Raw genomic sequence first — 57,671 nt, 5'->3', positions numbered from 1 at the left:
ACATCCACCATGGTCAGTTCATAGTCGGCTCCGCCGGCGTGCACGGCCGTCCCGGCGAGATCGCCAAGTTGTTCGATTTCGAAGTCGCTGATTCCATCGATCCGTACGGCATTTCCTTTAAGGGCGCCGTTTGCCGCGGGTTCGCTCCCTGCGTCGAGGAGGCCGGCGCGTTTCAGCGCGGCGTCGTGGGTGGCGACAAAGATCTCGGTGAAGCCCATGGCTGTTTGCCCTTCTTACGTTGGCGGAACTGCGCGCCGGGAGCTGCCTGCTTCCCGGCCGTACGGAATCAGCCTAGTAGCTGCGGACCGGCAGGAGCACACGCCGGGCCGGGGCGGCAGGGCAGCCGGCGGGCAGGGCTGCCGACCGGGTCGGTCCGCCACCGGGAACACCGGTCAGCGGACAGCCACCCGCAGCCGGTTGCGCCACGGGTCCTCGAACCGGAGCTCGGCACCTGTGTGGTGAGCGGGCACTCCGGCGACCTTGAGGCGGTCAGCCAAGGCGCCGACGTCGTCCCCTGACGGAACTTCGATGAGGACTTCGCCGAGCCCGAGGGTGTCCTTGCGCGGGCCCGCGCCGCGGCTGTTCCAGACGTTCATGGCCATGTGGTGGTGGTACCGGCCCGCGGATACGAACAGTGCCTGCCCATGCCAGCCCGCCGTCTTTTCGAAACCGAGGGTGCCCACGTAGAAGTCGCGCGCCGTCTGGACGTCGCCCACCTGAAGGTGGACGTGGCCTACGCCGGCGGCCGTCACGCGCTGGCCTTCGAGCGATTCCTCCGTGAGGTGTTGCTCCAGGTAGCGCTGCGGGGGCAGCGCCAGGCTGTCCATCACCACGTCCGTCCCGTTCCAGGACCAGTTGCTGCGCGGGCGGTCCCAGTACAGCTCGATGCCGTTGCCTTCAGGGTCGGTGAAGTAGAAGGCCTCGCTGACCAGGTGGTCGGCGCTGCCGGTGAAGGACATCGGCTCGTACTGCGCCGCGGTGGCGATGGTGGCAGCGAGGGAGGCCTGGTCCTCAAACAGGAGTGCGGTATGGAACAGGCCGGCCTCTCCCCTGCCGGGCAGGTTCAAGCCGGGCGCGGGGGCCAGATGGACCAGGGGGCGGCCAAGACGGCCCAGGTACAGTCCACCGTCCCGTTCAGCCACCACCTCGAGGCCCAGTGCGCGCTGGTAGTAGTCGGTCATGACCTTCATGTCCCCCACCTTGAGCATCACCGTGCCCATGGCGAGGTCGGCAGGAAGCAGGTCCTGGCTGTTGGCTGCTGCGGTCATTGGAGGCTCCTTGTGCTGGCGGCCGTCCCGATGGCGGCCTGTCACACATTAAAATTACTTGAAGCTTCAATTTATTCCAAGTCCTGCGCCGCACTTTCGATCAGCGGATGATGCGGCCGCAGAGCACCACGTGATCCAGTCTGCTGATGGTCTCCGGGACCGCCCGTGGATCTTCACGGCACACGATGACGTCGGCGCGCGCCCCTTCTTCCAGGCCGTCCGCTCCGAGCCAGCGGCGGGCCGCCCAGCACGCCGCATCCAACGCTGCCGCCATCGGCAGCCCCGCGAAGTGCAGGGCGAGGATTTCGTCCGCGATCCGGCCATGGCGGATGACGCTGCCGGCGTCTGTTCCGGCGAAGATGCGCACGCCCGCAGCATGGGCCTGCGCCACGCGCTCCAGCCTCCGCTCCCAGAGGGAGCGCATGTGGGCTGCATAGCGTGGAAACTTTGGTTCCGCCTGCGCGGCAATGTCCGGGAACGTGGCGATATTGATGAGGGTGGGCACGATCGGCACGCCTTGTTCGGCGAACCGGGGCAGGTGGCGTGGCAGCAGCCCGGTGGCGTGCTCGATGCAGTCAATGCCGGCGTCGAGCATCTGGTCCAGGGTGTCCTCGGCGAAGCAGTGGGCCGTCACCCGTGCGCCTTCGTCATGCGCCGCACGGACGGCGTCACGGACGACGGCGGCGGGAAAGGAGGGCGCCAGGTCCCCGGCGCCGCGGTCGATCCAGTCCCCCACCAGTTTGACCCAGCCATCCCCGTCCCGGGCCTGCTTGCGCACGGCCTCAACGAGGCCCTCGGGTTCGACTTCGTGGGCGAAGCCGCGCAGGTAGCGGCGGGTCCGGGCGATGTGCCTTCCGGCGCGGATCAGCACCGGGAATTCCTTGCCGCCCTGCATCCAGCGGGTATCGGCGGGCGAGCCCGCATCACGGACCAGGAGTGTCCCGGCGTTGACGTCGGCCAAAGCTTGTTCCTGCGCCACGGCGGCCTCCACCGGACCGGCCGGGCCCAGCCCGATGTGGCAGTGGGCGTCCGCGAAGCCCGGCAGCACCCAGCCGTCAAGCACCCGGTCAGGTGGCGTGGCGGGCCGGTGGAAGGTGAGCCTGCCGTCCACCGACCAGAGTCCATGCCGCACCCGGTCCGGCGCAGCCAGGACGGGTCCGCGAAAGTGAATGATTCCAGCCATCCGGGCATCCTTTCGTTGCCCGGTCAGGCTAGCATCATCGATTGTTACAACGGACTTCCGGAGGGCTGTGGTAGCTTCGTTGCTGACCACACGGGTGCCCTTGCACGGGCTGAGATCGGGCTGACGCAGTCTGCGACCGTTGAACCTGTCCGGGTAATGCCGGCGAAGGAAGTGAGTATTCCCTTGAGTACACAAAACACCCAGTTGAACCCTGCCCGCACGCTGTCCGGTTCCGATTCTGCCGGCGCCCCCGGCACCGGATCCACGCCGCAGGTGACGCAGTCCCTGAAGTCGCATTCCCTGGCCTGGATCGACGATGCCGCTTCCGGAATCCGGGTCCCGGTGACGGAAATCGCCCTCGAGCCATCGCCGAACGGCCGGCCGAACCCTCCCTTCCGGACCTACCGGACGGCCGGCCCAGGCAGTGATCCCGTGCGCGGCCTGCAACCCTTCCGCGCCGAGTGGATCGAGGCGCGCGGGGACACGGAAGCCTACAGCGGCAGGGAACGCAACCTGCTCGACGACGGACGCTCGGCCGTGCGCCGCGGTGCAGCCTCCGCGGAGTGGAAGGGCGCCCGGCCGGTGCCCCGCCGCGCCGTCGACGGCAGGACGGTGACCCAAATGCACTACGCCCGGCAGGGCATCATCACGCAGGAAATGCGCTTTGTGGCGCTGCGGGAGAACTGCGACGTGGAACTGGTCAGGAGCGAGGTTGCCGCCGGGCGCGCCATCATCCCGAACAACATTAACCACCCCGAGTCCGAGCCGATGATCATCGGCAAGGCCTTCCTGGTGAAGATCAACGCCAACATCGGCAACTCGGCGGTGACGAGCTCCATCGCAGAGGAGGTTGACAAGCTCCAGTGGGCCACCCAGTGGGGCGCCGACACGGTCATGGACCTGTCCACGGGCGACGACATCCACACCACCAGGGAATGGATCATCCGCAACTCCCCCGTCCCGATTGGAACCGTCCCGATCTACCAGGCGCTGGAAAAAGTCAACGGCGAGGCCAACGCGCTGACTTGGGAAATCTTCCGGGACACCGTCATTGAGCAGTGCGAACAGGGCGTGGACTACATGACCATCCACGCCGGTGTGCTGCTGCGGTACGTCCCGCTCACGGCCAACCGGGTGACGGGCATCGTCTCGCGCGGCGGCTCCATCATGGCCGGCTGGTGCCTGGCCCACCACCAGGAAAACTTCCTCTACACGCACTTTGACGAACTCTGCGAAATCTTCGCCAAGTACGACGTCGCGTTCTCCCTGGGCGACGGTTTGCGCCCCGGGTCGACGGCGGACGCCAACGACGCTGCCCAGTTCGCCGAACTCGACACCCTCGCCGAACTCACGCAGCGCGCCTGGGAGTTCGACGTGCAGGTCATGGTGGAAGGCCCCGGCCACGTGCCGTTCCACCTGGTCCGGGAAAACGTGGAGCGGCAGCAGGAGCTGTGCAAGGGCGCGCCGTTCTACACGCTGGGGCCGTTGGTGACCGATATTGCGCCCGGCTATGACCACATCACCTCGGCGATCGGGGCCACCGAAATCGCCCGGTACGGTACCGCCATGCTCTGCTATGTCACGCCCAAGGAACACCTGGGCCTGCCCAACAAGGACGACGTGAAGACCGGCGTCATCACCTACAAGATCGCAGCCCACGCGGCGGACCTGGCCAAGGGCCACCCGGGAGCCCACGAACGGGACGACGCATTGTCCAAGGCGCGGTTCGAGTTCCGCTGGCGGGACCAGTTCGCGCTCTCGCTGGACCCGGTGACGGCGGAAGAGTTCCACGACGAGACGCTGCCGGCCGAACCTGCCAAGACGGCGCACTTCTGCTCCATGTGCGGACCCAAGTTCTGCTCGATGCGGATCAGCCAGGACATCCGGAACGAATACGGGTCAGCCGACTCGCAGGCGGCCCTGGCGGACATGGCCTCCGGGATGCGGGAGAAGAGCCAGGAATTCCTGGCCGCGGGCGGCAAGGTCTACCTGCCGGAACTGCAGGTGCCTGCCGGCAGCTAGGAGGCCCGGGCCGGTTGGCTCCGGCTGACATCGCTGATGAACTGCCGGATGGTCCGGTCGCCCTCCACGGAGTCATGGGGCCGGTGCCCGCCCGCGGCAACGCAGTGCAGGGCGCCGGTCTCCCGCAGGTAACCGGCAATTTCCTCGTACAGCGGCTCCCAGCCCCCGGTGAGGACCAGCGTGGGAACGCCGGGAACAATGTGCAGGGGCGCTTCCCACGACGGAACCTGGAGCCGCAGCCGGCGTGCGGAGCGTTTCTCCTCCGTGGTGGCAGGCTGCTGGAGGTCCGTCGCATAGACCCGCCGGACGAACTCGCGCTGGAAGTCCTCGTCACTAAGCTGGTGGCGGACATCCAGGAGTGGCTTCATCAAGCTGATGTGCGCCGCCGTGGCCGGCAGCTCTGCGGTCAGGGAAAGGCACGCCGGTTCCACCAGGGTCAGCGAATAGACGAGATCGGGGCGTTCGACGGCGGCCATCATGGCAGGGATCGCGCCCTGGGAGTGTGCCACCACATGTCCGCCGGCAGCACCGCGGCCATCATCCGCCAAGGACCGCAGCACGATGGCCGTGTCCTCCGCAAAGGATGATTCCACCGGTTCCGCGACGGCGTCATAGCCCTGCCGGCGAAGGAACAAGGCGTCGAACGACAGCGCCATGCCGTGCTGCCGGGGCCACGCGGCGGCGCCGAAAGCTCCGGCGCCGTGCACGAAAACTACCCGCTGCTTGAACATGACCCAACCCTATTCCACGGCACCGACATCCCAACGGAAAAGCGCCAGGTGTCGTCTTGGGCGGTCAAAACGGCTCCTGGCGCTTCCTGAAGATGGGGAGCTGCTACTTGCCCAGGAACTTGTCGAAGCCCTTGGGGAGGTTCAACTGCGAGGGATCGAAGTCGCCGCCCTGCTGGCCAAACGCGGCACCGGTGGGCAGCGCCTTGCCTGCATTGGCGCGCCGGGCTTCGGCATCCTTGCGCTCCTGCGCAGCCTTGGCCGGGTTGCCGGACTTCGCCTTCTTCTTCGGCGCGTTCTTGGCGTTCTTCCGCGCACCCCCGCCGGCACCGGGCATACCCGGCATCCCGGGCATTCCCGGCATGCCACCCTGGGCCATCTTCTTCATCATCTTCTGGGCCTGCGCGAAACGTTCCAGCAGGCCGTTGACCTCCGAGACGTGGACGCCGGAACCGCGGGCGATGCGCGCGCGGCGGGATCCGTTGATGATCTTCGGTGCAAGCCGTTCATGCGGCGTCATGGACCGGACGATTGCCTCGACGCGGTCGATCTCGCGCTCGTCGAACTGCTCCAGCTGCTGCCGGATGTTTTGCGCACCCGGCATCATCATGAGCATCTTCTTCATGGAGCCCATGTTGCGGATCTGCTGCATCTGGGCCAGGAAGTCTTCCAGGGTGAAGTCTTCCTGGTCGGCGAACTTCTTCGCCATCCGGGCCGCTTCGTCCTTGTCCCAGGACTTCTCGGCCTGCTCGATCAGGGTGAGCACGTCGCCCATGTCCAGGATGCGCGAGGCCATCCGGTCCGGGTGGAAGAGCTCGAAGTCGTCCAGGCCTTCGCCGGTGGAGGCGAACATGACGGGCTTGCCGGTGACCGAAGCGACCGACAGCGCGGCACCGCCGCGTGCGTCGCCGTCGAGCTTGGACAGCACGATGCCGGTGAAGTTCACGCCTTCGTCGAAGGCGAGGGCCGTGTTGACGGCGTCCTGGCCGATCATGGAGTCGATCACGAAGAGGACTTCGTTGGGGACAATGGCGCGGCGGATCTGCCGGGCCTGTTCCATCATGTCCGCGTCGACGCCGAGGCGGCCGGCGGTGTCAACGATCACGACGTCGTGCAGCTTCTGGCGCGCTTCCTCCACGCCGGCACGGGCGACCGCGACAGGGTCACCGGCAGGGTGGTCCAGTTCGGTGGACGTGGCCCCGGGGTGCGGGGCGAAAACGGGCACGTTGGCGCGCTGGCCCACCACCTGGAGCTGGGTGACAGCGTTGGGGCGCTGGAGGTCGCAGGCCACCAGCATGGGGCTGTGGCCCTGGGCCTTCAGCCATTTTGACAGCTTGCCGGCCAAAGTGGTCTTGCCCGCGCCCTGGAGGCCGGCAAGCATGATGATGGTGGGACCGTTCTTGGCCAACCGGATCCGGCGGGTTTCGCCGCCAAGGATCTCCACGAGTTCCTCGTTGACGATCTTGACGATCTGCTGGCTGGGATTCAGCGCACCCGAAACCTCGGCACCGAGCGCACGTTCGCGGACCTTTCCGGTGAATTCGCGTACCACCGAAACGGCGACGTCTGCGTCCAGCAGGGCACGGCGGATCTCGCGGACGGTGGCATCGACGTCGGCTTCGGTGAGGCGGCCCTTGCCGCGGAGATTTTTGAAGGTTGCTGTCAACCGGTCAGAGAGTGAATTGAACACGTGCCGTGAACTTCTTTCAAGAGATGATCGGGACTCGACTACCTAGGGTATCAAGTCAGGCACGTCAGATGGCATGCTGGCCAAATGACGAGCCAAACATCTGTCCAGACCCTGCTCATCCTCGGTGCCTCGGGCGACCTGACCGGCCGGCTCCTCCTTCCCGGCCTGGCCCGGCTGGTGGCGGCGGGCCGGGCCGAAGGGCTCCGACTGGTGGGCGCCGGATCTGATCCGTGGACCTCGGAACAGTGGCAGGAGCGGGTCCGGTCGTCGTTCGCCGCGGCAGCCGGCGCAGCGGACGGCCCGGGAAAGGAAGCCCTGGAGTCCTTGCAGAAGGAGACGGCGTACCACCAGGTGGATGTCACGGCCAAGGGTGCCCTTGCTGCCCTGCTGGCAGGGCTCAAAGGCCCCGTTGCCGTATATTTTGCGCTTCCGCCCCGCATCAGCCAGCAGGCCTGCGAGACACTCCAGCCGGAGGAGGTGCCGGAGGGCACCCGGCTGGTGATGGAGAAGCCGTTCGGCTCCAGCGAGGAGTCGGCGCGCTCCCTGAACCGTACCCTCGCGCGCCTGGTTCCGGAGGACCACATCCACCGCGTGGACCACTTCCTGGGCAAGGCGACCGTGCTGAATATCCTGGGCCTGCGGTTTGCCAACAACTTCCTGGAGCCCGTGTGGAACCGGCAGCACGTGGAAAAAGTTGAGATCTTCTTCGACGAGGACCTGGCCCTTGAGGGCCGCGCCCGCTACTACGACGGTGCCGGTGCCCTCCGCGACATGATCCAGAGCCACCTGCTGGAGGTCATGGCACTCATGGCTATGGAGCCTCCCGCCACCATCGGCGAGCGCGACCTCCGCGACGCGGTATCCAGCGTCCTTCGGGCCAGCAGCGTCCGCGCCCCGTTTACCGACACAACCCGCAGGGCGCGCTATACGGCGGGGTCGCTGGCAGGGAAGGCCGTCCCCGACTACGCGAAGGAAGAGGGGGTGGATGCCGGCCGGGGAACGGAGACCCTTGCCGAGATCCAGGTGGACATCGACAACTGGCGCTGGCAGGGCGTGCCGTTCATCCTGCGCTCCGGGAAGGCGCTGGGCGACAAGCGCAAGGAAGCGGTGGTCACCTTCCTTCCCGTGCCGCACCTGCCCGGGGGCTTCACGGGGGTGGACTCCCCCAACCAGTTGCGGATCGGTTTTGGCCCGGACACGCTGGAGTTCGACGTCGACGTCAACGGCCCCGGGAACATTTTCAGCCTGGGCCGGGTCACCCTGGAGGCGGAATTGAGCGCCTCCGACCTGCTGCCGTACGGCGAAGTGCTGGAGGGCGTGTTGACCGGAGACCCGTTGCTGTCGGTCCGCGGCGACACCGCGGAGGACTGCTGGCGGATCGTCGAGCCGGTGCTCAAGGCGTGGGCAAAGAATGAGGTCCCGCTGGAGGAGTACGACGCCGGTTCGGCCGGCCCGGCGTCCTGGCCCACCAACCGCGAAGCGGGTGCGGGCGGCGGGGACTGACAAAGGAACGGCACTAAGCACTGGACGCAACACGGCGGGCGGGAACCTTTCGGTTCCCGCCCGCCGTGTTCATGCAGTCAGGTGTTCCTGACCGCAGGAACGGTTTGTTCCCCTTAGATGGCGGCTACTCCGCGTTCCCCGGTCCGGACGCGCACTGCTTCATGGACGTCGATGGTCCAGACCTTGCCGTCCCCGGCCCTGCCGGTGTTGGAGCTGGCGATGATCACGTCCAGGATGTCGTCGGACTGTTCGTCGGTGGCCAGGACTTCAACCCGGATCTTGGGAAGCAGGTCCACGTTGTATTCGGCTCCCCGGTACACCTCGGTGTAGCCGCGCTGGCGTCCATATCCGCTGGCTGCGCTGACGGTGAGTCCCTGTACGCCGTAGGCCTCCAGTCCTTCCCGGATGGCTTCGAGCTTTTCCGGCCTGACGATTGCAGTGATCAGTTTCATGCCCCCACGCTTTCCTTGCCTGTTGCCGGCTGTGCCTTCTGAGCTCCGGTTGCGGATTCCCGGGTTTCCGCCTGGGTCTTTCCGGTCACCATGTCGTGCAGCGGCTGGAAGCTCCCACCGTGGCCGCCGACGCCGAACTCGTAGGCAGTCTCGGCGTGGAGGCTGAGGTCTGCGCCGGCGATTTCCTGGTGCTCGGAGATGCGGAAGCCCATGGTCTTGTGGATGGGGTAGGCGATGATCAGGGTCATCACGGCGGTGAAGGCGATGGAGAGCAGTGCTGCCAGAACCTGGGCCACCAGCTGGGTTGTGCCGCCGCCGTAGAACAGGCCGGCAGCACCCTGGTCGGGGGTGGCGAGGAAACCGATGGCCACCGTGCCGATGACACCTGCGACGAGGTGGACACCCACGACATCCAGGGAGTCGTCGTAGCCGAGCTTGAACTTCAGGCCGACCGCCAGGGCCGAGGCGATACCGGCGACGACGCCCAGGGCAATCGCACCGAGCGGTGAGACGTTGGCACAGGCCGGAGTGATGGCGACCAGGCCGGCTACCACACCGGAGGCGGCGCCGAGCGAGGTGGGGTGGCCGTCCCGGATACGTTCGACGGCAAGCCAGCCCAGCATGGCGGCGGCCGGGGCTGCCAGGGTGTTGATCCAGATCAGGCCTGCCTGCTCGACCGTGGCAGCGGCGCCGGCGTTGAAGCCGAACCAGCCGAACCACAGGATGGCTGCGCCGAGCATGACGAACGGAATGTTGTGCGGGCGGTGGTTCGGGTCCTTGCCGAAGCCCTTCCTGTTACCAATGATCAGCACCAGCACGAGGCCGGCAACACCGGCGTTGATGTGCACCACGGTGCCTCCGGCGAAGTCGATGACCGGAGCGAAGGTCTGGCCGAACCAGCCGTCCTTGGAGAACAGGCCGCCACCCCACACCATGAAGGCCAGCGGTGCGTAGACCAGCGTTGCCCAGATCGGCGTGAAGATCACCCAGGCGGAGAACTTTGCGCGGTCCGCGACGGCGCCGGAGATCAGTGCGACGGTGATGATCGCGAAGGTTGCGGCGTAGCCCACCTTCAGCAGGTCTGCCGGGTCCGTGAAGTTGTGCAGCCCAAAGTGGCTGAACGGGTTGGCGAAGATTTGGAAGAAGTTGTCCTCGTTGCTCGTGGACATGGAGGCGCCCCACAGCACCCACGTGATGCCGACCGTTCCGATGGCGACGAAGCTCATCATCATCATGTTCAGTGCCGACTTGGCGCGCGTCATGCCGCCATAAAAGAATGCCAGGCCCGGGGTCATGAACAGCACGAGTGCTGAAGCAACCAGGAGCCAAACGAGACCTGCGGTGAGTTCCATGGCCTACGTCCTCTCTTGCTTTCGGTGCGGACTTGTCCGCCTGCCAACGCCTTTTGCGTCCTGTAACGAGTGTGTCGTTGGCGTGTTTCGGCCGCGGGGGATTTAGATTGCGGGCCTGTTACAACAACCTCTAGGAAGTAAATGGTGCATATCCGCCTTGTTACGGTTATGTTTCCGCACCCGCGCAGCCACCCGGCTCCCCTTCCAGCAAGGACTTCAGCACCATGACGGCACCACCCCCGCTAAACGGCGTCACGGCAAGGATTTTGGCCCGCCTGAGGCCCCAGCGGGAGAAGCTTCCGCGGGACATCGTGGTGATGCTGGCCGCAGCGTTCCTCATCGCCCTTGGATTCGGGCTTGTTGCCCCCGTATTGCCCCAATTCGCAACAACCTTTGGGGTGGGAAACACCGAGGCCGCCGTCATCGTGGCGATCTTTGCGTTCATGCGCCTCGCCTTCGCTCCGGCCGGGGGCGCACTGATCGGCAAACGTGGCGAACGCCCCATCTACGTTGCCGGGCTGTTGATCGTGGCGCTGTCCACGGCTGCATGCGCGTTCGCCCAGGACTACTGGCAGCTCCTGCTGTTCCGCGGCCTGGGCGGCGCGGGCTCGGTGATGTTCACCGTTGCCTCGATGGCCTTGGTGGTCCGGTTGGCGCCGCCGAAGAGCAGGGGCCGGGTGTCGGGCGCCTACGCGTCGGCGTTCCTGATCGGGAACGTCTGCGGCCCGATCGTGGGCGGGCTGCTGGCCGGGCTGGGGCTGCGGGTCCCGTTCCTGGCATACGCCGGCGCCCTGCTCGTGGCCGCGTTCGTGGTGCAGACCCAGTTGAGCCACCAGCGCCGTGGCGCCGGCGAAGCACACAAGCGCGCCCCGGACATGCGTTTCGGCGATGCCCTGGCGGCCGGAACCTACCGGTCGGCGCTCCTGTCCAGCTTCGCCAACGGCTGGGCCACCTTCGGCGTCCGGATGGCAACGGTGCCGTTGTTCGCCGCGGCCGCGTTTGGGGCGGGGCCGCAGGCGGCAGGACTGGCGCTGGCGGTATTCGCCGCCGGCAACGCGGCCGCCCTGGCCTTTTCGGGGCGGCTCGCGGACTCCCTTGGACGCAAGCCCATGATGATTTCCGGACTGGTGGTGGCGGGCCTGTCAACCGCGTCGATCGGCATCACCCACGATCTGCCCTGGTTCCTCGCGGCGTCGACGCTGGCCGGCGTCGGATCCGGTCTCTTCGGCCCCGCGCAGCAGGCCGCCGTGGCGGACGTGATCGGCAATGGCCGCTCCGGCGGCAAGGTGCTGGCCGCGTATCAGATGACCTCCGACGTGGGCGCGATCGTGGGACCGGTCGTGGCGGGCCTGCTGGCGGACGGCCTGGGGTTCGGCTGGGCGTTCGCGGTCACCGGCGCCATGCTGCTGCTGGCAGCCGGCGGATGGCTGCCCACCCGGGAAACCCTCCGCACGGCCGGGGACTGACGCGACAGGTCAGTTCAGCAGCGCGTCAACAAAGCTTTCGGTATCGAACGGCGCGAGGTCGTCGGCGCCTTCTCCGAGGCCCACGAGTTTGACGGGGACGCCCAGTGACTTCTGGATGGCGACGACGATGCCGCCCTTGGCGGTTCCGTCCAGTTTGGTCAGGACGATGCCGGTGATGTTGACCACCTCGGAGAAGACCCGCGCCTGGTTCAGGCCGTTCTGGCCGGTGGTGGCGTCCAGCACCAGCAGGACCTCGTCCACCTCGGCCAGCTTCTCCACCACGCGCTTGACCTTGCCCAGCTCGTCCATCAGGCCCACCTTGTTCTGCAGGCGGCCGGCGGTGTCGATCATGACGACGTCGACTTCCTGCTCGATGCCTGCCTTCACCGCTTCGTAGGCGACCGACGCCGGGTCCGCGCCGTCAATGTCGGACTTCACGGTGGGAACACCAACGCGCGCCCCCCAGGTTGCCAGCTGCTCCGCGGCGGCGGCCCGGAAGGTGTCCGCTGCGCCCAGCAGGACGTCCTTATCCTCTGCTACCAGCACCCGGGCGAGTTTGCCCACGGTGGTGGTCTTTCCGACGCCGTTGACGCCCACCACCATCATGACGGCGGGCTTGTCCGCGTGCCGCTCAACGTTAAGGCTGCGGTCCATGGTGGGATCGACCAGCTTGATGAGTTCTTCACGGAGCATGGCCTTGACGTGTTCGGGGGTCCTGGTGCCCAGGACCTTGACGCGTTCCCGGAGCGCGTCCACCAGCTGCATGGTGGGCTCGGTGCCCAGGTCCGCGAGCAGGAGTGTCTCCTCCACCTCATCCCAGACGCCCTCGTCGATCCGGTCGCTGGAGAGCAGGGCCAGCAGGCCCTTGCCCATGATGTTGTTGGAGCGGACCAGCCGCTCCCGCAGCCGGGTGAGGCGCCCGGCGACGGGCAGCGGGGTTTCGACCGGAATGGTTTCCAGCCCGGCAGCATCGTCCGGGACCGTGGTGGTGTCGAGGTCGTCGAGTTCGACGCCGGCGGGGCCCCCGCGCTCGATGGTTCCGGTGCTTTCCTCCACCGCCGTGCCGCCCCCGGAGCGGACCTCGGGATCGTTTGCGTCCCGGGTCTCCGGGTAACGGGTGATGTTCCTCCGCGTCTTGATCAGGACCGGGATCAGCGCGCCGATGACCACCAGGGCAACAAGGATGGACAGGACAATGGGAAGGATGTCATTCACTCCCCTAGCTTCTCACACACGGTCCGCCCGGTTCGGGCGCCGGCAGGGCGCCTGACCTGCCCCGATGCCGGTGGCGTGGGGCTGCTACACCTCGGCGCCGAGGCGCTGGCTGATGACGGTGGAAACGCCGTCGCCCCGCATGGTGACGCCGTACAGCGCGTCCGCCACCTCCATGGTCCGCTTTTGGTGGGTGATGACGATCAGCTGGCTGGACTCCCGGAGTTCCTCGAAGATGGTGATCAGGCGGCCCAGGTTGGTGTCGTCCAGCGCAGCCTCCACTTCGTCCATGACGTAGAACGGGGACGGCCGGGCTTTGAAGATGGCCACCAGCAGTGCCACCGCGGTGAGTGAGCGTTCGCCGCCGGAGAGCAGGGAGAGCCGTTTGATCTTCTTGCCCGCGGGGCGGGCCTCCACGTCAATGCCGGTGTTAAGCATGTCGTCGGGCTCGGTCAGGACCAGGCGGCCTTCGCCGCCGGGGAAAAGCCGCTCGAAGACCCTGACGAACTGGGCCTGGGTGTCCTCGAAGGCTTCCGCGAACACGCGCTGGACCCGGTCATCCACCTCTTTGATGATGTCCAGCAGGTCCCGGCGGCTCGCCTTGAGGTCCTCCAGCTGCGTGCTGAGGAACTGGTGCCGCTCCTCCAGCGCCGCGAATTCCTCCAGCGCCAGGGGGTTTACCTTGCCCAGGCTGGCGAGGTCCCGTTCGGCCTTCCGCAGCCGTTTCTCCTGTTCCTGCCGCACGTAGGGTTTGCCTTCCCTGATCTCCTCGCCGCCTGCATCGACGGCAGCGCGCAGGGCCGCCCATTTGTCGCCGGATTCCTCCGCCGGAACCGGAACCGGGACGTGCGGCCCGAACTCCGCGACCAAGGCCTCCGGCGTGATTCCCAGTTCGTCCACGGACCGGGTTTCCACCGCCTCGATCCTGGCCCGCTGCTGGGCCCGGGCAAGTTCGTCACGGTGCACATTGTCAGTCAGGTCCGCCAGTTCACGGGCCAGGGCGTCGTTCGAGTCCCGGATGTCCCGCAGTCCGCGGTCCCGCCGCTCCCGGTTCTCCTCTGCCAGGTCGCGTTCGTGCCGGGCGAGCTCGACGGAGACGTCCACGTAGCCAAGGGCCACGTCCACCCCAGCGGAAACGGCCGCGGCCCGCCGGGCCTGGATGCGGCGGCGCCGCGCGCGTTCGGCTGCTTCCTCGCGGGCCCGGCGTTCGGTGGCGGCCGCGCGTTCCAGGGAGACGGCCCGGTTGCCGGTGGCTGCCAGCTGTTCCTCGGCGCTGCGGAGGGACAACCGTGCTTCCACCTCGGCGGCGCGTGCGGCGGACGCGGCGCCCGCCAGCTCGTCCCGGTATTTGGTGGAGGGTTCCTGCTCGACGGGTGCTTCCTGGGCAGCGGCGAGCCGGGCGGTGATGGCCGCGAGCGCTTCTTCCTCGGCAGCGACGTTCTCTTCGGCGCGGGCCAGGGAGGCTGCCAGGCGTTCACTTTCGCCGACGGCGCTGCGCAGCACCGAGTTGAGGTGGCCCAGGCGTTCGGCGACGGCGGCGAGCCGGGCATCGGATTCGTGCAGCCGGTCCAGGGCTGCGTCCGCGTCTTCCTGCGCCGCGGTGCGCCGGGCCTCGGCGGCGGCCAGGCCGAACCTGTTCCGCTCCAAGTCCGCGGTGACCGCCGAAAGTTCGCGCCCGGCGTCGTCCACCGCGGCCTGCACCTCCAGGAGGGACGGTGCTTTCGCCGAACCGCCCGTGGCCGAGACGGCGGTAAACACGTCCCCCTCCCTGGTGACGGCCGTGACGCCGGGCAGCGCGGCCACGAGCGCCGCGGCGGCATCCATTCCGGGGACGACGACGGTTCCGGACAGCAGGTGACGGACCAGTGACACCTCCACCGCCGGGCCGTCCACCAGCCCGGCAGCCCACCGGGCTTCGTCGGGGAGCTCCACGTCCAGGGCGTCCCGCGGCTGGCCTGCGGCCGCGGAGGCGAGGAGCAAGGACGCCCGGCCGCCGTCGTCGTCCTTGAGGACCTGCAGGACCGCGGCCGCCGTGGCACCGTCCTGGACCAGGATGGCCTCCGATGCCTGCCCGAGTGCCGCCGCGATTGCAGCCTCGAAACCGGCCTGCACCGTCAACGCGTCCGCGAGGCTGCCGCGGACTCCCGGCAGCCCGGCTTCCAGCGCGTGCCGGGCACCGTCCTTGCGGTCAAGGCCGAGCTTCAGGGCCTCCAGGCGCGCGGCGAGGGCGTCGCGTTTGCGGATGCCCTCGTTGACGGCGTTCTTGAGGCCCGCGATGTCGCCAAGCACCGCATCGAGCACGCCGCTGGCGGCCTCGTAATCGGCGTCGAGGGACTCTTCCCCCTCTTCCACTCCTGCGACCTGGTTTTCCAGGGCCGTGAATTCGGATTGTGCCTTGGCGCGCCGCTCGGTGCCGGCGGCAAGGGATTCGCGGAGCCTGCCCAGCTCCGCCTGGGCTGACTCCACCCGGGACCGCGCCGCGCCGACCTGCCCGGCCAGGCGGGCCAGGCCTTCCCGGCGGTCAGCGGCCGCCCGCAGCTGGGCCGTGAGCCGCTGGTCTTCGGCGCGCGCAGCCCGCTCGGCGTCGGCCTTCGCGGTGCTCGCGGCGTCCAGGGCGCCGCGACGGCGCACAATATCCGTTTCGAGTTCGGACATCTCCTGCCGGACCCGTGCGGCCTGTCGTTCCAGTTGTTCCGGGTCCCGCCCGGAAGGCGCCGGGGCGTCGTCGGACCCCAGCAGGCGGCTGCGTTCGGTGGCCAGCGTGCCGAGGGAACGGAGCCGTTCCCGGGCGGTGGACAGCCGGTACCAGGTGTCGCGGGCAGCGTTGAGCCGGGGCGTGGCCTCCGCAGCCAGTTGTTCCAGCGCCGCCTGCTGCCTGCGGCCGTCTTCCAGTTCCTGTTCGACGGCGGTCCGCCTGGCTTTGAGCGCGGCTTCATCGGCCACATCCTGTTCCAGGGCCTGCTGAAGCTGGACAAAGTCATCGGCCAGGAGGCGCGCCCGGGCGTCCCGGACATCGAACTGGACGCGCTGGGCTCGGCGCGCCACTTCCGCCTGCTTGCCGAGGGGCGTGAGCTGGCGGCGGATCTCCCCGGTGAGATCGGTCAGCCGCTGGAGATTGGCCTGCATCGCCTCCAGTTTGCGGACCGTCCGCTCCTTGCGCCGGCGGTGCTTGAGGATGCCCGCGGCCTCCTCGATGAAGCCGCGCCGGTCCTCCGGGGTGGCGTGCAGGACCCGGTCCAGTTGCCCCTGGCCCACAATGACGTGCATTTCCCGGCCCAGCCCGGAATCCGACAACAGTTCCTGGATATCCAGCAGCCGGCAACCCGCTCCGTTGATGGCGTACTCGGATCCGCCCGTCCGGAAGAGGGTCCGTGAGATGGTCACTTCGCTGTACTCGATGGGCAGGGCGCCGTCGGTGTTGTCGATGGTCAGCGAAACGTGGGCACGTCCCAGCGGCGGCCGGCCCGATGTCCCGGCGAAGATGACATCCTCCATCTTGCCACCGCGGAGGGTTTTGGCGCCTTGCTCGCCCATGACCCAGGCCAGTGCATCAACCACGTTGGACTTGCCGGAGCCGTTGGGACCCACAACGGCGGTGACGCCGGGTTCGAAGTCGAAGGTGGTGGCCGACGCAAAGGACTTGAACCCCCGGACGGTGAGGCTTTTGAGGTGCAAGGCTTTCCTGGTCTCCTGGCGGGGTAGGGAACGATGCTGGAACCGGCTCCCTATAATCTACTGCGCAGGAGCGACATTTCCCGTCCAGCACTCCGCGGCCGGCGCCGGCGCCCCCGGCCAATATGCATGTTCGGGCGCTGCAAAGGCATAGTTAAGCTCTTGAGCCTGCGTTTATGTGGGTACAGTCACCGCATGAATGCGGGACGGAAACGAAGAGGGGCTTGAATTGGCAGGTAATGCAACCTTCCGCCACAGCAACACCGCGCTGCTCTCGGTCAGCAGCGTTGAAGCTCCGAGGATTGTGAGCTCCACCGACTTCGACCGCAGGCTGGCCTCCACTCTGCAGCGGCTTAAGTTTCCGCCCCGGCTGCTTGAGCGCGTTGCCGGCATCACGCACCGCCGCTGGTGGGCCCCGGGAACCACGTTCGATGATGCTGCCATCGAGGCCGGCGCCAAAGCCCTGGCCGAGGCGGGCATCGAAGCGTCGGAGGTGGGCCTCTTGATCAACACGTCGGTGACACGGCGCAACCTGGAACCCTCCGTCGCGGTGAAGATCCATCATGGACTGGGCCTGCCGTCGTCGGCCATGAACTTTGACCTCGCCAATGCCTGCCTGGGGTTCGTGAACGCCCTGACCCTGGCTGCCAACATGATTGATTCCGGGCAGATCCGGTACGCGGTGATCGTCAACGGCGAGGACGCCCAGATGACCCAGGAGGCCACGCTTGCCCGGCTGCAGCGCCCCGAAACAACCCGGGACGATTTCAACCGGGAGTTCGCCACGCTGACGCTCGGCTCCGGGGCTGCCGCCGCCGTCCTGGGCCCGGCGGACCAGCACCCGGGAGCCCACCGGATAGTGGGCGGCGTGATGCGCGCCGGCACCGAGCACCACGACCTCTGCGTGGGCGGCATCGACGGCATGACCACCGATACCAAGGGCCTGCTCGACGGCGGCCTGCAGCTGGTGGTCGATGCCTGGCAGGAGGCCCAGCCGGAGTGGGACTGGGCGGAGATGGACCGCTACGTCACGCACCAGGTCAGCAACGCCTACACCCAGGCGATCATCAATGCGATCGACCTTGACCCGGACAAGGTCCCCATCACGTTCCCGCACTGGGGCAACGTGGGCCCCGCGTCTTTGCCGATGACCCTTGCTGCCGAGACCCAGACCCTGGGAAGCGGTGACAGGGTGCTGTGCATGGGTGTCGGTTCGGGCCTGAACACCGCGATGCTGGAAATCGTTTGGTGATCGCGGCCTGGCCAGGCGTCGACGCCGAATGGTCGCGCATGATCGATGTTCCGTCCACGGCGGCCGCGAACCCGGCAGGCACGGTGCATCGCTGGCACGTGCTGGACAACGGCAGCCAGTTGGAGCGGCTGGGCCTGGCCCCGGCCGGAACCCTGCTGTGCGTGCACGGCAATCCCACCTGGTCCTACCTGTGGCGGAGCCTGCTTGCCGCCGGAACCGATCCCGCCCATCCCTGGCGCGTGGTGGCGGTGGACCAACTGGACATGGGCTTCTCCGAACGCACCGGCGTGTTCCGGCGCCTCGCCGACAGGATCAGCGACCTCGGCGACCTCACGGAGGCGCTGGACCTGGACGGTCCGGTGGTCACCGCAGGCCACGACTGGGGCGGCGTGATCAGCCTCGGCTGGGCCCTGGCCCATCAGCAGCAACTCGCCGGTGTGGTGCTCACCAACACGGCCGTCCACCAACCCGGCGGGTCCCGGATCCCGCCGGCCCTTCGTCTGGCGCTGCACCCGGCCGTGCACAAGTGGGGAACCACGACGTCGGACGCTTTCCTGCGGGTGACGCACTCGCTCGCCAACCCGCCCCTCCCGCCGGAGATCCGGGCCGCGTACATGGCCCCCTACCGCGGGGCTTCCCGCCGCGACGGCGTGGGAAACTTTGTGGCAGACATCCCCGTGGACGCATCACACCCCAGCTACCCGGCGCTCAACCACGTGGCGGAAGGCCTGCGCGGGCTGAACGTGCCGGCCCTGATGCTGTGGGGCCCGCGGGACCCGATCTTCTCTGACCGGTACCTCAAGGACCTCATCGGCCGGATCCCGAACGCCAAGGTGCACCGCTACGAGGGCGCCGGGCACCTGCTCGCGGAAGACCGGAACATCGCACCGGCCGTTTTCGACTGGCTCGCGGCGAACGCCGCCGGAAGCTGTTCCGGGACGGAAGGAACGACGGCGGCCGACGGCTTCGGGCCGAAGGACGCCGGACCGAGCCCTGCCGCACCCGCGGCGCAGGGCGAATTCCGCCCCCTCTGGGCGCAGCTGCGTGAACTTGCAGCCGGGGCCGCCGGAAGCGGGACTGCCATTTCGGAAATGGCGCCCGACGGCAGCGTTGCCCGCTCGCTCAGCTTGGGAAAGTCTGGAAAAGAGCGTCGCGGACCTGGCAGCCGGGCTGGGCGGCATCGGCATCGGCCACGGCAGCCGTGTCAGCCTGATGGTCCCGCCCGGGGTGGACCTGACCGTAGCCCTCTATGCCTGCCTGCGCCTGGGAGCCGTGGTGGTGGTGGCGGACGCCGGCCTGGGCACCAAGGGCCTTAGCCGTGCGGTGAAGGGTGCCACTCCGGACGTCCTGATCGGGATCGACAAGGCGCTGGCCGCGGCCCGGGCCCTCGGATGGGCCGCCAGGCTCGTCAGCGTGCGCGACCTGCCCGCCGCGCGCCGCCGCATCCTGGGGGTGGAAACATCCCTCGCCGCCTTGGCACGGGCCGGTGCCCGGAGTGGACACCGCACTGTGGGAAGTCCGGCCCCGGACCAGCCCGCAGCCGTGCTGTTCACGTCCGGTTCCACGGGGCCCGCCAAGGGCGTCGTCTATACGCACCGGCAGCTGGCAGCGATGCGGGATACTGTGGCTGAAACCTTCGGGATCCACCCGGGTGACCGCCTGGTGGCGGGCTTCGCACCGTTCGCCCTGCTGGGGCCGGCCCTGGGTGCCGTCTCGGTGACACCGGCCATGGACGTCACAGCCCCGCGTACTTTGACGGCGCGTGCCCTCGCGGAAGCAGCGTCGGCCATCGACGCAACCGTGGTCTTCGCCTCCCCTGCGGCGCTGCGCAATGTCCTGGCCACCCGCGGCGGCCTCACCGCTGACGGTGCCGCGGCACTGCAGCGCGTGGAGCTGCTGCTCTCCGCCGGGGCTCCCGTGCCGGAACCGCTCCTCGCCGAGGTGCAGGGGCTGCTGCCCCGGGCCTCGCTGCACACGCCGTACGGGATGACCGAAGCCCTTCCCGTCACCGACATCAGCCTTGAACTAATCCGGGCCGCCGGTGCCGACGCCGGAACGGTCCAGGGAGCAGGCAACGGGGTTTGCGTGGGCCTGCCCGTCCATGGCGCCCGGGTCGCCGTCGTCCCGCTGGCCTCGGACGGCACCGCTCCCGGAGACACCCCCGTGGCGGAGCCCTGCGTCACGGGTGAGATCCTGGTCAGCGCTCCACATGTCAAGGACTCGTACGACCGGCTCTGGCTCACCCAGCAGGCGAGCGCCGGCGCGGCCGGCTGGCACCGTACCGGGGACGTGGGCCACTTCGACGCCAAGGGACGGCTGTGGGTGGAAGGGCGCCTTGCGCATATCGTCACGGCGCCAGGGGCGGTGGTGACGCCGGTGGGCCCCGAACAGGCCATCGAATCCCTGAACGGCGTCCGCATGGCCGCCATCGTTGGAGTGGGACCGGAAGGTACCCAGGCCGTCGTCGCGGTGGTGGAAACCGTGCCGCCTGCCCGCAAAGCCGGTCCTGCGGATGCCGGGCTGGCCGGACGAGTGCGTGCGGCGGCTGCCGCGGCCGGCGTGGCCGTGGCAGCGGTCCTGGCGGTGCCTGCCCAGCCCACCGATATCCGCCACAACGCAAAAATCGACCGGGCCCGCCTGTCCCGCTGGGCGTCGAAGGTGCTGGCCGGCGGCCGTCCGGGGACACCATGAAGGTCCTGGTCACCGGCGCGAGCGGGCTCCTGGGCCGGGAAGCAGCCGCGTTGCTGGTGCGCCGGGGCCACACCGTCGCCACCTTCCAGCGGCGCCCTTCCGGGGTCGACGGCGCCACGGACCGTTGCGGGTCCCTCACCGACGATGCAGCGGTCCGGGACGCGGTGCGCGACGTGGAAGCAGTAGTCCACCTTGCCGCCAAGGTTTCCTTCACCGGCCGAGCTGCGGAATTTGACGAGGTGAACGTCCAGGGAACGCGGCGCCTGCTCCACGCCGCCCGCGAGGCCGGGGTGCGGGACCTGGTGTATGTGTCCTCCCCGTCCGTGGCCAATACGGGAGCCGCCATCGCCGGAGTGGGCGCGGAGCCGGCGGACCCGGACCACGCGCACGGCAACTACTCGCGCACCAAGGCCCGGGCCGAGCTGGTGGCCCTCGCCGCGGACGCCGCGGACTTCCGCGTCACCGCCGTGCGCCCGCACGTCGTATGGGGTCCGGGAGACACCCAGCTGGTGGAACGCGTGCTGGCGCGGGCCGCCCGGGGCCGGCTTCCGCTGCTTGACGCCGGCGCTGCCCTGATTGACACCACGTTCGTTGACAACGCGGCGGCCGCAATCGTCGCGGCATTGGACCGGATCGGCCATGTCCACGGGAGGGCCCTGGTTGTCAGCAATGGGGAACCCCGGCCTGTCGGCGAGCTGTTGGCGGGCATCTGCGCTGCCGGCGGGGTGCCGGCCCCGTCGTGGTCCGTGCCCGGCAAGCTTGCGCGGCTTGCGGGATCGGTGGTGGAGCGGGCCTGGCTCCGGGCCGGCCGGCAGGATGAACCGCCCATGACCGCCTTCCTTGCCGAACAGCTGTCCACGGCGCACTGGTTCGACCAGCGCGAAACCCGGAAGCTCCTGGACTGGGTTCCTGAGGTGTCGCTTGATGAGGGCCTGGCCCGGCTGGCCGAGTACTACCGGGGCGGCTCCACGGCAGGCACACGGCTTCCCTGAGGACCGGGGAGCCGGAGCTTCAGCGAACGACGGCGGGCGACCAGGCGTGCTCGATGAAGAGCTGGGGTGCCGCACCGGGTTCCAGGGACAGGGACCAGACGTCGCTGTCCGGACCGGCGCCGTCCCTGGGCATTCCGTACAGGATGGTGCCGTTGTCCAGCCACTCGATTTGGTCGTCCAGATCGCGTTGCTCGCCCAGTACCGTGATAGTCCCGGTGGTGAGGTCCAGGACGGCAGGCTGCCGGGCTCCGGCCAGGGTCCCCGAGGCGCTCTTCTTGAAGGCGACCCGCTGTCCGTCCGGCGAGATGGAGGGGCATTCGACGCCGGACGCGGTGATGGTGAGTGTCCGGGCGGCGATGTCCCCGTGCACCAGCCAGATGTTGCCTTGGGATGAAGCGGTGGCATAGAAGTCATTGGGTTTTCCGGGGCTGAAGGTCACGCCCCATATATTGCGGTCGGTGGCCTTGATCCGTGCGCCGTTGTCGATCAGGGCATAGTCTTCCAGGTTGGTGCGCACGCTTCCGTCTGCCGGGCCGATGATCGTTTGCGTGGAAAAACTTGACGCGGCGTAGGAATGGCCGGAGACGAAGACAGTGGTGGCCACCAGGGAACCGTCCGGACTGATCCGTGTCCTGTTGGGAATCCCGCCGAGCGCCCACGTTCCCTGCTGCTGAAGGGAGGCGTCATAGGTGGAAGCCTCGAACGTGGTGGGCATTCCGTTCCTGGTCTCCAGGCAGCTGACCAGGTTCCGGGACGCGTACACCCGGTCGCAGGCCTTGCCGAGCAGTGTGCGCCGGCCGTTGGGTTCCGACAGGCTTGCCGTGGCTGCCTGCCCGAATCCTTGGCCTGAAGCCGTGTTTCTGAAGAGCACGAACGGCCCTGCCGGCAAGGCCTCAGCGGAGGCGACCTGCACTTCCGGGGCAGCCTGTTGGCTGGCGCTTGACTGTTGGAAAGCGGTGAATGCCTGGGCCCCCGCTGCGCCGAGTGTGGCCACGACAACCGCGAGCAGCAGGAGCAACCGGTTCCTCACGGGGCTTGCACCTTGGGTGTGCTGCCCCGGAACAGCAGGACAGCTGCGGCAAGGGCCGCCGCCAGCAGCACGGCAACGATGGCAATGGCGGTGCCCGGACCTGCCGTGTACCAGAGAACGCCGAATCCGGATGCGGCCGCCATGCGGCTGACGGCAACCACCGTCTGCGCGGTGCCCAGGGCGGTGCCGAGCCTGTCCGGCGTGGCCAGCTGGCTGACCAGAGCTGCCAGGACCCCGTCCGTGGCGGCGTAGAAAAGCCCCAGGAGCAGGAGGCAGCCTATGGTGGCTGCGATTCCGGCCGCCGGCAGCCCGGCCAGCAGGTAGCAGGCCAACAAGGCACCATGGCCGGCGAGGAAGACCGGCACCTTTCCCCACCGGTCCGCTGTCCTGCCGATCGGGACGGCGAACAGCAGGAAGGCAGCGTTGGTGCCCACGAACAACAGCGGGAACCACTGGATGGCGAAAGACTCACGGTGCTGGAGCAGGAGGTAGATGAAGCCATCTCCGATGGTGAGGACGCCCAGCAAACCGGCGGCGATCATGAGGCGGGCCAGGCCAGGCTCCCGCAGACGCGACCACCGCAACTGGTCCCAGCGGACAGCGGGCCTGGACCGGTCGCGGTCCTGGCGCATCAGCCGGAGCCGGTCCGGCACCACCAGGAGAAGTACCGCGACGCCGATCACGGCGAAGGCCAGTGAGACGCCGAAGACCGTGCTGAAGCCATTGGGGATCAGCATCAGGATCAGGAAGGCAATGAGCGGGCCGGCGGCCGCACCGATGTTGTCCAGCATCCGGTGGACGCCGAAGGAACGGGCCAGGTACTCCGGCTGGGCCTCGGCCGAAATCATGGCGTCGCGCGGCGCCGTGCGGATACCCTTGCCGATCCTGTCGCCGGCGACGATGCCTGCGATGGCCCAGAAGCCGCCGGCCACCAGGAACCCCACCCTTGCGAGCATGGACAACCCGTAGCCGGCTACGGCCACGTATTTCGGGTGGCCGGTACGGTCGGAGACCCAGCCGGCGCCGATCCGGACGATGGCGCTGGCCCCTTGGTTGATTCCATCGATGACCCCGAACGCGATGGTGGGCAGACCCAGGTACCCGGTGACGTAGAGCGGGAGGATGGCGGCAACGGACTCGGATGAAATGTCCGTCATCATGCTGACCACGCCCAGCCAGATGATCACGGGCGATAACCGGAAGGCCGGGTGGACCGTGGCGGGACCTGCCGCGGCCTGGTCCCGTTGGCCGCCTTTGCGGTCCGAGATCGAGATATACAAGGGCTGCCTGTCCTTCCCGGGGCGGGAAGCGGTGCGCGTGCAGCGGGCCCCACCCGACGTTCGTGCAGACAGTCTTGCAGCGGGCACGCCGCCGGCGGTACCGAAGAATCCGCAGACCTGTTGTGGAAACCTACCAGCGGCCGTTCCGCGGCCGGGGCTGGCACACCGGGCACGTGTGGGACGAACGGTTCATGAACTGTTCGCGGCGGATGATCGACTGGATTCCGGCTGCGGCACAGCGTTTGCAGGGCTCGCCCTGGCGCCCGTAGGCGTTAAGGGACCTGTCGAAGTAGCCGGAGGCGCCGTTGACGTTGACATACAGGGAGTCGAAACTGGTGCCCCCGGCCGCCAGGGCGTCCAGCATCACCTCGCGGGAACTGTCCAGGACACGCTGGGCTTCGCTGCGGCGGAGCGTATCGGTGGCACGCGCATAGTGCAGTTTTGCGCGCCACAGGGCTTCGTCAGCGTAGATGTTGCCGATCCCGGAGACCAGCCCCTGGTCCAGGAGAGCCCGTTTGAGCCCGGTTTTGCGTTTCCGGAGGCGCTGGTAGAAGAGGTCGAAGGAGAACGCGGGGTCCAGCGGGTCCCGGGCAATATGGGCTGCTTCCGCCGCGATCAACGGAAGCGGCGATTCGGCGAGACCGCCGGGGCCACCGTCCTCCGTGGGCACCAGTGCAGTAACAAAGAGGCCGCCGAAGATCCGTTGGTCAACGAAACGCAGCTGGTCCGGCATGCCCTCACGCGGACTGAGCCGGAGCCTTACTTTGAGGTGCTTCTCATCGGGAACGCCGGGGCCCTGCATCAGCAGCTGCCCGCTCATTCCCAGATGCGCCATCAGTGCCACGGCCGGCGCCTGGTGGGCTTCCTGATCTCCCGGTCCGGCAGCGCCGTTGTCCGTCAGCGGCATCCAGAGGAACTTGCCTCGGCGGACGACGTCGGACACCGTGGCGCCTTCGAGGTTGCCGATGAAGTCCCCGGCCCCGAGCGCATGGCGCCGGATGGAGCGCGGATCAAGGACATCGACGCCATGGATGGTCCTGCCGCGGACCCAGCGGACCAGGCCGCGGCGCACCACTTCAACCTCGGGCAGTTCCGGCACGGACGCTACTTGGCGGCTGCGGAGCCGGCGGACGTACCGGCGGCCTCCTGGGCTTCGGCCCCCGAAAGCACCCGCCAGGCGTCGGCCGCGGCTTCCTGTTCGGCTTCTTTCTTGGAGTGCCCGGAACCCCTGCCGTAGGCGTTGCCGCCGATATTCAGGACGGCCGTGAACGTGCGGGCATGGTCCGGGCCGGAGCCGTCCACCGCGTAGTGGATGCTTCCGAGCTGCCGGCTTGCCGCGAGTTCCTGGATGCTGGTCTTCCAGTCGGTTCCGGCGCCCAGGACGGCGGCATCCTTCAGCAACGGACCGATCAGCCGCATGACCAGCCGGCGCGCGGTCTCGATGTCGTTGGAGACGTAGGTGGCGCCGATCAGGGCCTCCATGGTGTCCGCAAGGATGGAGGCTTTGTTCTTCCCGTGGGTGAGCTTTTCGCCCTGCCCCAGGTAGATGTATTCCCCGATGCCCAGGCTGCGTCCGATGCCGGCCAGTGCCCGGGTGCTGACGACGGCGGAGCGGCGCTTGGCGAGCTCGCCTTCAGGAAGGTCCGGGTTGTCCCGGTACAGGGCATCGGTCACGGAGAAGCCCAGGATGGAGTCCCCCAGGAACTCGAGCCGCTCATTGGTGGGTATGCCGCCGTTCTCGTAGGCATACGAACGGTGGGTGAGCGCAAGACGAAGCGTCCCGGCGTCAATAGAGACACCGAGACGCTTCAGAAGCTCTTCAGTTGAAGACATCAGTCAGCCTGTTGGGCCGATTAGACGTCAGCGACCTTGCGGCCCTTGTACTCAAGGAACAGCGCGGTGCCAGCAGAGTCGGTAACGACCTTTGCCTGGTGCGGCAGGCTGTAGGTGATCTGGCCGTTCTCAACGGTCTTCACCAGGTGGGGGGCGGTCGCCTTCCACTGCGAGCGGCGGGCGCGGGTATTCGAGCGAGACATTTTCCGCTTGGGAACAGCCACGGCTAACTCATTTCTCTCTAGACAAACACGTACAAATCAATTTTGCCGGTCAGGCTTAGCCATATCAGCTAGGGCAGCCCAGCGAGGATCCAGGACCTCGTGGTGGTGCCCCGGCTCGTCTTCCAGGCGAGCTCCGCATTCGGAGCAAAGGCCCTGGCAGTCTTCCCGGCACACCGGCTGGAACGGCAGGTTGGTGACAACCGCGTCCCGCAACACCGGTTCAAGATCGATTACATCGTGCTCGACTCGACGTTGCTCTTCATCTTCTTCTCCGTCCGAAAGCTCAATGCCTTCATAGAAGAAAAGTTCTTGCACATTGACCTCAAGGTCATACGCAAGGGGATCCAGGCATCGGCCGCATTCGCCGGTTACTTCGACGGCAGCGGTTCCTGATACCAGAATTCCTTCGTGTACGGCCTCAAGCCTCAGGTCGAGCTCGACATCCGAGCCTTCCTGAACGCCAATGAGCGCCACACCAAGATCACCTGGTGCGGGTACATGTTCCTTCAGTGTCCGCATGCTTCCCGGGCTGCGCCCGAGGTCCTTGACGTCGAACGCCAGGGGCGAACCAGCATCTCTTTTAATGAGAACTCCTGTTGAACATATGACCGACGTACCATCTTAGCCTGAAGAGCCATGGTGACTCAAACCGGCATGGGGCGGCGCCGAAGTACCCATCCAGCCTACCGTCTTGGCTGCTGATCCGGGCCAGGCTCGCCGGTAACCAGGCGGCGGTGCACCGAACGCGGCACGTAGTCCGAGACACTGCCGCCCAATGCGGCCACCTCTTTGATCAGGGTGGACGACAAATGGACGTAACTGGCTTCGGCGGGGAGGAACACCGTTTCCACCCCGCTGAGCTGCCGGTTCATCGTTGCCATGGGAAGCTCGTAGTCGAAGTCCGACGACGAGCGCAGCCCCTTGACGATGGCGGACACCCCCCGATGGCGGCAGTATTCCGCGAGCAGCCCGGCGCCGACAGGCTCCACCACGATGCCCTTGAGCGAGGCCAACGTCTCGCGGGCCATGTCCAGCCGCTCTTCCAGGGTGAACATGTACTTCTTGGCGTAGTTGGTGGAGATGGCGACGATGACTTCGTCAAAAAGGCCGGCGGCCCTGGCAATGACTTCGAGATGGCCGTTGTGGATGGGGTCGAAGGAACCGGGGCACACAGCGCGTCTCATGGTCCGAACCTACCGCATGGAAAGGCCGGGATACCATGACTGGATGCATCCTCCACGGGAACTTTCCACGCCCCTGGCACCTGCTCCCTGGCAGCGGACCGCGCTCGGCGCCAACCTGCTGGCACCGGACGGCGGACTGGGCGTCACCATCTTCGAAGAGATGACAACCCTTGCCGTCCAGACCGGGGCCATCAACCTTGGACAGGGCTTCCCGGATGAAGACGGGCCGCTGGAAATCAGGGAGGCGGCCCGTGCGGCCATCGCGGCCGGAGCCAACCAGTACGCACCCGGCAAGGGCATCCCGGCGCTCCGGGAGGCGGTGGCCGCGCACCAGGAACGGTTCTACGGATTGACGCCGGATCCCGCCACGGAGGTCATCATCACCACCGGGGCCACAGAGGGCATCGCGGCCTCGCTGCTGGCTTTCGCGGGGCCCGGCGACGAGGTCCTGACGTTCGAGCCGTTCTATGACTCCTACGGTGCGGTCATCGGCCTCACCGGCGCCACCCATGTGACCGTACCCCTCGCCGCCCCGGATTTCATGCCTGACCTCTCCGCATTGGCGTCGGCCTTCAGCGACCGCACCCGGGTGGTGCTGCTGAATAATCCGCACAATCCCACCGGCGCCGTTTTTCCCAGGGCCGTCCTGCAGCGGGTAGTGGACCTCGCAGCCAAGCATGGCAGCATCATCGTCACTGACGAGGTGTACGAGCACCTCACGTTCGGGGTGGCCCATGTCCCGGTGGCAACGCTGCCCGGGGCCGCCGGGAACACGATCACCATCTCCTCTGCCGGTAAGACGTTCTCCCTGACAGGTTGGAAGGTCGGCTGGCTGACCGGGCCGGAAGACCTGGTGGCTGCGGTACGTACCGTCAAGCAGTTCCTCACGTACAGCTCGGGAACACCGTTCCAGTCGGCAATCGCCATGGGCCTCGGCCAGCCGGACGCCTTCTTCCACGGCATCGCGGCCACCCTGGAGAAGAAACGGGACATTCTCAGCGCGGGCCTCCGGGACGCCGGCTTCGACGTCTTCACGCCCCGGGGCACCTACTTCGTCAACGTGGACACCGCGCCGCTGGGCATCACGGATGCCCTGGACCTCGCCCGGCGCCTGCCGGCACTGGTGGGCGTTGCCGCCATCCCGGTTCCGGTGTTCTGCCACCCCGAGGGTGCGGAACGGACCCGAAGCCTGCTGCGCTTTGCCTTCTGCAAGAAAGCCGGCGTCCTGGAGGAAGCTGCCGCCCGGCTGGCCACCCTCCGCGGCAGGCTCTGATGTCCGGCGGCGCCGCTGGGGCTGCCAGCCGGTTCCTGCGCACCACCGGCCAGCACGCCACGATCGAACCGGATGCGTTCACCGACGGCGGCTATGTGCTGACCATCGGCGGAGCGGAACAGTCCCATGTCAACCTCATCAGGCCCCATGAGATCTTCTACGAATACCTGCGCAGGATCGGCCACCTGGTGGATCTCGCCGCGCCCGCAGGGGAACCGGTCAGGGCCCTGCACCTGGGCGCGGGTGCGCTGACCCTTGCACGCTACATCCAGGCCACCCGGCCCGGCTCACCGCAATACGCGGTAGAGCTGGAACGCGAGCTGCTGGACTTTGTCCTCCGGCACCTGCCCCTGCCCGACGGCACGGACCTGACCACCATGATCGGCGACGCCCGGGAGGCACTTGGCGCGCTGGACCCGGGACTCAGTTTCGACGTCGTCATCCTGGACATCTTTTCCGGGCCGGAGGCGCCGGCCCACATCGCGTCCAGTGATTTCTACCGTGAGGCGCGGGACCGGTTGGGCCCGGGCGGGGTGCTGATCGTCAACGTGGGCGACGAGCCTGCCCTCACGCTGGTCAGGAGCCAGGTTGCGGCCATGCGGAAGGCCATGGCCGATGTCGCGGCCTTCGGGGAAGCGGGAATGTTCGAGGCGAGGTACCCGGGAAACATCATCCTGGCGGGAACGCAGGGCTCTTGGCCTGAATCGTGGACAACAGAGCTGGCCGCCCGCGGCCCCCACCCTGCCCGGGTCATCTCGGGAGTGGACCTGGACCCCTTCTCGGCCTAGGGCCCCTGCCCCTCATTCCCTTCCGGCATGTCGGCGGCGGAAATGGCATCGGGCACGGCCGGCTCGGCGAACCACAACCGGGTCTCGCCGTACTTCTTGTCCGCGAACCGTGCCAGCCCGTCGGGCCACTCCGGCTCCGGAGAACGCGAGGACCGCTCCACCACCACCACGGCCCCTGCTGCCAGGTGGCCGGCGAGTTTCTGGAGCACCGCGGCCAATGCCCCTTCATCCAGCGGATAGGGCGGATCCAGGAACACCAGGTCCCATGCAGCGGTGCCCGGCGTGCGGTCAAGGAAAGGCTCCACCTTGGAACGGTGCACACTGACGGTCTTGCGGCCAAGAACGCCGTCGATAAGGTCCGCATTGCGCTGGCACACTGCACTCGCCTTGGCGTCCGACTCCACCAGGTCCACGGCCTGCGCTCCCCTGCTGGCGCTTTCCACGCCCAGGGAACCGGAGCCCGCGTACAGGTCCAGCACCCTGGCGCCGGAGATCACGTCGAAAGCGTCGAGCCGGGAGAACAGCGCTTCCTTGACGCGGTCGGTGGTGGGCCGGGTCAAGGAACCCGGGACCGCGTTCAGCGGCGTACCACCCGCGGCGCCGGAGATAATCCGGGTCATCGAGGCTTCCGCCGTCCGCCCGCGCCCTGGGGGCCTGCCTTGCTAACCGCGTTCAAGGAACGCCTCCTTCTCGGGGTTGAGGTACTTCTCGATGGCATCGGCGAGTTCGGGGTGGCCTGCCAGCAGCGGGTCCCCGCCGACGATGTGCTGGGCGTCTTCCCTGGCCCGGGCGATGACGTCTTCGTGCTCAAGCACGCGCAGGAGTTTCAGGGTTGAACGTCCGCCGGACTGGGAAGCGCCCAGGATATCCCCTTCGCGGCGCAGCTTGAGGTCCTCCTGGGAGAGGACGAACCCGTCCGTGGTGGCCACCACGGCTTCCAGCCGGCGCCGGCTGGGATGCCCCGGCTCCAGGGCGGTGACCAGCAGGCAGGTCCCGGGCAGTCCGCCACGGCCAACGCGCCCCCGAAGTTGGTGCAGCTGCGAGATCCCGAACCTGTCAGCGTCCAGGATGACCATCAAGGTGGCGTTGTGCACATCCACCCCGACTTCGATCACGGTGGTGGAGACGAGCAGCTTGATCCGGTTGGCGGTGAAGCCGGCCATCGTCCCGGTCTTCAGGTCCGGTTCCTGGCGTCCGTGCAGCGGGGCAAGCGGCACCCCCGCCAGCGAAGGCTCGGCCAGCAAGTGGTCCACGACGGCGGTGACGGACGCGAGCTCCCGCCCTTCCTCTCCCTCCGCCCCCGGAGGTGCGGCCTCGCCGGGGCTGAAGTCGCCGTCGTCGTCCGTCCCGATCTTGGGACAGACCACGTACACCTGGCGCCCGGCGTCGATCTCCTCGCGAGCACGCGCCCAGATCCGCGCCGCCCAGGCGGGGTTCTCCGCGAGCCCCACGAGGTGCGTGGTGATCGGGGCCCGGCCCTGGGGCAATTCACTGAGGGTGGACGTCTCCAGGTCCCCAAAAACAGTCATGGCAACGGTCCGCGGGATGGGGGTGGCGGTCATAACCAGCAGGTGCGGCGGCTTGCGCGCCTTGGCCCGCAAGGCGTCACGCTGTTCCACGCCGAAACGGTGTTGTTCGTCCACCACGATGAGTCCGAGGTCGTAGAAGGACACGTTGTCGCTCAGCAATGCGTGGGTGCCGATGATGATTCCCGCCGTCCCGGAGGCGGCGTCGAGCATGGCTTGCCTGCGCGCCGCGGTGGGCATCGAGCCCGTCAGCAGCGTGACCTGCACCGAGTTGCCGTTTCCGCCGGCCAGGCCGCCCAGGAGGCCGTCACCGGAGAGCGGCCCAAGGCTTCGCCGGATGGAATCAAAATGCTGGGCCGCGAGCACTTCGGTAGGGGCCAGGAGTGCAGACTGCCCGCCCGCATCGATCACCTGCAGCATGGCCCGCAGCGCCACGACGGTCTTCCCGGAACCCACTTCGCCCTGCAGCAGCCGGTTCATGGGGGTGTCGCGTGCCAGTTCCGCCGCGAGGGTTTTGCCGACGGCGGATTGGCCGGCCGTGAGCGCGAACGGCAGGTTGCGGTCAAAGGAGGCCAGGACGCCGTCGCCTACCGGTCGCCGGGCGGTGGCTTCCTCGGCCGCGAGCTGGGCCCGGCGCCGTGCCAGCGCCGACTGGAGCACCAGGGCCTCGTGGTAGCGGAGGCGGTCCCGCGCCCTGCGCCAGTCATCGGCGGACTCGGGAGCGTGGATCAAACGGTAGGCCTCGGAGACCGGCAGGAACCCTTCGCGGGCGGAAACCTCGGCGGGTACCGGGTCCGGCAGCGCGTCAAGGTCGAGTGTTTCCAGGAGGGTGGCGATGGTCTTCTGGATCTTCCAGCTCGGGAGTTTGGCCGTGGCCGGGTACACCGGAATGGGCATGGCCGCGAGCTTCTCCGGGTCCTGGCCACTGTCGCTGAAGGGATCTTCGTCCACCAACTGGAAGTCCGGGTTGGTCAGGCCCAGCTGTCCCTTGAAACTGGTGACCTTTCCGGAAAACAGGGCGCGTCGCCCCTGCAGGAGTTCGGTTTTGGCTTTGTACCCGTTGAAGAAGCTGATCTTGAGGGTGCCGGGCACCTTGCCGCGGAAGTCACGGCCGCCCACCAGTCGGAGCCCCTGCTGGCCGTCATCGTCGGAGACTATGACATCGGTGATGGTGCCGCGGCGGGCCTGCATAGAGCGGGTACTGCTGGAAAGCACCCTGGCGATCAAGGTGACGTCCTCGTCCAGCGGCAGCTCGCTGATGGGGGTCAACTCACCGCGGCTCATGTAGCGGCGCGGGAAATAGTTCAGGAGCCCGTCGACCGTGGTGATACCGAGATGTTTCTCGATGACCGCTGCGGAACGCTTCCCGATGCGCCGCTCCAAGGCGAGGTCGAGCTCAGCGTTCATGCCCGCCGGTGTTCACTGCGTCCATGTCCGGGTCCCGGGGCAGCGCGAGTTCGCTGACACTGATCTGGGACGGTTCGCCCAGAGACCTGATGATGGCGACAGCCTGGTCCGGATGCGGAACATGCACATGCACCCGCCACCGGTAGTTCCCGTCAGGGTCCGCGCCGCTGCCCACCTGGCTCATGATGACGGACTCGCCAATCTCGTCAAGCCGCTGCCGCAGGGTGGCGGCGTTCAACGGGGAGAGAGTGATGGTGCACATGACTTCCACGCCATCGGCGTCAGGCATGGCGGTGTGGATGTGGGGATCGGAGACGTCGTAGCCATGCAGGCCGTCGAGGAGTTCATTCTGCAGTTCTTCACCCAGGACCGCCGAGCGAAGGCAGTCGAGGATAAGCAGCATTCCCACGCCACCGGCGTCCACGACGTGGGCGGACTGCAGGGCATCGAGCTGTTCCTCGGTGTGGATCACCGCAGCCAGGGCCCCCTCCACCGCCGCGTCGAGGGCTAGTCCCAGCGCATGGTTGCTGTCGTCGCCGTCCTGTGCGGCGTCCACGGCGGCAGCGGCCCGGGCGGCTGCCTCCATGACGGAAAGCATGGTTCCCGGAACGGGATCACTGAGGGCAGACCAGGCGCGGATCTGGGCGCGGTTCAATGCGGCCGACAGCAGTGTGGACGTCACCCGGGTGTGACCGGCCAGGGGCTCGGCCGCTGCGCACAGGAAAACGGAGAAAAGGGTTCCGGAGTTTCCCCTGGCTTCTTCCATGGCCGCCTGCCCCGCCATGGCGAGGACTTCCCCGACATCCACCGGAGCCGGCTGGTCGTCCGCGAGCACCAGGGAACGGGCAGCGGCGCGGACGGTGAGGTAGAGGTTGGTGCCGGTATCACCGTCAGCCACCCGGGAAGATGTTGATGGCGTTGAGCCGGTCGCTGTGGTTTCCCAGGGCAGTTTCCGCCTTGCCCAGCCACCTCTTCATCGCAAGCGCGTTGGCGGCAACCTTAGTGTGCAAAGTGATCCCATCCCCCGGTGTCCGCGGCCCGGCCCGCTATCAGGACGCCCGGGCCTTCGTCGGTTCCGAGTGCATGTACCGAGCCTATCGCAGTGAATCCGGGTGGCAGCTGAATACCGGCCGGGAAAGTGGCCAGCAGCCCGTGGTCCTCGCCGCCGCCCAGCACCCACTGTGCCGGGTCCGTGTCCAGGAGCGTTGCGGCCGGGCGCAGGAGTTCGGCAAGGTACGCCAGCCGGGCGGGATCGAGGGCGACGGCGACGTTGCTGGCAGCGGCCAGCCGCTTTCCGTCCCGCAGGAGTCCGTCCGAGATATCAAGCATGGCCGTGGCCCCTGCAGCCCGTGCCGCCGGCCCTGCTTCCAGGGGCGGACGGGGCCGGCATTGCAGGTCAAGGAAGATCCGTTCGGCGGGCCCAAGGGTTTCCGCGGCGATGCCGGATTCAAGCAGGGCCAGGCCCGCCGCGGCGTGCCCGACGGTTCCAGCCAGTGCCAGGACGTCCCCCGGCAGGGCGCCTGACCGCAGGACTGCCCGGCCGCCGTCGAGCGTTCCCAGGACGGCGACCGTCACCGAAATTTCGCGGCCGCGGCCCAGGTCCCCGCCGGCCACGGAACATTCCGTCGCTCCAAGTGCCTGAATTCCTGCTGTCAGCCCGTCCGCCAGGTCCTCCACCCACGCGACAGGCGTGTCTACCGGCAGGGTGAGGCTGACCACCATCGACGTGGCGGTGGCCCCCATCGCGTTGATATCGCTGAGGTTTTGTGCCGCGGCTTTCCACCCGACGTCGAATCCGGTGGTGCGGTAGCCGTTGGGCCAGAGGAGGCGGAAATCCTGGTCCTGGACCTGGGTGTCGATGCTGACCACGGTCTTGCCGTCCGGTGCCGCGACGATGGCGCGCGTCATCCCCGGGTCCCAGGAGCGTGCTTGATGTGTGGGATCCCTCCATCCGGAGGCGTGGGAAGATGCGGGCCAGCAGGTCTGCTTCGGAAAGGCCGGCGACGGTGGGCTGGCGGTCAACGCGGTTTCGGAGGTGTTCGGGCACGCCACTACGCTACCCCGACCGGCCGACATCGTGTCCTGGCGGGGGCACTGGCGGCGATAGGCTGGAAGCATGCACCATCCCCAGCTGCCCCTGTCCACCCGTGCCACCAGGATGGCAGTTCTTGGGGCAGTCGCCGCCCTGTCCTTGACTTCGTGCTCCCCCGTGGTTGACGTCAGCGCCGCCAAGGACGCCGCCAATCCGGCCTGCGCGCCGATGATGGTGGCCCTTCCGGATGCGATCGGCGATTCCCCGCTGCGTAAGACCAACAGCCAGGCAACAGCGGCGTGGGGTGATCCCTCGCTGGTCATCCTCCGCTGCGGCGTCAACGTGCCAGGGCCGACGACGGACCGCTGCGTGACCGTCAACGGCGTCGACTGGGTCATCAAGGAAGGCGACCCGGTGTGGACGCTGACCACCTACGGGCGCGAACCGGCAACCGAAATCCTGATGGACCCGGACAAGATCAGCTCCGCAACAGTCCTTGCGGACCTGGCAGGCGCCGCCGCGAAAGTCCCGTCGGTGCGCAACTGCGTTGGCCAGGAAGACCTGCAGAACCTCCCGCAGAGCAAGTAGGCCGGAGGGCAGGTGCCGCGGCGGGCCCACGCCGGCAAGGTTCCCTGGCCGAAGCGGAGCGAGGTCAGGGTGCCGGTGGGGACTAGCGCAGGCCGGTTTTGCGGTTCAGCGCCAGGTGGATGAGTTCATCAATCAGCTCTGCGTAGTCCAGTCCGGAGGCCGCCCACATTTGGGGGTACATGCTCTTGGGCGTGAACCCGGGCATGGTGTTGATCTCGTTGATGATCAGCTCACCGTCGGGGGTGTAGAAGAAGTCGACGCGGCTCAAGCCCTCGGCGCCCACGGCATCGAACGCAAGCGCAGCGAGCTCGCGGACCCGCGAGATGGCTTCGGCCGGAATGTCCGCCGGGCAGCTCAGGGCGGCGGCGTCATCCTCGACGTACTTGGCGTTGAAATCGTAGAACTCGTGGGTTCCGCCGGAGACGGAGATCTCCCCCGGCATCGAGGTCCGGGGAGCGTCCGTACCCCTGCCTTCCAGGACCGCACACTCGATTTCGCGTCCTACGATTCCGGCCTCGATGACGAGTTTGAGGTCGTGCCGGCGTGCTTCCTCAATGGCGGCGTCAAGGTCATCGAGGGAGTCCACCTTGGAAATGCCCATGGACGAGCCCGCGCGGGCGGGCTTGACGAAGACGGGGAAGCCAAGGCGGTCCACCTGTTTGCGGACGGATTCGGGGTCCTTGCGCCACTGCCTGTCACTTACCGCCACGTAGGGGCCGACGCGGAGCCCGGCGGCTTCGAAGACCACCTTCATGTAGTGCTTGTCCATGCCGACGGCGGATGCCAGGACGCCGGCCCCGACGTAGCGGGTGTCCGACAATTCCAGGAGTCCCTGGATGGTTCCGTCTTCACCGAAGGGGCCGTGCAGGAGCGGGAAGACGACGTCCACGGCGCCCAGTTCCTGTGGAACCGCGTTGGGGGAAGCGACAATCAGTTGGTGCTCGCCGCCAATTTCGGCCAGCGTCACGGTCTGGGAAGACGGCGATACCTCCGGCAAGGATGAGGCCGCCAGGGACCACTGCGCGGTATCGGCCGGGGCCAGCACCCATTGCCCGGTCTTGGCAATCCCGATCGGGATAACCTCATACTTGTCCCGGTTGATGGCGCCGAGCACGCCCGCTGCCGTCACGCAGCTAACGGCGTGCTCGCTGGAACGGCCGCCGAACAGCACGGCTACCCGCGGTTTCCTGCTGCCGGCCGTTTCCCCTGTCATGGGTGTGTCTTGGGACATGGTCAGTAATCGCCTTCAGGTTTCAATTCCCGGGACAGCAGAACCGGCCCCAGTTGGTCAACGGACAACTTGCCTGCCAGCACCGCGACGACGGCGGCGGTAATAGGCATTTCGACGCCGAGCTTACCGGCAAGTTCGTGCACGGCCTGGCCGGACTTGATGCCTTCGGCGGTCTGGGTCATCTTGCGGCCCACCTCCTCGAGTGTCAGTCCCTGGCCGAGGAGCCTGCCGGCAGTGTGGTTCCGGGACAGTGCGGACGAGCACGTTGCCACGAGGTCGCCGAGCCCGGCGAGGCCCGCCATGGTCTTCGCCTCGCCGCCGAGCGCCAGGGCTAGGCGGGAGGTTTCGGCCAGGCCCCGGGTAATGACCGAGGCCTTGGTGTTGTCCCCCATTTCCTTGCCCTCACAGATGCCCACGGCCAGGGCGATCACGTTCTTGACGATGCCGCCGATTTCGACGCCGACGACGTCCGACGTGGTGTAGGGACGGAAGTAGGGTGCGGTGCAGGTCCTGGCGAGCCACCCGGCGGTCGCGGAATCCGTGCAGGCCACCACTGATGCCGTCGGTTCCTCCCGCGCGATTTCCAAGGCCAGGTTGGGTCCGGAGACCACGGCGATGCGTTCGAACGGCAGGTCCAATTCCTGCTTGATGACCTCGCTCATGCGGGCGTCCGTACCGAGTTCGAGGCCCTTCATGAGGGACACGACGACGGCCCCGGGCTCGATCATGTCCTTCCATTCACGCAGCTGCGGGCGGAGGGACTGTGCAGGCACGGCCACGACCACAAGATCGGCCCCTGCCAGCACCTGCCGGACATCGGTGGACGCAGTGATGTTTGCGGGCAGGACGACGTCCTTGAGGTAGTCGCTGTTGCGGTGGCTCTGGTTGATCTGGTCCACCACTTCGGCGCGCCTGCCCCACACCTTGATCGCGCGCGGGGTCCCTGCGGCGGTGGCTGCGTCTGCAAGGATCTTCGCGAAGGTCGTGCCCCACGAACCGGCGCCCAGGACAGCCACCGTACGGGCCGATCCCGGCCTTCGGTCAACGGTCACTGGGCTTCCGTTTCCGGGCCGGACTGCTGTCCGCGTTCGATGAAGCGTCCCTGTTTGGCCTGGTGCTGTTTGGCCGGGTCCCAGCGTTCCGCGGGCGGCTGTTCACCGCGCAGGCCGGCCAGCAGGCTGGTGATGGCGGCCATGATGACCTCGGTGGCTTCGGCCAGTGTGGCCTTATCCAAGGGGCGGCCGCTGAAGGCGCTCAGGTCCACGGGATCTCCCACCACAACCCGCGAAAGCTTCCGCGGGAACACGTGGAACCGCTTGCCGTACCGGGGGAACACTTCATGGGCGCCCCAGTGGGCGATGGGCACCACGGGGATGCCGCCCTCAAGGGCCAGCCTGGCCGCACCGGTATGGCCTTTCATGGGCCAGAGCGCAGGATCGCGCGTCAACGTGCCCTCGGGGTAGATGATGATCGCTCCCCCCTCAGCCACAATCTCCTGGGCCACCTGCAGCGAACGGTTCGCTCCCGCCGTCGAACGCTCAACGGGGACCCTGCTTGGTGGCATGCAGGAGCCAGCCCAGGCCGGGGACCTTGAACAGGCTGGCCTTGGCCAGGAAGTGCGGGGCACGCCCATGGTTGTACAGCATGTGTCCTACAACCAGGGGGTCGATCTCGGTGCAGTGGTTGGGTGCGGCAATGAAGCCGCCGGCAGGCAGTTTGTCGGTGCCTTCCCATTTCTTGGCCATCATGAGGTTCAGCAACGGGCGGGCGATCCCGGCGATGAACACGAACGTGGCCCTGCTTTTGGCCGATTCCTTCACGGTCCGCCGCTACTTCGTGGTCGCGATGTCGAAATCGGCACCGAGGCCCGCGAGCTTTTCGGTGAAGCGCTCGTAGCCGCGGTTGATGATGTCGATGCCCGTGACCCGGGAGGTTCCGGTGGCTGCCAAGGCAGCAATGAGGTGGCTGAACCCGCCGCGCAGGTCGGGCACGTCGATGTCGGTTCCCTTGAGCTGGGTGGGGCCGGAGATGACTGCAGAATGCAGGAAGTTGCGCTGGCCGAACCGGCACGGGACGCTGCCGAGGCACTCGCGGTGGACCTGGATGCTGGCGCCCATCCGGATGAGTGCGTCGGTGAAGCCGAACCGGTTCTCGTACACGGTTTCGTGGACGATCGAGACCCCCTCGGCCTGGGTCAATGCGACCACCAGGGGCTGCTGCCAGTCCGTCATGAATCCGGGGTGCACGTCCGTTTCAAGGACCAGCGGGGTGAGCTTGCCGCCCTTGTGGTAGAAGCGGATGCCGTCCTCGCCGATGTCCATTCCGCCGCCCACTTTGCGGTAGGTGTTCAGGAAGGTCATCATGTCCCGCTGGGATGCGCCCTCAACGAAGATGTCGCCGCGGGTGACCAGGGCAGCCGAGGCCCAGGACGCGGACTCGTTGCGGTCAGACAGCGCACGGTGGTTGTAGCCGCCGAGGTCGCGGACACCCTCGATGCGGATGGTCCGGTCCGTCTGGACGCTGATGATGGCGCCCATCTTCTGCAGCACGGCAATGAGGTCGATGACCTCCGGCTCAGTGGCGGCACCGGACAGCTCCGTGATGCCTTCCGCGCGGGTGGCGCTGAGGAGGACCTGTTCGGTGGCTCCCACGGAAGGGTACGGCAACGAGATCTTGGCTCCGTGCAGTCCCTTGGGTGCCGAAATGTGGATCCCGCCGGGGCGTTTTTCCACGACGGCGCCGAACTGGCGCAGGACGTCCAGGTGGTAGTCGATGGGACGGTCGCCGATCTTGCAGCCGCCGAGATCGGGGATGAAGGCTTCACCGATCGCGTGGATCAGGGGGCCGCACAGCAGGATGGGGATCCGGGAATCACCGGCGTGCGCGTCGATAGCCGTGCTGGAGGCCGTCTTGGCCGACGTCGGATCGAGGGTGAGGTCTCCGCTGACCGGGTCTTTCTCCACGGTCACGCCGTGCAGCTGCAACAGGGACGTGACGACCTCTACGTCCTTGATCTCCGGCACGTTGCGCAACACCGAGGGTTCGTTGCCCAGCAGTGCTGCCACCATCGCCTTCGGTACAAGATTCTTTGCCCCGCGGACGCTGACGCGGCCTGTAAGCGGAACTCCGCCGCGGATTGTCAGAACACTACTCATATACCGGTTTCCTCACGATCACTAGCCCACAAATCCTTGCAAAGGCTCCAACCAAGCATAGGAGGTCGTGTTACCGAACCGAAATAACCGGGCGCCGGCGGCAGCCCGTGGCGGGGTGTTTCCTGCCGCCGGGCCCGTCACCGCGCGCTAGGACAGCCGGGCGGGCAGCGTCTTCGGCTTGAAGCTGGGGCGGGTCGCCTCATAGGCCGTGATGTCGGCCTCGTGCTGGAGGGTCAGCCCGATGTCGTCCAGGCCTTCCAGGAGCCGCCACCGGGTGTAATCGTCGATCTCGAACGGCGCAACGATGTTGCCGCAAACTACGGTCTTGGACTCAAGGTCCACGGTGACCTCGGTTCCCGGCGCGTTTTCGAGCTCTTTCCAGATCAGTTCGATGTCGTCCTGCGCCACCTGGGCGGCCAGCAGGCCCTGCTTGCCGGAGTTGCCCCGGAAGATGTCGGCGAAGCGGGAAGACAGCACGGCCTTGAAACCGTAGTCCTTCAGTGCCCAGACGGCGTGTTCGCGGGAGGAACCGGTACCGAAGTCCGGGCCTGCCACGAGCACCGACCCGGCGGTGAAGGGCTCCTGGTTGAGGATGAACGAGGGATCCTTGCGCCAGGCCGAGAACAAGGCGTCCTCGAACCCGGTGCGGGTGATGCGCTTGAGGTACACCGCCGGGATGATCTGATCGGTGTCGACGTTGCTCTGGCGCAGCGGGACGCCGACGCCGGTGTGCTTGGTGAACTTTTCCATGGCTTGTCCTAGGCTGCGTGGCTTGCGGATGGGGTTTCGACAGGCTCAACCACCGGTTCGGGGGCCGGCTCAAGGTCCGAGGGCGAGCTGAGCGTGCCGCGGACGGCTGTGGCTGCGGCCACCACCGGGGAAACCAGGTGGGTGCGGCCGCCCTTGCCCTGCCGTCCTTCGAAGTTGCGGTTGGACGTCGAGGCGCAGCGCTCCCCCACCTCCAGCTGGTCCGGGTTCATGCCCAGGCACATGGAGCAGCCGGCGAAGCGCCACTCGGCGCCGAAGTCCTTGAAGACCTTGTCCAGGCCCTCTGCTTCGGCTTCAAGACGGACGCGTGCGGAACCCGGCACCACCAGCATCCGGATGTTGGGGTCCTTTTGGCGGCCTCGGATGATGTCAGCCGCTGCACGGAGGTCCTCCATCCGCGAGTTGGTGCAGGAGCCCAGGAAGACGGTGTCCACCCGGATCTCCTTCATCGGCGTTCCGGCGGTCAGGCCCATGTACTGCAGGGCCCGTTCAGCGGCGGCCTTGGCATTCTCGTCGCCGAAGTCCGCCGGGTTGGGGACGGACTGGGAGAGGGAAACGCCCTGGCCAGGGTTGGTGCCCCAGGTGACGAACGGCTCCAGCGTGTCGGCGTCCAGGTCAACCTCGACGTCGAACGTGGCGTCGTCGTCGGTGCGCAGGGTGTTCCAGTATTCGACGGCGGCGTCCCATTCCGCTCCCTGCGGGGCGTGCGGGCGGCCATGCATGTAGTCGTAGGTGGTCTGGTCCGGCGCCACCATGCCGGCCCGGGCGCCGGCCTCGATGGACATGTTGCAGATGGTCATCCGCGCTTCCATGGAGAGCGCACGGATGGCGGAGCCGCGGTACTCCAGGACATAGCCCTGGCCGCCGCCGGTGCCGATCTTGGCGATCACGGCGAGGATAATATCCTTGGCAGTGACGCCCGGACGCAGCGTGCCCTCGACGTTGATGGCCATGGTCTTGAACGGCTTCAGCGACAGGGTCTGGGTAGCCATGACGTGCTCCACCTCAGAAGTTCCGATGCCCATGGCCAGGGCACCGAAGGCTCCGTGGGTGGAGGTGTGCGAATCGCCGCAGACCACCGTCATTCCGGGCTGGGTCAGGCCCAGCTGCGGCCCAACCACGTGCACGATGCCCTGCTCGGCGTCGCCCAGGCTGTGCAGGCGGACGCCGAACTCGGCGCAGTTGTTGCGCAGGGTCTGGATCTGGGTGCGGCTGGTGAGGTCGGCAATGGGCTTGTCGATGTCCAGCGTGGGGGTGTTGTGGTCCTCGGTGGCGATCGTCAGGTCCGGCCGGCGCAGCGGACGGCCGGCGAGCCGCAGGCCTTCGAAGGCCTGCGGGGACGTGACTTCGTGGACCAGGTGGAGATCGATGAAGAGAAGGTCGGGCTGGGCGTTGGCTCCTTCGCCGTCCCCTTTGCGCACCACGTGCGCGTCCCAGACTTTCTCGGCCAATGTCTTTGCCATGGCCATCTCCCTTCACTGCTGTTTGGCTGATTAGTCCAACTGAATCAGGACGGCTCCGCACTGCGCCAGCCGAAAGATTTGCATCTCAGATATTGAGACGGCAATATCATTACATGGACAATTCTAGTGGAGTCGGCGTCATTGATAAAGCAGCCCAGGTGCTCGATGCACTTGAGGCCGGACCCACCACGCTGGCACAGCTTGTGGCCGCCACCGGCCTGGCCCGGCCCACCGTCCACCGGCTGGCCCTGGCACTCGTCCACCACCGGCTGGTCAGCCGCGACATCCAGGGCCGGTTCGTCCTTGGCAGCAGGCTAGTGGAACTGGCCTCGGCCGCGGGCGAGGACCGCCTGATCGCCTCCGCCGGGCCCGTCCTCATGCAGCTGCGGGACGCCACCGGCGAAAGCGCGCAAATCTTCCGCCGGCAGGGCGACTGGCGGGTGTGCGTTGCATCCGCCGAACGCCCCATCGGCCTGCGCGACACCATCCCCGTGGGCACGCAGCTGTCCATGAAGGCAGGCTCCGCCGCCCAGGTGCTGCTCGCCTGGGAGGATCACGACCGCCTCCTCGAGGGCCTGCAGTCCGCGCGCTTTACACCCACAGTCCTGGCAGGCGTACGACGACGGGGCTGGGGCCAGAGCCTCGGCGAACGTGAGCCCGGGGTCGCCTCCGTCTCCGCACCGGTGCGGGGACCGTCCGGCCGGGTGATCGCCGCCGTCTCCATTTCCGGCCCGATCGAGAGGCTGACCCGCCAGCCCGGACGCCTGCACGCCGAAGTCGTCTGCAACGCCGGCCGCATCCTGACCGAAGCGCTGCGCAAAAACAACGACTAAGGGGTTTCGGCCCGTTTTCGGCTCCGTCGGACTGCCCGGCCACTAGGCTGTGGCCATGGGCAGCTACGCAGTCTTCCTCCGGGGAATCAATGTTGGCGGAATCAATATCAAGATGGCGGACCTCCGGGACGCACTGAAAGACTCGGGCTTCGCGGATGCCACGACGTTGCTGGCAAGCGGGAACGTCGTCCTCTCCAGCAGCCTGGGCGCAGCCGGCGTCAAACGCGAGTGCGAAAAATGCCTCCGAAAAGCGTTCGGCTATGAGGCGTGGGTCGTCGTCGTGCCGGCCGGTCGGGTGGCGGAACTGGTGGACGCCTGCCCCTATCCGGAGGACGACAAGTCCACCCACACCTACATCACCTTCTCGTCCGATACCGCAGTCCTGGACGAACTGGAAGCGGCCGCCGCAGCGATTGACGGCCAGGACCAGAAGCGCCTGGGACCGGAAGCGCTGGCGTGGCTGGCCCCGGCGGGCGGCACCCTGGACAGTCCCTTTAGCAAGATCAGCTCGAAGACCAGGTTCAAGGCCGCCACCACCACGCGCAACCTGCGCACGCTGATCAAGGTCCGGGAGGCAGCTGCCGCCCTGGCGGCGGCCTCCTAGGCGGTCCCAGCAGGACATTCCCCGCAACAAGGACCACTCCCCGCGGAACGGCGAGGGGTTTTGTCCAGACGGAGGGGATTGTCCGCCAGCCGTTTCCGGAAAAACAAAAATGGCCCCGGGCTGGTGCCCGGGACCATTCGATGGTGACCCCAGCGGGATTCGAACCCGCGTTACCGCCGTGAGAGGGCGGCGTACTAGGCCGCTATACGATGGGGCCGTGTACTTTCCGGCAGCGTTTCCGCCGCTCGGCTCAGTGAGTATTTCACACACTTTGCCGTGGTTTCAAATCGGTGAACCGAGTGGAAACCTCCTGTTTCGTGGCCCCCGAAAGGGCTTCAAACCAGAGCTGGGATACCAGGACTCGAACCTAGAATGACGGTACCAGAAACCGTAGTGTTGCCAATTACACCATATCCCAATGGCACTTTCGGGCCGGATTTCAGGGCGTTTTCCCTGCTCCGTGCGCCTCAGCACGAGAAATTACTTTACCCGAGACTTCGGGCTCGCACAAATCCACCGCGCGCCGCGTCCCCGGTCCTCGAAAAAAGAGAACTGCCCAAACCTTGCCCACCGTCCAACGTTATGGTTACCCTCGAGTAAGTTACCGATCGGTAACAAGTTCCCCGCCCTGTCACTACGGGCACCCACGAGGTCGAGGGACCGCCCTGCCAATCCCGGTTTCGCCACCGGACATCGCTGTCCGGCGGAAGTTAGGAAGTGTCAGCGTTGACAACCCGTACAGCAACCATTGCATCCGCAACCCGCAAACCCCGGCCACAGTTCATCGCCATCATGGCCCTCTCCCTCCTACTGGTCCTCTTCCTTGCCTTTTACACATATCTCACGGGCCAGATCTCCAACGGCGCCGCTCAACTGATGGACGGGGCGGAACAAGCCGCGGCAGGCGCCGCCCAGCTCAAGGACGGGTCGGGCCAGCTGGCCGCGGGTGCGGGAGCGGCCAATAAGGGCGCCGCGCAAGTGCAGGACGGATCGATCAAGGTCAAGGACGGGACCAGCCAACTCAATACCGGTGCCCTCGCCCTGCAATCGGGCGCGGGCAGGATCTACTCAGGCGTCCGGGACCAGCTCGCCCCGGGCGTGGACAAGCTTCATGCCGGCACCACCAAGCTGCAAAATGACGTCCTGAACAAACTCGTGCCGGGCGTTTACCAGGTGGATGACGGTGCCCGGAAGCTCCAGGCCGGCGCCGTAGCGCTCTCCGCCGCACTCACCCCAACGGCGGCCGGCAATGCACCGAACAACCTTGCCGACGGTGCCGGGCAGCTCGCGGCGGGGACGGGGCAGCTCGCCGCAGGTGCCAGCCAGCTGGACGCCGGCGCCACCGACCTGACGGCCGGGACGGCAGCACTCAAGAATGGCGCGGACCAGCTTGCGGCCGGCGCGGGACAGCTCAAGGGATACCCCGGGGCCGGCAACGATCCCACGAAGGGCGATGGACTGGCTGCGCTCAGCCAGGGGCTGGACCAGCTGGAAGCAGCGGCGAACGGACCCCAGGGCCTGGTGCCCCTGGCTGTCCTGAAGGACCAGATCGCGAAACTGGCCGACGGCGGCCGCAGGGCCTATGCCGGTGCGGCCCAGCTCGACGCCGGGGCGGCAAAGCTCGACGCCGGGGCCGGCGCCTTGAACGACGGCGCCGGGCAGCTGAAGGCCGGTACGGGGAGGCTGAACACGGGAGCCGGACAGGTGAATGACGGAGCCGGCCGGCTGAAAGCGGGCTTCGCTACCTTGGCGGAGAAGCTCAACGCCACGGATCCCCAGAACCCCGGCGTCGTCCTGGGTACCTCCATGCTGGCGGACGGCACGGCGAAAATCCGGACCGGAATGGACGGCGTCCCCGGCGATCCCGACAGCCCCGGCCTGATCTACGCCGCCAACAATCTCCAGGACGGCACCACCAAGCTCAGTGCGGGCGTCAACGGCGACGGGGACCCGGCCAACCCGGGGCTCCTGGCCGGGACCGAGGCCCTGTCGGAGGGCACCACCACCTTGAGCCACGGCGCCGGGCAGCTGCAGTCGGGGTCCGCCCAGCTGGCGGACGGAACCGGGAAGCTCGCCGACGGCAACGGGAAGCTTGATGACGGTTCGGGCAAGCTCGCCGACGGCGCCGGCAAGCTGGCCGAGGGCAATGCCAGAATCGCGGCCGGAACGCAGGAACTGCACACGAAGGTGGCCGCCGTGTCGCCGTCGTCCTGGCTGGACAGCCCCGTCACAGCACTGCTGCTGATCGCGCTGCTGGTGGGAGCCGCCGTCGGCGGATATCTCATCCTCCGCCGCCGCGCCGCCCGGCTAAACACTGCCTGACGAAGACCAGCTGACAAAGACTGCCTGGCCAGGACCTACGCGAAGAGCGGGAGAAGATCCGCCAACGTGGTGACCGCGGTTCCACCAAACTGGGCCGCGGTCTCCGCGTTCCGGTTAAGCCAGACGCCAACCAGGCCGGCCGCCGTCGAGCCTTCCGCGTCCAGCAGCCGGTTATCGCCCACGTACAGCGTCTGCGCAGGGATGGTGCCCAGGAGCCTGACGCCTTCCAGGTATATGGCTGGATCCGGCTTGGCCACGCCCAGGGTGTCCGTTCCCACGAGGTGCTTCACGCGTTCAAGGCCGGCACCGTCCAGCTTTGCCCGCTGGTAATCATGGACGTTGTTGCTGACGGCGCCGTACGGAATCCCCGCGGCGTCCAAAACGTCAAGAAGCGGTGCAACGTCCGGGAACGGCTTCACGTACGAGGGTTGTTTTTCCACGTACGCGGCCAGCCAGCGGTGCGATTCATCGCCATCTGCCAATTCCACGCCAAAGTGTCCCAGCGCGGCGCGGCCCCGGAGCAGGCGCTGTTCGTTGAACGTCAGCTCGCCGGCCAGGTAGCGGTCGTAATAGTGCGTGGTTTCGTGCGTGAAAATCCGCCCGAACCGCTCCCACCCGGCCTGGTCCAGGCCGGGCAGGAGGTGCTCACTGACCTCGCGCAGCGCGGTGGTCATCGAGTACTCAAGGTCCACCAGGGTGTCGTCGATGTCGAACAGGACGCCCCTGACCACGCCATGAGGCGTATGCGGGATACCCGCCGGGGCTTTGCTTGGCGCGGTCATCAGCCGCGGAAGGCGCGGAGCCTGCGCAGGGAGGACTCCTTGCCCAGGATCACCATCGATTCGAACAGTGGCGGCGAGATCCGCCGGCCGGAAACCGCCGTACGGACGGGGCCGAACGCGAGCCGCGGCTTGATGCCGAGGTCCTCCACCAAGGCCTGCTTCAGGGCTGCCTGGATGCCCTCGGCGGTCCAGTCGGCCACCGGTTCCAGCGCGGCAAGTGCCGCATCAAGCACCTCGGAAAGGTTCTCCGGAAGGCCCTTGCGGGCGTCGTCGGCGATGTCGACGGCGTCGTCCGCCTTGAACAGGAAGGCCAGCATGTCCGGCGCCTCACCCAGCAGCGTGATGCGTTCCTGGATCAGCGGCGCGGCCTCAGTAAGGATCTCTTCCTCGCGGTCCGTCAGGATCTCCCCCACCAGGCCTGCGTCGCGCAGGTAGTGCGCCACCCGGTCGCGGAAGACCTTGGGCTCGAGCATCCGGACGTGCGTGCCGTTGATGGCTTCGGCCTTCTTCAGGTCGAAACGCGCGGGGTTGCCCAGGACGTCGTGGATATCGAAGTGCTCCACGAGCTGTTCGACGGTAAAGATGTCCTCGTCGGCGCTCAGCGACCAGCCAAGCAGGGACAGGTAGTTCAGCAGACCTTCCGGGATGAAGCCCCGCTCCCGGTGCAGGAAAAGGCTGGACTCGGGGTCCCGCTTGGAGAGCTTCTTGTTTCCTTGGCCCATGACATAGGGCAGGTGGCCGAACTCGGGCATGTATTCGGCAACCCCCACCGCGTACAGGGCCCGGTACAGGGCCACCTGGCGCGGCGTGGAGCTGAGCAGGTCCTCGCCGCGCAGCACGTGCGTGATGCCCATCAGGGCGTCGTCCACCGGGTTGACCAGGGTGTACAACGGCGCGCCGTTGGCCCGCACCACGGCGAAGTCGGGGACGGATCCGGCCTTGAACGTGATCTCGCCGCGGACCAGGTCGGTGAACGTGATGTCCTCATCCGGCATGCGCAGTCGGAGGACAGCCTGCCGGCCCTCGGCCCGGTACTGTGCCAGCTGCTCTTCCGTCAGGTGCCGGTCAAAGCCGTCGTAGCCAAGCTTCGGGTCCCGGCCGGCGGCGCGGTGGCGTGCCTCGATCTCCTCGGGGGTGGAGAAGGACTCGTAGATGTATCCGGCGTCGTGCAGGCGCTTGATGACGTCCTGGTAGATGTCGCCGCGCTGGGACTGCCGGTACGGCTCGTGCGGGCCGCCCACCTCGACACCCTCGTCCCAGTCGATCCCCAGCCACTTCAGGGCGTCCAGGAGCTGGTGGTAGCTTTCCTCGCTGTCCCGCGCCGCGTCCGTGTCCTCGATCCGGAAGACCAGGGTGCCCTTGGTGTGGCGGGCGTAGGCCCAGTTGAACAGGGCGGTCCGGATCAGTCCGACGTGCGGGGTGCCCGTGGGCGAGGGGCAAAACCGGACCCGGACGGGCGTCTCGGCAGTGACGGGCGGAATGGAGGCGGCAAGCGACGAAGAAGCGATAGTCATAGTGGCTTCAACTTTACCCGCCTGGCTGCCTTCCGGCCTTCCGCCCGCCAGCCGGGGTCAGCGGCGGACGATCGGGTTGGACAGCCGGCCGATGCCTTCGATTTCCACCTCGAAGCGGTCGCCTTCCTTGAGCAGTCCGACGCCCGCCGGCGTTCCGGTCATGATGACGTCGCCGGGCAGCAGGGTGAACGCGTGCGAGACGACGGACACCAGTTCCCGGACGCCGCGGATCATCTGGCTGGTGCTGCCGTCCTGGCGGATTTCCCCGTTAAGCCGGCCCTGGATCTGCAGGTCCTCGGTGTCGAGGTCGGTCTCGATCCACGGACCAAGCGGGGCGGAGGTGTCGAAACCCTTGGCGCGGGTCCACTGCAGGTCGGTCTTCTGGACATCGCGGGCGGTGAGGTCGTTGCCGCAGGTGTAGCCGAAGATGACGTCATCAACGCGGTCCTCGGGGACGTCCTTGCAGATCCTGCCGATCACCACGCAGAGTTCGGCCTCGAAGGAGACCTCTTCCGAGAACTCGGGCAGCACCACGGGGTCGTTGGGCCCCACCACCGCAGTGTTGGGCTTCAGGAACAGCAGCGGCTGTGCGGGTACTTCGTTGCCGAGCTCATGCGCGTGCTCCACGAAGTTCCGGCCCACCCCGATGACCTTGCTGCGCGGGATGATGGGCGCCAGCAGCCGGACGTCTTCCAGTTTGTGGCGCACGGAGGTGCGCTCCACGCCGTTGAAGAACGGGTCGCCGTGGATGACAGTGATTTCTTCACTGCCGTCATCACCTTCCACAACGCCGTACAGGGGATCGGAATCGACAACAAACCTCGCAATACGCATGGTTCCTACCCTACCGTTTCGCCGGCGCCGGACGGCCGCCGCTTTCGTGGCCGCGCAGGTAGGAAAGCTGTGCGGCCACGGACAGTTCGGCAGCGCGCCGGACGGAAGGGTCGACGTCGGCATAGACGGCGTCCGTCACCTCACGCACGGATGCGTCCCGGCCCAGGCTGCGGAGTGCGGCGCGGATTTGGGCGAGCCGTTCCTCCCGGTGCCGGCGGTAGTCCCGGACGGTGTCCTGCAGTGATGGCAGCACCGGGCCGTGGGCCGGGAGCACTGCCGTGGTCCCCAGCGCCTCCAGCCGGTCCAGGGTGGCGAGGTAGTCCCCCAGCGTGCCGTCCGGGTAGTCCAGGACGGTGGTGCCCCTGCCCAGGACGGTGTCGCCGGTCAGGACCGAGCCGTGCTGACCGTCGGCGGCCAGGTGGAAGCAGACGGAATCGGAGGTATGCCCGGGCGTCGCCAGCACCGTGATATCCACTCCTGCGGCGTGGATCACTTCGCCGTCGGCCAACGGCGCTCCCCCGCCATGGCAATGGCCGGGGTCAGCGGCACGCACCGGCGCCCCGGTCAGCTCGTGCAGCCGGGCGGAACCGGCAGTGTGGTCCGCGTGCCGGTGGGTCACGAGCACCAGTTCGACGACGCCGGACCGGGCGAGGGCGGCCAGGTGGGCTTCGTCCAGCGGGCCGGGGTCCACCACGACGACGGACGGGTGGCCGGGGGCACGCAGGACATAGGAGTTGGTGCCGTCCAGGCTCATGGGGCCGGGGTTGGGTGCCAGGATGAACTGGGTGAGCCCGGAGCTGCGCTGCAGACCGGGGCCGGTAACTGGGGTCACTGACCCATCCTTGCATCCAGGTCCGCCACTCCCCCAGCCCCTGCCGGTGTGCGCTGTAAAAAGAGCACAGCGGAATAGAACACCGGCGGCTCCGGGTTGGCACCAGTGACAACCAATCCCCCGAGGAAGCCGGATACCGCCAATGACCACCCCAACGCTCGCAGACCTTCTCGCCCAGGCGGACGCAGACGGCCACGATCACTCCGCGACCGAAAAAGCCACCGGCCTCCTGCATATCCACAACCACGCGACCGGCAGCATCATCTGGTTTCCCACGTGGAAGAAGTTCCGCGAAACAACAGACTGGACGGACGCCGTCACCGGCATCACGGCCGAACTGGCCGCCGCCCCCGCGCCCGCTGACCAGGCCGGCGCCGCGCTGATCGCCTCGGATCTGGAAACGCTGCTGGAGCAGGCCTCCCGATCCGGTGACGCGGCAGTCTTCGTGCAGGAAAACCTCACCCGCCACCTGACGCGGACCTGGGCTGTGGGCGACGCGGTGGCACAGGCGGACGGCAAGGAGTTGTTCACCAGCGGCTCCACCCCCGCCGTCTTCGCTGGCTACCCCTACGACGTTTATGCCCAGGACGGCGGCGTTTTCGCCACCACGCTGTGGAACGACCTCATCGACGCCCGGCGTCACCGCGCCTTGGCGGAGGAAGCTGCCCGCAAGGCACTCAAGCCGGTGTCCCGCAAAGCCATGAAGAACGCCGCCCGCAAGGCGTCATCCCGCCGCTAGGCAGCCGCGGCTGGAACGCAGAACGGCGCCTGCCGGACCTCAGTCCGGCAGGCGCCGTCGTACGTGGAGAGCCTAGGCCAGGCGGGTCAGCCAGCCGTGGGTGTCCGGTTCGGCCCCGGTCTGGATGCCCAGGAGCTTTTCGCGGATGGCCATGGTGGTTTCCCCGGCCTTGGCGTCCTCGGAGCCGATGAACTCGGTGGCATCCTTCAGCACCCCGATGGGGGTGATCACTGCGGCGGTCCCGCAGGCGAACACTTCGGCGATGTCGCCGGAGGCCACGCCGTCGCGCCACTCGTCAAGGGTGATCTTCCGCTCGGCAACGTCGCGTCCCATGTCCTTGGCCACCTGGATCACGGACATCCGGGTGACGCCTTCCAAGATGGTGCCCGTGAGCGCCGGCGTAACCAGCGAACCGTCCTTCATGACGAAGAACACGTTCATGCCGCCCAGCTCTTCCACGGCGCTATCGTTGGCCTGGTCGAGGAACAGCACCTGCTTGCAGCCGTTGGCTTCGGCCTCCTGCTGCGCGATGAGTGAGGCTGCGTAGTTTCCGCCGCACTTGGCATCGCCGGTACCACCGCGGCCGGCACGGGCGTACTGGCGCGAGATCCAGATGGAGACCGGCTTCAGCTCGCCGCCGAAGTAGTTGCCGGCGGGTGAGGCGATCACCCGGAAGGACACTTCACGGGCGGCGCGGACACCCAGGAACGCCTCGGTGGCGATCATGAAGGGCCGCAGGTAGAGGGCTTCGCCGTCGCCGGAGGGCACCCATTCCTTGTCGGCGGCCACCAGCTCGCGGATGGCACCGAGGAAGTATTCGGCCGGCAGTTCGGGCAGGGCCAGGCGGCGGGCCGACTTGTTCAGCCGCGCCGCGTTCGCCTCGGGCCTGAAGGTCCAGACGGAGCCGTCAGCGTGCCGGTAGGCCTTGAGTCCTTCGAAGATTTCCTGGCCGTAGTGGAAGACCGCGGCGGAGGGGTCAAGGACGATCGGGCCGTACGGCTCGATCCGGGCATCGTGCCAGCCGCCGTTGCCGTCCGCGTCCACACTGTAGTCGACGATGGCAGTGTGGTCGGTGAAGTAGTTGCCGAATCCCGGGTTTGCCAGGATGGCTGCACGCTCTTCGGCGGACTTCGGGTTTGCCGAAGGCTGCCGGGTGAATTCGACGCCATGGGCGGTCTGAGTCATGGTTCCTCCACGATCGGCCGCCCCGGGGTTCAGCGCTGAAAAGCGAGGCGGCATTTGGTGATTCGAGACAAGCTTACGCCCGATGCCGGGGCCCCCGGCGTGGGCTAGAGTCCGGCGGCGATGGCGTCGCCCACGGCGCTGGTGCTGCGGGCGGTGCCGTCGCGCTTTTCGACGTCCGCAACCACAGCGGCTTCGATCCTGCGTGCGGCTTCGGCGTAGCCCAGGTGGTCCAGCAGGAGTGCCGCGGAGAGGATGGCAGCGGTGGGGTCCGCCTTGCCCTGGCCGGCGATGTCCGGCGCGGAACCGTGGACGGGCTCGAACATGGAGGGCGCGGTGCGGTCCATGTTGATGTTGCCCGATGCCGCCAGGCCGATGCCGCCCGTGATGGCAGCGGCGAGGTCGGTGATGATGTCGCCGAACAGGTTGTCGGTGACGATCACGTCGAAGCGGGACGGGTCCGTGACCATGAAGATGGTGGCGGCGTCAACATGCAGGTAGTCGTGGGTGACCCCGGGGAATTCCTTGGCGACGGCCTCGACGGTGCGCTTCCAGAGATGCCCGGCGAAGACCAGGACGTTGTGCTTGTGGACCAGGGTGACGTGCTTGCGTTCCCGGAGACTGGCGCGGCGGAAGGCATCGCGGACCACGCGCTCCACACCGTGGGCGGTGTTCAGGGACACTTCGGTGGCTACCTCGTGCGGGGTTCCGGCACGCAACGTCCCACCGTTGCCCACGTAGGGGCCCTCGGTTCCTTCACGCACCACGATGAAGTCGATGGTTCCGGGGTTTGCCAGCGGGCTGCCAACTGTCCCGTAGAGCCGCGAGGGCCGCAGGTTGACGTAGTGGTCCAGGCTGAAACGGAGCTTGAGGAGCAGTTCGCGCTCGATGATGCCGGACGGGATGCGGGTATCGCCCGGGGCGGCACCGACAGCGCCGAAGAGGATCGCGTCGCGCGTCTTCAGGTCCGCCAGGACGTGGTCAGGCAGGGTTTCGCCGGTGGCAAGCCAGTGCTCGGCGCCCAGGTCGTAATGCGTTGGTTTGAGCTGCACGCCCTCCGCGGCCACAGCCTTTTCGAGGACTTTGAGGGCCTCGGCAATAACTTCAGGGCCGATGCCGTCGCCGGGGATAACTGCAAGATCGATGGAGGATGCGCTCATGATTTCAGGGTAGCCAAGACATCCATATGCTGGTCAACCTATCCCAAAATGTGGACAAGGACGCGTCGTCCCGGAACGGTTTGCCGCCCTATTCGGCCGGTTCCTCGAACTTGGGGAACACGGGAGCGGGAGCGGGCAGCGCCGTGCCGGGGACGATCGGAGTTGCGATCGCGGCGAACTGGCGGCCGCCTTCGGGCTGGCCCAGTGCGTCCAGGAGCTTCGCGGTGGCGCCGGGCATGACCGGCTGGGCGAGGACCGCCACGATCCGCAGCACCTCCAGCGTTACGTACAGCACCGTGTTCATGCGCTCGACGTCGGTCTTCCGGAGTACCCAGGGCGCCTGCTCGGCAAAGTAGGCGTTGGTGTCCCCCAGCACGGCCCAGATGGCCTCCAGCGCGCGGCTGAATTCCTGCTTGTCGAAGGCGGCACGTGCGGCGTCGAGCAGGCCGTTGGCCTGGGCCAGGATGGCGGTGTCGGCCGCGGTGAACTCTCCGGGTTCGGGTACGGCGGCACCGCAGTTCTTGGCCACCATGGACAGGGAGCGCTGGGCGAGGTTGCCGAAGTTGTTCGCCAGGTCAGAGTTCATCCGGCCCAAGATGGCCTCGTGGTTGTAGCTGCCGTCCGCGCCGAACGGGACCTCCCGCAGGAAGAAGAAGCGCACCTGGTCCAGACCGTAGCGGGCCACGAAGTCGGCGGGTGCCACCACGTTGCCCAAGGACTTGGACATCTTGACCCCGTTGTTGTTCAGGAATCCGTGGATCATGACGCGCTTGGGCAGTTCCAGTCCGGCGCTCATCAGGAACGCAGGCCAGTAGATGGCGTGGAAGCGGGAGATATCCTTGCCGATGATGTGGAGGTCGGCGGGCCAGTACTTCCGGAACTTCTCCGACTCCGTGTCCGGATAGCCCACGCCGGTGAGGTAGTTGGTCAGCGCGTCCACCCACACGTACATGACGTGCTTGTCGTTGCCCGGGACGGGGACACCCCAGTCGAACGTGGTCCGGCTGACGGACAGGTCCTCCAGGCCGCGCTTGACGAAGCTGATGACCTCGTTGAACCTGTACTGCGGGGCGCCGAACTCCGGGTGGGATTCGTAGAGGGCCAGCAGCTTGTCCTGGTAGGCGGACAGCCGGAAGAAGTAGCTCTCCTCCGCCGTCCACGTCACCTCGGTGTCCGTCTCTTTCGAGTAGCGCACGCCGTCGTCCTTCACCACGGTCTCATCCTCGGCGTAGAACGCCTCGTCTCGCACGGAGTACCAGCCCTCGTATTTGTCGAGGTAGATATCGCCGTTGGCCTCCATTTTCTTCCAGATGGCCTGCGAGGCGGCGTAGTGGTCCGCGTCCGTGGTGCGGATGAACCGGTCGTAGCTGATGCCCAGGGCGGAGTGGGTCTCCTTGTAGACCGCGACGTTCCGGTCCACCAGTTCCTTGGGCGCGATGCCTTCCTTCTCCGCGGCCTGGGCGATCTTCATGCCGTGCTCGTCCGTGCCGGTCAGGAACATCACGTCATAGCCGTCCAGCCGCTTGAAGCGCGCCATGGCGTCGGTTGCTATGTACTCATAGGCATGCCCGATGTGCGGCACGCCGTTGGGGTAGGTGATGGCCGTGGTGATGTAGAACGGCGTTTTCTCTGGAGCAGTCACGGTCGGACGTTTACCTTCGGTGCGTAAGTGGGTGGGCTAGATCAGTTCTGTCAGGGTATCGCTGAGCCGGACCAGTTCGTGGTCATGCGAGGCCACCAGGACGGCGATGCCGTCGGAGGTGGTGTCCTTCAGGATGCTGATGATGCGGTTGGCGGAGGCGCGGTCCAGGCTGGCGGTGGGTTCGTCCACCACCAGGACCCTGGTGCCCAGGATCAAGGCCCGGGCAATGGCCACGCGCTGCCGTTCACCACCGGACAGCTGGGCCGGGCGGTGCCGCATGCGGCGGCCCAGCCCCACCAGGTCCAGCAGGTCCTTGGCCATGTCCCGCCGCTGGTCCACCTCGCCGTCGGGGACGGCGGGCAGGAGGACGTTCTCGAGGGCGCTCATGCCGTCAATCAGGGCACCACCCTGGTCCACGTAGCCGATGAGCGCACGGCGGCGGTCGGCGATTTCGTCGTCGCCCATGCTTTCGAGCGAGTCGCCTTCCCAGAAGACCCGGCCCGACGTCGGCAAGGTGAGCCCCGCGCCGACGGTCAGGATGCTGGTCTTGCCCGAGCCGCTTCGGCCGGCAACGCAGTGCATTTCCCCCGCGTGCAGGGTCAGGTCGAAGCCCTCCACCACGCTGACGGCGTCCGCGCCGCCCTTTCCGCCGCCATAACGGATGGTGATATCGCGCATCTCGAGCGGGGTGGCGTGATCGGCCGACTTGACGATGGTGTTGGCCCGGGTCTGCAGGGGGACCTCATTGGAGCCGCTCCGGCGGCTGCGCTGGACATTCGTCGGGTTTGTCATTGGACCACTTTCGTTGCAATCGGTATCCAGCAAAGTACAGCCACCAGCCCGGCCACCGCTGCCCAGATGGCCGCGTAGGGTGCCAGCAGCAGGCCGATGCCCAAGGCGCCCAGCACGCCCAGCGGCAAGGCCACGGTTCCCACGAGCGCGTTTTCGAACAAGCGAACCTGGCGGAGCATGTCCGGGTTCCAACCCATCGCCTCGAGGATCCCCAGGTATTGGCGCTTGGCGTTTAGCTCAAAGCGGCCGGTCACCAGGGTAAGCACCAGCCCCACAGCCACGCCGGCAAGAGCCAGCAGGATGCTGGGCAGCGTCACGCTCGCCGCGGCGAGGCCGCTGAGGGCGCTGGCACCCGCGGCCCGTGGAATGTCGATCAGCAAGGAGATCAGGCCGCCGACCGCGGCACCGAAGACACCCACCGCCACAGCCAGCGACAACGTGTTGAACTTGTTGGTGCCCAGCTGCCGGTTGGCGAAGGTCAGCGGCGAATCGACCGGGATGAGCCGTTCGTCATGCTGCGGTTCCTGGTCCACCACGTCGCGGTGGCGGAGCTGCTGCGCGGCGAACAGGGCCGCGCCGCAGTAGAGGACCACGACGGCGGCGCACACCAGGGCGGTCGGCAGGCTCCAGCTCAACAAGCTCAGCAGGATTCCGGCGGCGGCAAGCAGCACGGCGCCGACGCCGAACTCCTCAAGGACCCAGCTGCGGATCCGCCGCTGCGTCCAGCCCATGGCCCGCAGGGTTCCGGCCTCGCTGCGGCGTTTCCGGATGTAGCTGACAGTTGACGCCCCGGTCAGCAGGGCCGCGCCGCACAGGGTCAGGAACAGCAGGGTGACGTTGGTACCGGACAGGGATCCGGCCACGGCGTCGGCTGCGTTCTGCCGGACCCAGGACTGCTGGACGGTTCCCAGCGGGGACTCCTTGCCCGCTCCGTCCTTGGAGTAGCCGGGGACGGCGATGCTGGTGTCCTCGCGGGCCGAACCTGCCACGATCGTGGCGTCCAGTCCCATGTCCCGGATTTCGGCGGCGAGCTTCTCCACCTCGGGCTGGGCTTCTTTCCAGCTGCCCGGAGCCTTGGCGCGGACGCGGACGGCATCGATTACTGCGGCGTTCTGCTTGTAGCCCCGGGCTGCGGCAAGTCCGTAGTAGTCGGTGATCGCACCGGCGGACTGGCTCGCCAGGCCGGTGGCACTCAGGGACGGCTTGAGTTCCGCGGCGGGGACGTCCTTGCCTGCGGCGTCCTTGACCAGGGTGAACGGCGTGGGGTCATAGCCGCCCAGCGGCAGCTTGTTGACGTCGCCGGAAGCGGCGGCCACGGCAGCGGGGTCGAACGTGCCGTACACCATGGGCAGCGGCTGGGCCGGCTGCTGCTGGCCCGTGGACAGGTTGTCCCGGTAGGAGCGCTCGTCTACCGGGTCGCGCTGCGTCTGGTCCACGGGGGCGCCATTGGCGGCCTTGTCCGGCAAGCGGTTCACGGTGACCCAGTCACCGGGCACGGCAGTCTTGTCCACGGCACCGTTGGCCGCGGTGTCGCCGTCGGTGTACTTGGGAGCGCCGGCGAAATTGGTGCTCCACTTGGCGGGCGTGTACAGGCCCTGGTTGAAGTTGCCGTTGTTGCCCAGCAGCGACGAGTGGTCCGTGGAACCCGGCCATGACAGCACGAAGGGGTCCTTGGAAACGAACGGCAGGTAATCCTTGCCCAACGACTTGGAAACGGTGCCGACGTCCTTGACCACCTTGCCGGCGTCGTCGATCTCCTCGATCTTGACGTTGTACTTCAGGTCCAGCGACGTGCCGGAGCGCACGATCAGCGGAACGGCCTGCGAGCCGCTGGTGAGCTGGCCGGTGCGCTTGGCCTGCTGATACTGGGTCATCAGGGGGGCCCAGTACTTGAGCTTCACCCCGAGGAAGTCCGGTCCTTCCTTGAGCTGGTCCATGCTGATCCCGCTGGTGAAGAGGCCTTCCAGGTACCGGCCCACGGCGCCGGCGTCACGGGCGTCGGCGGGGGGCGCCTTTTCCAGCGGGGCGAGGAAGTCGCCCGCTGAACCCAGCAGGGCCCGTTCGGCCGCGGGGTCCACTGCCACGACGGATTCGGTGACCTCAGGGGCGAGCGGCAGGGCCACGGAGAGGTTGAAGAGGTTGTGTTCGGAGCCGCCGGCGGGGGCGGGGAACTTGATGCCTGTCTCGCCCGCAGGTGCGGCGATGCGGATGCTGCTGCCGCCCTGCGCCTTTTCCTCGACGAGGCGCGCCTTGCCCAGGGTGCCCTCGGCAGTGGTTTTGAAGAGGGTCTGCTCGGAGTTGCCGTCGGAGCTCACGGCGCTGGCGGTCAGGCGGTACTTCTTTGCAGTGTCGCTGAGTACCGATTCCGCCGCCGGCCACTGGTTCGGGGCGGTGGCACCCGCGGCCTGGTCAGCCGTCGCGGTACCGGCCAGCCCGGCGTTGTAGCCGAGGTAGTCCATGGCGTCGAGCCGGGGTGTTTCAAGGTTCTGGGTCACCCGCGAAACGAGGCTGATCGGGGCCGCCACGGACGTTCCGGAGAGTTTGCGGATGGAGTCCAGCTGGTCGAATCCAATGCCGCCGGCGCCATTGGCGATCTCGGGCTGGAGGAGTGCTCCGGAGGGCGCCTTGGCCTGGACCAGGATGTCGTAAAGCCCCCTCGAATTTTCGTCGATTGTCCGGTTGAGCGCGGCCTGTGACTGGCTTTGGACGACGACCGACAAGCACATGGCTGCGATCAAGATGGCCGCGGTCAACAGCAGCACCCTGCTTCTGATGAACCTCTGGACGGCGTTCATGGAACTCCCTGAAACCTGGATTGCGTGCGCGCACTTCCAACCGCCCGGGCAGACGTGGGCAATGGCGGACGGATGTGCAAAAGGTATTGGCCGGTCTGCCGGCTACGGTCCTGAACCAGGACCCAGCCATTGTAAGCAGACCGGCCAATCATACGTGGCTACGCCGGGGCGTGCCCGCGCGGAGGAGCGGCTACGGCGTTTCGGCCGGTGTGTCGCGTTAGTCTTCCAGGTCCACTTCCCGGACCATTTCAGCGCCGATACCGGCCTTGATGGCGTCCAGCACCTGCTGGGGAACGGAGCTGTCGATGGTCAGCAGGGCGAGTACCTGGCCGCCTTCGTCGGAACGGGCAACCTGCATGCCGGCGATGTTGATGT

The 57,671-nt window shown here is 67.3% G+C and carries 45 protein-coding genes, 2 tRNA genes, 4 pseudogenes and 1 riboswitch (2 of these 52 cut by a window edge); of the genes and pseudogenes, 13 read left to right on the top strand and 38 right to left on the bottom strand.

Annotated elements, in window-relative coordinates:
* The 3 genes from QF050_RS12295 to QF050_RS12285 all read right to left on the bottom strand — a co-directional run.
* Positions 1-218, bottom strand: the beginning of a protein-coding gene (locus QF050_RS12295; RefSeq protein WP_308930667.1) for a hypothetical protein. It extends 238 nt beyond the left edge of the window; 218 of the gene's 456 nt are visible here — the first part of the coding sequence; its start codon is at positions 216-218; its stop codon lies off the left edge, out of view.
* Between the two features lie 174 nt (positions 219-392).
* On the bottom strand, positions 393-1,268 hold the full coding sequence (locus tag QF050_RS12290) for a VOC family protein (RefSeq protein WP_308930666.1): 876 nt from the start codon (positions 1,266-1,268) through the stop codon (positions 393-395).
* Between the two features lie 100 nt (positions 1,269-1,368).
* Positions 1,369-2,451, bottom strand: coding sequence for an amidohydrolase family protein (locus tag QF050_RS12285; protein WP_308930665.1), 1,083 nt, complete (start codon positions 2,449-2,451; stop codon positions 1,369-1,371).
* Between the two features lie 80 nt (positions 2,452-2,531).
* Positions 2,532-2,639, top strand: a riboswitch (TPP riboswitch).
* Here QF050_RS12285 and thiC point away from each other — a divergent pair.
* Entirely contained in the window at positions 2,635-4,473 is a 1,839-nt protein-coding gene (thiC, locus tag QF050_RS12280) for a phosphomethylpyrimidine synthase ThiC (RefSeq protein WP_308930664.1), read from the top strand. It overlaps the preceding riboswitch by 5 nt.
* On the opposite strand, the gene QF050_RS12275 is transcribed toward thiC, so the two are convergent.
* Both QF050_RS12275 and ffh read right to left on the bottom strand, forming a co-directional pair.
* Positions 4,470-5,204 carry an alpha/beta fold hydrolase gene (locus tag QF050_RS12275; RefSeq protein ID WP_308930663.1) on the bottom strand — a complete coding sequence of 245 codons (735 nt, stop codon included), beginning with the start codon at positions 5,202-5,204 and terminating at the stop codon, positions 4,470-4,472. The two genes, thiC and QF050_RS12275, sit on opposite strands and share 4 nt — an antisense overlap.
* 103 nt (positions 5,205-5,307) lie before the next feature.
* Complete coding sequence (ffh, locus tag QF050_RS12270) at positions 5,308-6,891, bottom strand: signal recognition particle protein (protein ID WP_308930662.1); 1,584 nt, start codon at positions 6,889-6,891, stop codon at positions 5,308-5,310.
* Between the two features lie 84 nt (positions 6,892-6,975).
* Here ffh and QF050_RS12265 point away from each other — a divergent pair, with 84 nt between their 5' ends.
* The gene (locus QF050_RS12265; RefSeq protein WP_308930661.1) at positions 6,976-8,394 is read left to right on the top strand and encodes a glucose-6-phosphate dehydrogenase; all 1,419 of its coding nucleotides are present in this window, start codon (positions 6,976-6,978) and stop codon (positions 8,392-8,394) included.
* Between the two features lie 113 nt (positions 8,395-8,507).
* Here the strand turns inward: QF050_RS12265 and QF050_RS12260 are convergent, their stop codons facing one another.
* Positions 8,508-8,846, bottom strand: a complete 339-nt coding sequence (locus QF050_RS12260; RefSeq protein ID WP_285243988.1) for a P-II family nitrogen regulator — start codon at positions 8,844-8,846, stop codon at positions 8,508-8,510.
* Entirely contained in the window at positions 8,843-10,198 is a 1,356-nt protein-coding gene (locus QF050_RS12255; RefSeq protein ID WP_308930660.1) for an ammonium transporter, read from the bottom strand. The genes QF050_RS12260 and QF050_RS12255 overlap by 4 nt, the downstream gene beginning before the upstream one ends.
* Before the next feature lie 224 nt (positions 10,199-10,422).
* On the opposite strand from QF050_RS12255, the gene QF050_RS12250 reads away from it, so the two are divergent.
* Positions 10,423-11,664: an MFS transporter gene (locus QF050_RS12250; RefSeq protein ID WP_308930659.1), complete on the top strand. Its 1,242-nt coding sequence runs from the start codon at positions 10,423-10,425 to the stop codon at positions 11,662-11,664.
* Positions 11,665-11,673: 9 nt separating this feature from the next.
* Here the strand turns inward: QF050_RS12250 and ftsY are convergent, their stop codons facing one another.
* Positions 11,674-12,879: a signal recognition particle-docking protein FtsY gene (ftsY, locus tag QF050_RS12245; protein WP_308930658.1), complete on the bottom strand. Its 1,206-nt coding sequence runs from the start codon at positions 12,877-12,879 to the stop codon at positions 11,674-11,676.
* An 84-nt stretch (positions 12,880-12,963) separates the two neighbouring features.
* Complete coding sequence (gene smc / locus QF050_RS12240) at positions 12,964-16,551, bottom strand: chromosome segregation protein SMC (protein ID WP_308930657.1); 3,588 nt, start codon at positions 16,549-16,551, stop codon at positions 12,964-12,966.
* A gap of 226 nt (positions 16,552-16,777) precedes the next feature.
* Here smc and QF050_RS12235 point away from each other — a divergent pair, with 226 nt between their 5' ends.
* The 3 genes and pseudogenes from QF050_RS12235 (at position 16,778) to QF050_RS12225 (ending at position 21,483) form a co-directional block, all read left to right on the top strand.
* Entirely contained in the window at positions 16,778-17,800 is a 1,023-nt protein-coding gene (locus QF050_RS12235; RefSeq protein ID WP_308930656.1) for a 3-oxoacyl-ACP synthase III, read from the top strand.
* Positions 17,794-20,491: pseudogene (locus QF050_RS12230) on the top strand (alpha/beta fold hydrolase). Before QF050_RS12235 ends, QF050_RS12230 begins: the two are co-directional and overlap by 7 nt.
* Entirely contained in the window at positions 20,488-21,483 is a 996-nt protein-coding gene (locus tag QF050_RS12225; RefSeq protein WP_308930655.1) for an NAD-dependent epimerase/dehydratase family protein, read from the top strand. The pseudogene QF050_RS12230 and the gene QF050_RS12225 overlap by 4 nt, the downstream one beginning before the upstream one ends.
* A gap of 19 nt (positions 21,484-21,502) precedes the next feature.
* Here the strand turns inward: QF050_RS12225 and QF050_RS12220 are convergent, their stop codons facing one another.
* The 7 genes from QF050_RS12220 to coaD form a co-directional block, all read right to left on the bottom strand.
* Positions 21,503-22,513, bottom strand: a complete 1,011-nt coding sequence (locus tag QF050_RS12220; RefSeq protein ID WP_308930654.1) for a hypothetical protein — start codon at positions 22,511-22,513, stop codon at positions 21,503-21,505.
* Positions 22,510-23,793, bottom strand: coding sequence for an MFS transporter (locus tag QF050_RS12215; protein ID WP_308930653.1), 1,284 nt, complete (start codon positions 23,791-23,793; stop codon positions 22,510-22,512). The genes QF050_RS12220 and QF050_RS12215 overlap by 4 nt, the downstream gene beginning before the upstream one ends.
* Positions 23,794-23,923: 130 nt before the next feature.
* Entirely contained in the window at positions 23,924-24,892 is a 969-nt protein-coding gene (mutM, locus tag QF050_RS12210; protein WP_308930652.1) for a bifunctional DNA-formamidopyrimidine glycosylase/DNA-(apurinic or apyrimidinic site) lyase, read from the bottom strand.
* A gap of 5 nt (positions 24,893-24,897) precedes the next feature.
* On the bottom strand, positions 24,898-25,626 hold the full coding sequence (gene rnc / locus QF050_RS12205) for a ribonuclease III (RefSeq protein ID WP_308930651.1): 729 nt from the start codon (positions 25,624-25,626) through the stop codon (positions 24,898-24,900).
* Positions 25,627-25,646: 20 nt separating this feature from the next.
* Positions 25,647-25,850: a 50S ribosomal protein L32 gene (gene rpmF, locus QF050_RS12200; protein WP_308930650.1), complete on the bottom strand. Its 204-nt coding sequence runs from the start codon at positions 25,848-25,850 to the stop codon at positions 25,647-25,649.
* Positions 25,851-25,886: 36 nt separating this feature from the next.
* Positions 25,887-26,411: a YceD family protein gene (locus tag QF050_RS12195; RefSeq protein ID WP_308932161.1), complete on the bottom strand. Its 525-nt coding sequence runs from the start codon at positions 26,409-26,411 to the stop codon at positions 25,887-25,889.
* Positions 26,412-26,533: 122 nt separating this feature from the next.
* A complete protein-coding gene (gene coaD / locus QF050_RS12190) occupies positions 26,534-27,034 on the bottom strand; it encodes a pantetheine-phosphate adenylyltransferase (protein WP_026264218.1) in 501 nt (166 codons plus the stop codon).
* 43 nt (positions 27,035-27,077) lie between these two features.
* Here coaD and QF050_RS12185 point away from each other — a divergent pair, with 43 nt between their 5' ends.
* The gene (locus QF050_RS12185) at positions 27,078-28,307 is read left to right on the top strand and encodes an aminotransferase class I/II-fold pyridoxal phosphate-dependent enzyme (protein WP_308930649.1); all 1,230 of its coding nucleotides are present in this window, start codon (positions 27,078-27,080) and stop codon (positions 28,305-28,307) included.
* Complete coding sequence (locus tag QF050_RS12180) at positions 28,307-29,095, top strand: fused MFS/spermidine synthase (RefSeq protein WP_308930648.1); 789 nt, start codon at positions 28,307-28,309, stop codon at positions 29,093-29,095. The genes QF050_RS12185 and QF050_RS12180 overlap by 1 nt, the downstream gene beginning before the upstream one ends.
* Here the strand turns inward: QF050_RS12180 and rsmD are convergent.
* The 4 genes and pseudogenes from rsmD to thiL form a co-directional block, all read right to left on the bottom strand.
* Positions 29,092-29,715 (bottom strand): 16S rRNA (guanine(966)-N(2))-methyltransferase RsmD, encoded by a 624-nt coding sequence (rsmD, locus tag QF050_RS12175; RefSeq protein ID WP_308930647.1) that lies wholly within the window; start codon positions 29,713-29,715, stop codon positions 29,092-29,094. The two genes, QF050_RS12180 and rsmD, sit on opposite strands and share 4 nt — an antisense overlap.
* 42 nt (positions 29,716-29,757) lie before the next feature.
* Positions 29,758-32,028: an ATP-dependent DNA helicase RecG gene (locus QF050_RS12170; RefSeq protein WP_308930646.1), complete on the bottom strand. Its 2,271-nt coding sequence runs from the start codon at positions 32,026-32,028 to the stop codon at positions 29,758-29,760.
* A pseudogene (locus tag QF050_RS12165) lies at positions 32,018-33,005 on the bottom strand (DAK2 domain-containing protein). The gene QF050_RS12170 and the pseudogene QF050_RS12165 overlap by 11 nt, the downstream one beginning before the upstream one ends.
* Positions 33,006-33,027: 22 nt before the next feature.
* A pseudogene (thiL, locus tag QF050_RS12160) lies at positions 33,028-34,075 on the bottom strand (thiamine-phosphate kinase).
* Positions 34,076-34,144: 69 nt separating this feature from the next.
* Between thiL and QF050_RS12155 the strand changes: the two are divergent.
* Positions 34,145-34,648: a DUF3515 domain-containing protein gene (locus QF050_RS12155; protein ID WP_308930645.1), complete on the top strand. Its 504-nt coding sequence runs from the start codon at positions 34,145-34,147 to the stop codon at positions 34,646-34,648.
* Positions 34,649-34,730: 82 nt separating this feature from the next.
* Here QF050_RS12155 and QF050_RS12150 read toward each other — a convergent pair whose 3' ends face one another.
* From QF050_RS12150 to leuC, 6 genes and pseudogenes are all read right to left on the bottom strand, one after another.
* Positions 34,731-35,879: a D-alanine--D-alanine ligase family protein gene (locus QF050_RS12150; protein WP_308930644.1), complete on the bottom strand. Its 1,149-nt coding sequence runs from the start codon at positions 35,877-35,879 to the stop codon at positions 34,731-34,733.
* A 2-nt stretch (positions 35,880-35,881) separates the two neighbouring features.
* Positions 35,882-36,931 (bottom strand): NAD(P)H-dependent glycerol-3-phosphate dehydrogenase, encoded by a 1,050-nt coding sequence (locus tag QF050_RS12145; protein WP_308930643.1) that lies wholly within the window; start codon positions 36,929-36,931, stop codon positions 35,882-35,884.
* Positions 36,928-37,699 (bottom strand): annotated as a pseudogene (locus QF050_RS12140) (lysophospholipid acyltransferase family protein). Before QF050_RS12140 ends, QF050_RS12145 begins: the two are co-directional and overlap by 4 nt.
* A gap of 9 nt (positions 37,700-37,708) precedes the next feature.
* Positions 37,709-39,034 carry a UDP-N-acetylglucosamine 1-carboxyvinyltransferase gene (gene murA / locus QF050_RS12135; RefSeq protein ID WP_285247630.1) on the bottom strand — a complete coding sequence of 442 codons (1,326 nt, stop codon included), beginning with the start codon at positions 39,032-39,034 and terminating at the stop codon, positions 37,709-37,711.
* Between the two features lie 147 nt (positions 39,035-39,181).
* The gene (gene leuD / locus QF050_RS12130) at positions 39,182-39,784 is read right to left on the bottom strand and encodes a 3-isopropylmalate dehydratase small subunit (protein ID WP_308930642.1); all 603 of its coding nucleotides are present in this window, start codon (positions 39,782-39,784) and stop codon (positions 39,182-39,184) included.
* An 8-nt stretch (positions 39,785-39,792) separates the two neighbouring features.
* Positions 39,793-41,265 (bottom strand): 3-isopropylmalate dehydratase large subunit, encoded by a 1,473-nt coding sequence (gene leuC / locus QF050_RS12125; RefSeq protein WP_308930641.1) that lies wholly within the window; start codon positions 41,263-41,265, stop codon positions 39,793-39,795.
* Positions 41,266-41,378: 113 nt separating this feature from the next.
* Between leuC and QF050_RS12120 the strand changes: the two genes are divergently transcribed.
* Together QF050_RS12120 and QF050_RS12115 are read left to right on the top strand one after the other, a co-directional pair.
* Positions 41,379-42,098, top strand: coding sequence for an IclR family transcriptional regulator (locus QF050_RS12120; protein ID WP_009356552.1), 720 nt, complete (start codon positions 41,379-41,381; stop codon positions 42,096-42,098).
* 55 nt (positions 42,099-42,153) lie between these two features.
* Positions 42,154-42,702, top strand: coding sequence for a DUF1697 domain-containing protein (locus tag QF050_RS12115; RefSeq protein ID WP_308930640.1), 549 nt, complete (start codon positions 42,154-42,156; stop codon positions 42,700-42,702).
* 141 nt (positions 42,703-42,843) lie between these two features.
* Here QF050_RS12115 and QF050_RS12110 read toward each other — a convergent pair.
* Positions 42,844-42,919: transfer RNA gene (locus QF050_RS12110), tRNA-Glu, on the bottom strand.
* A 129-nt stretch (positions 42,920-43,048) separates the two neighbouring features.
* A tRNA-Gln gene (locus QF050_RS12105) sits at positions 43,049-43,120 on the bottom strand.
* Between the two features lie 308 nt (positions 43,121-43,428).
* On the opposite strand from QF050_RS12105, the gene QF050_RS12100 reads away from it, so the two are divergent.
* The gene (locus tag QF050_RS12100) at positions 43,429-45,024 is read left to right on the top strand and encodes a hypothetical protein (RefSeq protein WP_308930639.1); all 1,596 of its coding nucleotides are present in this window, start codon (positions 43,429-43,431) and stop codon (positions 45,022-45,024) included.
* A 35-nt stretch (positions 45,025-45,059) separates the two neighbouring features.
* Here QF050_RS12100 and QF050_RS12095 read toward each other — a convergent pair whose 3' ends face one another.
* From QF050_RS12095 to QF050_RS12080, 4 genes are read right to left on the bottom strand one after another with little or no spacing between them, the layout of a single operon-like run.
* Positions 45,060-45,806 carry an HAD family hydrolase gene (locus QF050_RS12095; RefSeq protein ID WP_308930638.1) on the bottom strand — a complete coding sequence of 249 codons (747 nt, stop codon included), beginning with the start codon at positions 45,804-45,806 and terminating at the stop codon, positions 45,060-45,062.
* Complete coding sequence (gene gltX, locus QF050_RS12090; protein ID WP_308930637.1) at positions 45,806-47,320, bottom strand: glutamate--tRNA ligase; 1,515 nt, start codon at positions 47,318-47,320, stop codon at positions 45,806-45,808. The genes QF050_RS12095 and gltX overlap by 1 nt, the downstream gene beginning before the upstream one ends.
* 57 nt (positions 47,321-47,377) lie before the next feature.
* A complete protein-coding gene (locus QF050_RS12085; protein WP_308930636.1) occupies positions 47,378-48,154 on the bottom strand; it encodes a fumarylacetoacetate hydrolase family protein in 777 nt (258 codons plus the stop codon).
* A 10-nt stretch (positions 48,155-48,164) separates the two neighbouring features.
* Positions 48,165-48,986, bottom strand: a complete 822-nt coding sequence (locus QF050_RS12080; RefSeq protein ID WP_308930635.1) for an MBL fold metallo-hydrolase — start codon at positions 48,984-48,986, stop codon at positions 48,165-48,167.
* A gap of 142 nt (positions 48,987-49,128) precedes the next feature.
* Between QF050_RS12080 and QF050_RS12075 the strand changes: the two genes are divergently transcribed.
* Entirely contained in the window at positions 49,129-49,725 is a 597-nt protein-coding gene (locus QF050_RS12075) for a hypothetical protein (protein ID WP_308930634.1), read from the top strand.
* Positions 49,726-49,797: 72 nt separating this feature from the next.
* Here QF050_RS12075 and QF050_RS12070 read toward each other — a convergent pair whose 3' ends face one another.
* From QF050_RS12070 to serA, 6 genes are all read right to left on the bottom strand, one after another.
* Entirely contained in the window at positions 49,798-50,910 is a 1,113-nt protein-coding gene (locus QF050_RS12070) for a branched-chain amino acid aminotransferase (RefSeq protein ID WP_308930633.1), read from the bottom strand.
* A 104-nt stretch (positions 50,911-51,014) separates the two neighbouring features.
* Positions 51,015-52,067 carry a 3-isopropylmalate dehydrogenase gene (locus QF050_RS12065; RefSeq protein WP_308930632.1) on the bottom strand — a complete coding sequence of 351 codons (1,053 nt, stop codon included), beginning with the start codon at positions 52,065-52,067 and terminating at the stop codon, positions 51,015-51,017.
* Between the two features lie 88 nt (positions 52,068-52,155).
* Positions 52,156-53,709 carry a methionine--tRNA ligase gene (gene metG / locus QF050_RS12060; protein ID WP_308930631.1) on the bottom strand — a complete coding sequence of 518 codons (1,554 nt, stop codon included), beginning with the start codon at positions 53,707-53,709 and terminating at the stop codon, positions 52,156-52,158.
* Between the two features lie 36 nt (positions 53,710-53,745).
* Positions 53,746-54,501, bottom strand: a complete 756-nt coding sequence (locus tag QF050_RS12055; protein ID WP_308930630.1) for an ATP-binding cassette domain-containing protein — start codon at positions 54,499-54,501, stop codon at positions 53,746-53,748.
* A complete protein-coding gene (locus QF050_RS12050) occupies positions 54,498-57,296 on the bottom strand; it encodes an FtsX-like permease family protein (RefSeq protein ID WP_308930629.1) in 2,799 nt (932 codons plus the stop codon). Before QF050_RS12050 ends, QF050_RS12055 begins: the two co-directional genes overlap by 4 nt.
* A 217-nt stretch (positions 57,297-57,513) precedes the next feature.
* Positions 57,514-57,671, bottom strand: partial view of a phosphoglycerate dehydrogenase gene (gene serA / locus QF050_RS12045; protein ID WP_109045023.1) — the 3' portion only. It continues 1,432 nt past the right edge of the window; only the last 158 of its 1,590 coding nucleotides appear in the window; its start codon lies beyond the right edge, outside the window — the gene reads right to left on this strand; the stop codon is at positions 57,514-57,516.

Source organism: Arthrobacter sp. SLBN-112, assembly GCF_030944625.1.
Taxonomy (GTDB): Bacteria; Actinomycetota; Actinomycetes; order Actinomycetales; family Micrococcaceae; genus Arthrobacter.
This window is presented reverse-complemented; position numbering and strand designations above follow the sequence as displayed.

What these genes read in the sequence shown, in the direction of transcription:
- QF050_RS12265 (WP_308930661.1), top strand. Translation starts at nt 6,976, where the DNA reads ATGACGAGCCAAACATCTGTCCAGACCCTGCTCATCCTCGGTGCCTCG.
- QF050_RS12115 (WP_308930640.1), top strand. Translation starts at nt 42,154, where the DNA reads ATGGGCAGCTACGCAGTCTTCCTCCGGGGAATCAATGTTGGCGGAATC.
- QF050_RS12170 (WP_308930646.1), bottom strand. Translation starts at nt 32,028, where the DNA reads ATGAACGCTGAGCTCGACCTCGCCTTGGAGCGGCGCATCGGGAAGCGT.
- QF050_RS12180 (WP_308930648.1), top strand. Translation starts at nt 28,307, where the DNA reads ATGTCCGGCGGCGCCGCTGGGGCTGCCAGCCGGTTCCTGCGCACCACC.
- coaD (WP_026264218.1), bottom strand. Translation starts at nt 27,034, where the DNA reads ATGAGACGCGCTGTGTGCCCCGGTTCCTTCGACCCCATCCACAACGGC.
- leuC (WP_308930641.1), bottom strand. Translation starts at nt 41,265, where the DNA reads ATGGCAAAGACATTGGCCGAGAAAGTCTGGGACGCGCACGTGGTGCGC.
- QF050_RS12225 (WP_308930655.1), top strand. Translation starts at nt 20,488, where the DNA reads ATGAAGGTCCTGGTCACCGGCGCGAGCGGGCTCCTGGGCCGGGAAGCA.
- QF050_RS12085 (WP_308930636.1), bottom strand. Translation starts at nt 48,154, where the DNA reads ATGCGTATTGCGAGGTTTGTTGTCGATTCCGATCCCCTGTACGGCGTT.
- QF050_RS12055 (WP_308930630.1), bottom strand. Translation starts at nt 54,501, where the DNA reads ATGACAAACCCGACGAATGTCCAGCGCAGCCGCCGGAGCGGCTCCAAT.
- murA (WP_285247630.1), bottom strand. Translation starts at nt 39,034, where the DNA reads ATGAGTAGTGTTCTGACAATCCGCGGCGGAGTTCCGCTTACAGGCCGC.
- leuD (WP_308930642.1), bottom strand. Translation starts at nt 39,784, where the DNA reads ATGGAAAAGTTCACCAAGCACACCGGCGTCGGCGTCCCGCTGCGCCAG.
- QF050_RS12250 (WP_308930659.1), top strand. Translation starts at nt 10,423, where the DNA reads ATGACGGCACCACCCCCGCTAAACGGCGTCACGGCAAGGATTTTGGCC.
- rnc (WP_308930651.1), bottom strand. Translation starts at nt 25,626, where the DNA reads ATGTCTTCAACTGAAGAGCTTCTGAAGCGTCTCGGTGTCTCTATTGAC.
- QF050_RS12075 (WP_308930634.1), top strand. Translation starts at nt 49,129, where the DNA reads ATGACCACCCCAACGCTCGCAGACCTTCTCGCCCAGGCGGACGCAGAC.
- QF050_RS12255 (WP_308930660.1), bottom strand. Translation starts at nt 10,198, where the DNA reads ATGGAACTCACCGCAGGTCTCGTTTGGCTCCTGGTTGCTTCAGCACTC.
- QF050_RS12095 (WP_308930638.1), bottom strand. Translation starts at nt 45,806, where the DNA reads ATGACCGCGCCAAGCAAAGCCCCGGCGGGTATCCCGCATACGCCTCAT.
- gltX (WP_308930637.1), bottom strand. Translation starts at nt 47,320, where the DNA reads ATGACTATCGCTTCTTCGTCGCTTGCCGCCTCCATTCCGCCCGTCACT.
- QF050_RS12050 (WP_308930629.1), bottom strand. Translation starts at nt 57,296, where the DNA reads ATGAACGCCGTCCAGAGGTTCATCAGAAGCAGGGTGCTGCTGTTGACC.
- QF050_RS12070 (WP_308930633.1), bottom strand. Translation starts at nt 50,910, where the DNA reads ATGACTCAGACCGCCCATGGCGTCGAATTCACCCGGCAGCCTTCGGCA.
- QF050_RS12285 (WP_308930665.1), bottom strand. Translation starts at nt 2,451, where the DNA reads ATGGCTGGAATCATTCACTTTCGCGGACCCGTCCTGGCTGCGCCGGAC.
- QF050_RS12185 (WP_308930649.1), top strand. Translation starts at nt 27,078, where the DNA reads ATGCATCCTCCACGGGAACTTTCCACGCCCCTGGCACCTGCTCCCTGG.
- QF050_RS12260 (WP_285243988.1), bottom strand. Translation starts at nt 8,846, where the DNA reads ATGAAACTGATCACTGCAATCGTCAGGCCGGAAAAGCTCGAAGCCATC.
- QF050_RS12065 (WP_308930632.1), bottom strand. Translation starts at nt 52,067, where the DNA reads ATGAGCGCATCCTCCATCGATCTTGCAGTTATCCCCGGCGACGGCATC.
- QF050_RS12150 (WP_308930644.1), bottom strand. Translation starts at nt 35,879, where the DNA reads ATGTCCCAAGACACACCCATGACAGGGGAAACGGCCGGCAGCAGGAAA.
- QF050_RS12275 (WP_308930663.1), bottom strand. Translation starts at nt 5,204, where the DNA reads ATGTTCAAGCAGCGGGTAGTTTTCGTGCACGGCGCCGGAGCTTTCGGC.
- rsmD (WP_308930647.1), bottom strand. Translation starts at nt 29,715, where the DNA reads ATGACCCGGATTATCTCCGGCGCCGCGGGTGGTACGCCGCTGAACGCG.
- QF050_RS12290 (WP_308930666.1), bottom strand. Translation starts at nt 1,268, where the DNA reads ATGACCGCAGCAGCCAACAGCCAGGACCTGCTTCCTGCCGACCTCGCC.
- QF050_RS12155 (WP_308930645.1), top strand. Translation starts at nt 34,145, where the DNA reads ATGCACCATCCCCAGCTGCCCCTGTCCACCCGTGCCACCAGGATGGCA.
- QF050_RS12120 (WP_009356552.1), top strand. Translation starts at nt 41,379, where the DNA reads ATGGACAATTCTAGTGGAGTCGGCGTCATTGATAAAGCAGCCCAGGTG.